Origin of the sequence: Hymenobacter caeli, from assembly GCF_013294115.1 — a bacterium.
GTDB lineage: Bacteria > Bacteroidota > Bacteroidia > Cytophagales > Hymenobacteraceae > Hymenobacter > Hymenobacter caeli.
On the sequence record NZ_JABSNP010000027.1, the window covers coordinates 1 to 47,878 of the forward strand.

At 67.8% G+C, this 47,878-nt stretch carries 37 protein-coding genes and 1 tRNA gene; 9 read left to right on the top strand and 29 right to left on the bottom strand.

Translation table 11 applies throughout. The annotated features are described in order from the left end of the window. Positions 1–163 precede the first annotated feature (163 nt). The gene (locus HNP98_RS19840) at positions 164–748 is read left to right on the top strand and encodes a BLUF domain-containing protein (protein WP_173811930.1); all 585 of its coding nucleotides are present in this window, start codon (positions 164–166) and stop codon (positions 746–748) included. A 307-nt stretch (positions 749–1,055) separates the two neighbouring features. Here the strand turns inward: HNP98_RS19840 and HNP98_RS19845 are convergent. Further along, positions 1,056–1,129 (bottom strand) — tRNA-Ala (locus HNP98_RS19845). 594 nt (positions 1,130–1,723) lie between these two features. Between HNP98_RS19845 and HNP98_RS21620 the strand changes: the two genes are divergently transcribed. The 6 genes from HNP98_RS21620 to HNP98_RS19875 all read left to right on the top strand — a co-directional run bounded on the left by HNP98_RS21620 (position 1,724) and on the right by HNP98_RS19875 (position 11,018). Beyond that, entirely contained in the window at positions 1,724–3,637 is a 1,914-nt protein-coding gene (locus HNP98_RS21620; protein ID WP_217425847.1) for a right-handed parallel beta-helix repeat-containing protein, read from the top strand. Positions 3,638–3,863: 226 nt separating this feature from the next. Then, on the top strand, positions 3,864–4,511 hold the full coding sequence (locus tag HNP98_RS19855; protein WP_173811931.1) for an HD domain-containing protein: 648 nt from the start codon (positions 3,864–3,866) through the stop codon (positions 4,509–4,511). A 125-nt stretch (positions 4,512–4,636) separates the two neighbouring features. Next, a complete protein-coding gene (locus HNP98_RS19860; RefSeq protein WP_173811932.1) occupies positions 4,637–4,912 on the top strand; it encodes a hypothetical protein in 276 nt (91 codons plus the stop codon). Between the two features lie 166 nt (positions 4,913–5,078). After that, positions 5,079–7,637: a DNA gyrase subunit A gene (gyrA, locus tag HNP98_RS19865; protein WP_173811933.1), complete on the top strand. Its 2,559-nt coding sequence runs from the start codon at positions 5,079–5,081 to the stop codon at positions 7,635–7,637. Positions 7,638–7,857: 220 nt separating this feature from the next. Beyond that, a complete protein-coding gene (locus HNP98_RS19870; protein ID WP_173811934.1) occupies positions 7,858–9,009 on the top strand; it encodes a tetratricopeptide repeat protein in 1,152 nt (383 codons plus the stop codon). Positions 9,010–10,067: 1,058 nt separating this feature from the next. Beyond that, a complete protein-coding gene (locus HNP98_RS19875) occupies positions 10,068–11,018 on the top strand; it encodes a hypothetical protein (RefSeq protein ID WP_173811935.1) in 951 nt (316 codons plus the stop codon). 79 nt (positions 11,019–11,097) lie between these two features. On the opposite strand, the gene HNP98_RS19880 is transcribed toward HNP98_RS19875, so the two are convergent. The 19 genes from HNP98_RS19880 to HNP98_RS19970 all read right to left on the bottom strand — a co-directional run bounded on the left by HNP98_RS19880 (position 11,098) and on the right by HNP98_RS19970 (position 31,006). After that, the gene (locus tag HNP98_RS19880) at positions 11,098–11,487 is read right to left on the bottom strand and encodes a DUF3037 domain-containing protein (protein WP_246275243.1); all 390 of its coding nucleotides are present in this window, start codon (positions 11,485–11,487) and stop codon (positions 11,098–11,100) included. Next, positions 11,462–12,268, bottom strand: coding sequence for a HipA family kinase (locus HNP98_RS19885; protein ID WP_246275244.1), 807 nt, complete (start codon positions 12,266–12,268; stop codon positions 11,462–11,464). The genes HNP98_RS19880 and HNP98_RS19885 overlap by 26 nt, the downstream gene beginning before the upstream one ends. 116 nt (positions 12,269–12,384) lie before the next feature. Next, positions 12,385–13,059 carry a bifunctional phosphoribosyl-AMP cyclohydrolase/phosphoribosyl-ATP diphosphatase HisIE gene (gene hisIE / locus HNP98_RS19890; protein WP_173811936.1) on the bottom strand — a complete coding sequence of 225 codons (675 nt, stop codon included), beginning with the start codon at positions 13,057–13,059 and terminating at the stop codon, positions 12,385–12,387. A 131-nt stretch (positions 13,060–13,190) separates the two neighbouring features. Next, complete coding sequence (hisF, locus tag HNP98_RS19895; RefSeq protein ID WP_173811937.1) at positions 13,191–13,976, bottom strand: imidazole glycerol phosphate synthase subunit HisF; 786 nt, start codon at positions 13,974–13,976, stop codon at positions 13,191–13,193. Between the two features lie 66 nt (positions 13,977–14,042). Beyond that, positions 14,043–14,774 carry an HAD family hydrolase gene (locus HNP98_RS19900; protein WP_173811938.1) on the bottom strand — a complete coding sequence of 244 codons (732 nt, stop codon included), beginning with the start codon at positions 14,772–14,774 and terminating at the stop codon, positions 14,043–14,045. A gap of 376 nt (positions 14,775–15,150) precedes the next feature. Then, complete coding sequence (locus HNP98_RS19905) at positions 15,151–15,873, bottom strand: 1-(5-phosphoribosyl)-5-[(5-phosphoribosylamino)methylideneamino]imidazole-4-carboxamide isomerase (RefSeq protein ID WP_173811939.1); 723 nt, start codon at positions 15,871–15,873, stop codon at positions 15,151–15,153. A 98-nt stretch (positions 15,874–15,971) separates the two neighbouring features. Then, positions 15,972–16,616: an imidazole glycerol phosphate synthase subunit HisH gene (hisH, locus tag HNP98_RS19910; protein WP_173811940.1), complete on the bottom strand. Its 645-nt coding sequence runs from the start codon at positions 16,614–16,616 to the stop codon at positions 15,972–15,974. A 76-nt stretch (positions 16,617–16,692) separates the two neighbouring features. After that, complete coding sequence (hisB, locus tag HNP98_RS19915) at positions 16,693–17,799, bottom strand: bifunctional histidinol-phosphatase/imidazoleglycerol-phosphate dehydratase HisB (protein ID WP_173811941.1); 1,107 nt, start codon at positions 17,797–17,799, stop codon at positions 16,693–16,695. A gap of 57 nt (positions 17,800–17,856) precedes the next feature. Beyond that, entirely contained in the window at positions 17,857–20,304 is a 2,448-nt protein-coding gene (gene hisD, locus HNP98_RS22405; protein WP_317171159.1) for a histidinol dehydrogenase, read from the bottom strand. A 165-nt stretch (positions 20,305–20,469) separates the two neighbouring features. After that, the gene (hisG, locus tag HNP98_RS19925) at positions 20,470–21,321 is read right to left on the bottom strand and encodes an ATP phosphoribosyltransferase (RefSeq protein ID WP_173811942.1); all 852 of its coding nucleotides are present in this window, start codon (positions 21,319–21,321) and stop codon (positions 20,470–20,472) included. Positions 21,322–21,707: 386 nt separating this feature from the next. After that, positions 21,708–22,067, bottom strand: coding sequence for a YbbC/YhhH family protein (locus HNP98_RS19930; protein WP_173811943.1), 360 nt, complete (start codon positions 22,065–22,067; stop codon positions 21,708–21,710). A 174-nt stretch (positions 22,068–22,241) separates the two neighbouring features. Further along, the gene (locus HNP98_RS19935) at positions 22,242–22,700 is read right to left on the bottom strand and encodes an RES family NAD+ phosphorylase (protein ID WP_173811944.1); all 459 of its coding nucleotides are present in this window, start codon (positions 22,698–22,700) and stop codon (positions 22,242–22,244) included. Positions 22,701–22,723: 23 nt separating this feature from the next. Beyond that, positions 22,724–23,170 (bottom strand): type II RES/Xre toxin-antitoxin system antitoxin, encoded by a 447-nt coding sequence (parS, locus tag HNP98_RS19940; protein WP_173811945.1) that lies wholly within the window; start codon positions 23,168–23,170, stop codon positions 22,724–22,726. Between the two features lie 98 nt (positions 23,171–23,268). After that, complete coding sequence (locus HNP98_RS19945; protein ID WP_173811946.1) at positions 23,269–23,820, bottom strand: GNAT family N-acetyltransferase; 552 nt, start codon at positions 23,818–23,820, stop codon at positions 23,269–23,271. 60 nt (positions 23,821–23,880) lie between these two features. Continuing rightward, entirely contained in the window at positions 23,881–24,978 is a 1,098-nt protein-coding gene (locus HNP98_RS19950; protein WP_173811947.1) for a mechanosensitive ion channel family protein, read from the bottom strand. Between the two features lie 111 nt (positions 24,979–25,089). Continuing rightward, on the bottom strand, positions 25,090–25,863 hold the full coding sequence (gene eutC, locus HNP98_RS19955) for an ethanolamine ammonia-lyase subunit EutC (protein WP_317171160.1): 774 nt from the start codon (positions 25,861–25,863) through the stop codon (positions 25,090–25,092). A 165-nt stretch (positions 25,864–26,028) separates the two neighbouring features. Next, on the bottom strand, positions 26,029–27,423 hold the full coding sequence (locus tag HNP98_RS19960; protein ID WP_173811948.1) for an ethanolamine ammonia-lyase subunit EutB: 1,395 nt from the start codon (positions 27,421–27,423) through the stop codon (positions 26,029–26,031). Positions 27,424–27,480: 57 nt separating this feature from the next. Next, a complete protein-coding gene (eat, locus tag HNP98_RS19965; RefSeq protein ID WP_173811949.1) occupies positions 27,481–29,340 on the bottom strand; it encodes an ethanolamine permease in 1,860 nt (619 codons plus the stop codon). A 91-nt stretch (positions 29,341–29,431) separates the two neighbouring features. After that, positions 29,432–31,006: an aryl-sulfate sulfotransferase gene (locus HNP98_RS19970; RefSeq protein WP_173811950.1), complete on the bottom strand. Its 1,575-nt coding sequence runs from the start codon at positions 31,004–31,006 to the stop codon at positions 29,432–29,434. Positions 31,007–31,439: 433 nt separating this feature from the next. Between HNP98_RS19970 and HNP98_RS19975 the strand changes: the two genes are divergently transcribed. Further along, positions 31,440–32,060: a DUF4202 domain-containing protein gene (locus HNP98_RS19975; protein ID WP_246275245.1), complete on the top strand. Its 621-nt coding sequence runs from the start codon at positions 31,440–31,442 to the stop codon at positions 32,058–32,060. Positions 32,061–32,132: 72 nt separating this feature from the next. Here the strand turns inward: HNP98_RS19975 and cobA are convergent, their stop codons facing one another. The 9 genes from cobA to rpe form a co-directional block, all read right to left on the bottom strand. Continuing rightward, positions 32,133–32,882, bottom strand: a complete 750-nt coding sequence (cobA, locus tag HNP98_RS19980; RefSeq protein ID WP_173811951.1) for a uroporphyrinogen-III C-methyltransferase — start codon at positions 32,880–32,882, stop codon at positions 32,133–32,135. A gap of 17 nt (positions 32,883–32,899) precedes the next feature. Further along, positions 32,900–33,616: a precorrin-2 dehydrogenase/sirohydrochlorin ferrochelatase family protein gene (locus HNP98_RS19985; protein WP_173811952.1), complete on the bottom strand. Its 717-nt coding sequence runs from the start codon at positions 33,614–33,616 to the stop codon at positions 32,900–32,902. A gap of 79 nt (positions 33,617–33,695) precedes the next feature. After that, positions 33,696–35,180 carry a rubredoxin domain-containing protein gene (locus HNP98_RS19990; protein ID WP_173811953.1) on the bottom strand — a complete coding sequence of 495 codons (1,485 nt, stop codon included), beginning with the start codon at positions 35,178–35,180 and terminating at the stop codon, positions 33,696–33,698. A gap of 99 nt (positions 35,181–35,279) precedes the next feature. After that, positions 35,280–38,780, bottom strand: coding sequence for a nitrate reductase (locus tag HNP98_RS19995; RefSeq protein ID WP_173811954.1), 3,501 nt, complete (start codon positions 38,778–38,780; stop codon positions 35,280–35,282). A gap of 168 nt (positions 38,781–38,948) precedes the next feature. Further along, a complete protein-coding gene (locus HNP98_RS20000) occupies positions 38,949–40,262 on the bottom strand; it encodes an MFS transporter (protein WP_173811955.1) in 1,314 nt (437 codons plus the stop codon). Positions 40,263–40,392: 130 nt separating this feature from the next. Next, positions 40,393–40,743, bottom strand: coding sequence for a nitrite reductase small subunit NirD (gene nirD / locus HNP98_RS20005; RefSeq protein ID WP_173811956.1), 351 nt, complete (start codon positions 40,741–40,743; stop codon positions 40,393–40,395). Positions 40,744–40,902: 159 nt separating this feature from the next. Continuing rightward, positions 40,903–43,410: a nitrite reductase large subunit NirB gene (gene nirB, locus HNP98_RS20010; RefSeq protein ID WP_173811957.1), complete on the bottom strand. Its 2,508-nt coding sequence runs from the start codon at positions 43,408–43,410 to the stop codon at positions 40,903–40,905. 550 nt (positions 43,411–43,960) lie between these two features. Further along, positions 43,961–46,483 (bottom strand): carboxypeptidase regulatory-like domain-containing protein, encoded by a 2,523-nt coding sequence (locus HNP98_RS20015; protein WP_173811958.1) that lies wholly within the window; start codon positions 46,481–46,483, stop codon positions 43,961–43,963. 86 nt (positions 46,484–46,569) lie between these two features. Beyond that, positions 46,570–47,283 carry a ribulose-phosphate 3-epimerase gene (gene rpe / locus HNP98_RS20020; RefSeq protein WP_380267736.1) on the bottom strand — a complete coding sequence of 238 codons (714 nt, stop codon included), beginning with the start codon at positions 47,281–47,283 and terminating at the stop codon, positions 46,570–46,572. Between the two features lie 139 nt (positions 47,284–47,422). Here rpe and HNP98_RS20025 point away from each other — a divergent pair, with 139 nt between their 5' ends. Beyond that, positions 47,423–47,779 carry a CoA-binding protein gene (locus tag HNP98_RS20025; RefSeq protein WP_173811959.1) on the top strand — a complete coding sequence of 119 codons (357 nt, stop codon included), beginning with the start codon at positions 47,423–47,425 and terminating at the stop codon, positions 47,777–47,779. Positions 47,780–47,878 lie beyond the last annotated feature (99 nt).

Consider the following 47,878-nt stretch of genomic DNA (forward strand, 5'->3'; position numbering starts at 1 on the left):
CACCAGAAGCCATTGTTCAGCAGTCAAATCGGTTGAATAAGCACGGCGATTCATCCGGCAAAGGTAAATCTCTATGTTTTTACCCTATACCCTCTTAAGCTTGTCGGCGTAATTACGTATTTATCGCGGAATCTTCGTTCGAGACGGCTGCGTACATTGCCCGATGACGGCCGACCCCCACCAAGACGAAGCCACGCGCCGTCGGGCCGTGGCCTGGGTCGTGGCCCTGACGGCGGGCACGGTGCTGGCCCCCCGCCACTACGAGCGCGAGCTGTTGCGCAGCTACCGGCACGGCGGCATCACCATCAACGAGATGAGCGACCTGCTCGACGCGAGCACTTACCAGCTCCTGTACAGCAGCCAGGCCACGCCGCCCCCCACCGAAACGCAGCTCCAGGAGCTGCTGCACCGCGCGCGCGACTACAACGCCCGCCACCAGATTACCGGTTTGCTGCTGTACAGCGACGGCCGGTTCGTGCAGGTGCTGGAGGGCCCCGAGGCCCAACTGCGGGCCCTGTACGCCCGCATTCAACTCGACCCGCGCCACGCGCAGGTGCTCACCCTGGGCCACGGGCCTGGCCCCCGGCGGCGCTTCGCCGAGTTTTCCATGGCCTTCGGGCACGTCGGGCCGGCGGCCCTCGACGAAGCCCTCGACGCCGTGGCGGCCCGGGGGCCCCTGGTGCTGGCCGACCCGCGCTTGCAAATTCTGCTGGAAATATTTGGCTTGCCCGAACCCGACTTGTCGTGAATGACGCGGGCGGCGGGGTTCGATAAACCAAAAGCCTGCGGTGCGCAGGCTTTTTCGCTGATTAGGTTGCCGTGCCAGAATGCATGCCGCAGCGATAAGTAGCTGTCAGAGCGATTGCTACATCGCCTGTCTTGCGCCAAGGCTCACGCCGCTGCGGGGCCGAGGCCGGCAGCCGTGGTGGGGCACTCGTTGCGGACAATGGCCCGTGTCGGACGGCTTTTCCACCTTCGAGGGCCGCTGGAACGGCACCGGGGCCCGCGCCGCAGTTGGCAAAAAAAGCCCCGGCGTGACGGCCGGGGCTTTGGGGTGGAGAATATCGGATTCGAACCGATGACTTCCTGCTTGCGGAGCAGGCGCTCTAGCCAACTGAGCTAATCCCCCGCAGGGACAAACATACGGCCCGGGAAGGATTTGGTGGCCCCGTTGGCCCCGCCGCGGGTTTCCAGCCGGCCCCCGCCCGGAAGCCCGCGGCGGGGGCCGGCTGTCGCCCCCACCGCTCGCCGCTCGCCTACCGGGTCGTCGCGGTGAGTTGGCCGCCCCGATGTGCGCGGGCCACGTGCCGCGGGGGGGGGGGCGCAGTTTTCCTGCGCGTGCCCGGTAACGGCCCCGGCGTGGGGGCGGGGGCGGTAATTCCCCTTCCTTGTTCTACCTCCCTTCCTTGTTCTTTTTCACCCGTAAGCCCCCGGCGAAGGCGCCGGCCTTGGCCTGTCGAGGAGCTGCAACATCGTGGCCAAAGGGCCCGGCGGCTCGCTGGCCGTGGACAGCCGGAAGGGCGAGTGAACCGAGTTTACGCGGGGCCTGCCGACGGGGCTCGTCCGGGCGTGGCGTAAAGAATGTGGCGTAAAGAATGATAACCCGTGCGGGTGCGTTGGACGGTTTGGGCCCACGGTGGGCAGGGTAGGGGCTTGCGCCGCGGAAGCCCTAGCTTTGCGGGCAGCGCCCGCGTGCCGGGTCGCCCTTTCCCCCTCCGCCTCCGTGCACTCTTGGCAACCCGTCTTGTTTTTGGCGCTGGCGGGCGCCCTGCGGGGCGCGGCCCCCGGGGTGCCCGCCCCGGCGGTGCTGCGCAAAGACCTAAAAAAAGATTTCGGGGCCGTGGGCGACGGCCTCGCCGACGACCAGGCGGCGTTCGGGCGGGCGGCGGCGTTCTTCAACGCCCGGGCGCGCACGCCGGCCGGGGCCGGGCCGGCCGTGCTTTTCATTCCGCGGGGCGTGTACCGGGTGGGCCAGCAGCTGGGCGGGGGCGAGGCGTACCGCACCGGGGCCCCCGTGCTGGCGCTGGTGGGCTGCCGCAACCTCACCGTCACCGGCCAGGACAGTGCCCGCACCGAAATCCGCTACGCCGACGGCCGGCGCTACGGCGCGTTCGACCCCGCCACCGGCCGCGCCTACCGCTCGCCCGCGGCCGTGTTCACCAACATTGCCTACGCGGCGACCGGGGGCGTCTGCCTCGGCCTGAAGGAGTGCGCAAACGTGGTAGTGGCCAACCTGGCCCTCAACGGCAACAGTGCGCACCTGGAACTCGGCGGCTTCTGGGGCGACACGGGCATCCAGCTGGCCTGCGACGGGGTGTTCGTGGACAACTCCCGCGACGTGACGCTGCGCAACGTGGCGGTGCACCACTTCGGGCGCGACGGCATCCAGGTGCTCAACCGCTTGGCCCGGGGCCTCGACGACCCCGCCCGCGACAACATCGTGCTCGAAAACTCCACCTTCGACTACAACGGCCGCCAGGGCCTGTCCGTCACCGGCGCCAGCGGCTTGCGGGCCGTGCGCTGCAGCTTCAGCCACACGGCCCGGGTGCAAAACCCTACCGCCGCGCTCGGCGCGGGCCACGCCCTGTTCTCCAACCCCGCCGCCGGCGTCGATTTGGAGCCCGAGGGCGGCTACGTGGCCCACGTGGCCTTCGCGCGCTGCCGCTTCGTGGACAACGGCGGCCAGGGCCTGGTGGCCGACCGGCCCGGGGGCCCGCACCCGCCCGCCACGGCCGACGTCCGCTTGACCGACTGCACCCTCTGGGGCACCACCAACTGGTCGGCGTGGGTGACGCAGCCCGGGTTCCAATTCCAGGGCTGCCGCTTCTACGGGGCCTTCGTGCACGGCTGCGACGCGGCCACCGCCGCCGAGGCCACCGCCTTCGACGGCTGCACGTTTGAAGACCGGCCCTACGCCGGGCGGCCCGCCCTGGGCCCGTACCTGTTTTTCTCCGACCGCCGCGCCCGCCGCCTCCGCTTCACGGCGTGCCGCTTCGTGCGCCGCGGCGGCCCCTGGCTGCACCTGGTGGCCCCGGACCCGGCCGATACGGCGGCCGGGCCCCATTTTCTGGGCTGCACGTTTGAGGCCGGCCCGGCCCCGGCGGGGCCCGGGGCTGGCCCCGTTTGGACTGGGGCGGTGTTTGGCGGCCGCGCCGTGCTGCGCGACGCCCCCGGTCTTTTGCCACCGCACAACCAAGCGGAAGCGGCGGGGGCCCCGGCCGAGCTGAGCGGCCTGACCACGGTGCGGGCCCCCGGCCGCCTCGAGCTGCGGGCCCGTACGGCGGCCTGGCTGGTGCGCGGGGGCTTCGACGTGGGCCGGGGCCCGGCTAGTTTGCGCGACTCGGCCCGCGTGGTGGTGGGGGAGGGCAATGCCCTGGTGCTGGCCGCCGCCGCGCCCGCCGACACCGCCGCGCTTTACGTGGGGCCCACGGCGCGGCTGCTGGTCCAAAAAGGCGGGGCGCTGGAGCTGCGCCGCTACGCGCGGCTGGTCGTTGCCGGCGCGGTAGTGGTCGAGCCCGGCGCGTATTTCTTTCGCGACCCGTTGGCCCGCGTGCGCACCGTGGGCGCGGGTACGCTGCGGGTGGCCCCGGGGGCTGTTGCTGCCCGGCACCCCACCTTGTCGCCCGGCGACGACTAGTGTCTGTTTATTGCCCAAATGAACAAAATAACTTATTATCCATTTGGGCAATAGTTGGTTCGGTGGCTGTTTCCGTTGCCCCGCCTCGCAAATGCTTGGCTAACTGGTTCGGAGCGCGCGTTTCTTGATTCGGTGCCCGGCGTAGCGAAGCCGCTGCGTTAACAGCGCCGGCCCAGCGCGCGCTTCGCGGCCAGCGGTTCTTTCATTACTCATTTGTATTATTCATTTGGACTTCATCGAACCCACTGCTGTTTTTATCGAGGAAAAATTTCGGGGCGAGGGCAGCGGCCACGACTGGGAACACATCCGCCGGGTGTGGCGGCTGGCCGAGCGCCTGGCCGCCGACACGCCCGGGGCCGACCCCGAGCTGACCGCCCTGGGGGCCCTGCTGCACGACGTGGCCGACTGGAAGGCCCACGGCGGCGATTACGAAGCCGGCCCGCGCGCTGCCCGCGCCTGGCTGGCCGGCCTGGGGGCCCCGGCGGCGCTCATCGGGCGCGTCGAAACCCTCATCCGCGAGGTGTCCTTCAAGGGGCTGGGCGTGCCCACGCCGGTGTCGTCGCCCGAGGCGGCGCTGGTGCAGGACGCCGACCGGCTCGACGCCATCGGGGCCATCGGCATCGCCCGGGCCTTTGCCTACGGGGGCCACCGGGGCCGCCCGCTGCACGACCCGGCCGTGCCACCGGTGGCCCACGCCTCGTTCGCCGCCTACCAGGGCAGCTCGGGGCCCACGCTCAACCATTTCTACGAAAAGCTCCTGCACCTGCACGAGCGCCTGCACACGCCCGCTGCCCGCCGCCTCGCCGCCGGCCGCCAGGCCTACCTCGAAGCCTTCGTGGCGCAGTTCCTGGCCGAGTGGGCAGGGGAGGCGTGAGGGGCGCAAGCGGGGGGCCTGGGGTTGAGCGGGGGCGGGCCCCGGCGATGAAGCGCTTGCCCGGTTACCTTTGGGCGGCAAGCCGTTATCCCTTGGTTTCCTTTATCCCTTTATTCCCCTGTGCTATGAGCTTCTCTACCCCCCGTCCCGTTACCCGCCGGCCGCGGCTGCGCGTGCTGGCCCTGGGCGGGCTGCTGGCGCTGGCCGCCGCCGGTTGCCGCACCTGCCCCGTCGAGTCGTGCCGCGTGCGCAAGGTGCACCTGCACAACGGCGTCAGCTACCGGGGCGTGCCGGCCTGGATGGTGTGGAAAAAGAAAAACCCAGAGGTGGGCCAACAGATCAAGGTGGCGGGCCCCTCGGGGGCCAAGCCCCTGAACAACCACGCCAAGCCGCTGAAATAAGCGCGGCCGTAAGCGCTCCGCTGGGGCCCCGCCCGGCCCGGTGAAAAGGCCCGTCTGGCTTGCCAGAACGGGCTTTTTTGCGTACCTTCGCGCGTCTTACAACACTCTTCATTCCGCGGCTGGCGCGGGCCCTTGGCGGGTCCGGCGGGCCGCTTTTCTACCTGGTATGGCAGACGGCGAAAAAATCATTCCGATCAACATCGAAGACGAGATGCGCGGGGCTTACATCGACTACTCGATGTCGGTCATCATCTCCCGGGCCCTGCCCGACGTGCGCGACGGCCTCAAGCCCGTGCACCGGCGCGTGCTCTACGGCATGAGCGAGCTGGGCGTGTCCTACACCAAGTCCCACAAGAAATCGGCCCGCATCGTGGGCGAAGTGCTGGGCAAGTACCACCCCCACGGCGACAGCAGCGTGTACGACACGATGGTGCGCATGGCCCAGGACTGGAGCTTGCGCTACCCGCTCGTGGACGGGCAGGGCAACTTCGGCTCCATCGACGGCGACTCGCCGGCCGCCATGCGCTACACCGAGGCCCGCCTCAAGCGCCTGGCCGACGAGCTGCTCGGCGACCTGGACAAGGACACGGTGGATTTCCAGCCCAACTTCGACGACTCGCTCGAGGAGCCCAGCGTGCTGCCGGCCAAGCTGCCCAACCTGCTCGTGAACGGCACCACCGGCATCGCCGTGGGCATGGCCACCAACATGGCCCCCCACAACCTCACGGAGGTCGTCGACGGCGTCGTGGCCTTCCTCGACGACCCCCAGATTACCGTGGCCGGGCTCATGGCCCACGTCACGGCCCCCGACTTTCCCACCGGCGGCACCATTTACGGCTACGAGGGCGTGCGCCAGGCCTTCGAAACCGGCCGCGGGCGGGTGGTGATGCGGGCCAAGGCCACGTTCGAAACCAGTAAAACCGGCAAGGAGCAAATTGTCGTCACCGAGATTCCCTACATGGTGAACAAGGCCTCGATGATCGAGAAGACGGCCGCGCTCATCAACGAGAAAAAAATCGAGGGCATCGCCGATTTGCGCGACGAGAGCGACCGCGACGGCATGCGCATCGTGTACGACCTCAAGCGCGACGCCGTGCCCGGCGTGGTGCTCAACAACCTGTACAAATACACCCAGCTGCAAAGCTCGTTCGGCGTCAACAACGTGTGCCTGGTAAAGGGGCGCCCGATGACGCTGAACCTGCGCGAGCTGATTCAGTACTTCGTCGAGCACCGCGGCGAGGTGGTGGTGCGCCGCACCCGCTACGAGCTGGCCGAGGCCCAGAAGCGGGCCCACATCCTCGAGGGCCTGCTCATCGCCCTCGACCACCTCGACGAGGTGATTGCCCTCATCCGCGGCTCGCGCGACGGCGACTTGGCCCGCGCCCAGCTCATCGAGCGCTTCGCCCTGAGCGAGGTGCAGGCCCGCGCCATCCTCGATTTGCGCCTGCAGCGCCTCACCGGCCTGGAGCGCGACAAAATCGTGGCCGAGTTCGAGGGGCTGATGCGCGAGATTGACCACTACCAGGCCGTGCTGGCCTCGGAGGAGCTGCAGCGCGGCATCATCAAAACCGAGCTGCTGGAGCTGCGCGACCGCTACGGCGACGCCCGCCGCACCGACATCAACTACGCCGGCGGCGACTTTTCGACCGAGGACATGATTGCCGACGAGGCGATGGTCATCACCGTGAGCCGCGCGGGCTACATCAAGCGCACCCACCTGGACGAGTACCGGGCCCAGGGCCGGGGCGGGCTGGGGGCCCGGGGCGCGACGAGCAAGAAGGACGACTTCACGGAGCACCTGTTCGTGGCCACCACCCACGAGTACCTGCTCTTCTTCACCGAGCTGGGCCGCGTGTTCTGGCTGAAGGTGTACGAGGTGCCGGAAGGGGGGAAGGCCACCAAGGGCCTGCCCATCCAGAACCTGATTGAGATTCCGCGCGAGGATAAAATCCGCTCCGTGCTCAACGTGCGCGGCCTGAAGGACCCCGACTACCTGGAGAACACCTTCCTCATGTTCTGCACCGAGCAGGGCACGGTGAAGAAAACCCCGTTGGAGGCCTACTCGCGGCCCCGCACGGCGGGCATCAACGCCATCACCATCAACGAAGGCGACCGGATTCTGGACGTGCAGCTGCTGGCCCCCAACGCCGAAGTGGTGCTGGCCCTGCGCTCGGGCCGGGCCGTGCGCTTCAACGAAGGCAAGGTGCGGGCCATGGGCCGGGCGGCGGCCGGCGTGCGCGGCATCACCCTGGCCGACGCCGACGACCGGGTGGTGGGCATGGTGTGCATCGCCGACCCCACCCAGGAGCTGCTGGTGGTGAGCGAGCACGGCTACGGCAAGCGCAGCGCCCTCGACGAGTACCGCATCACCAACCGCGGCGGCAAGGGCGTGCGGGCCATGAACGTGACCGACAAGACCGGGGCCCTGGTGGCCATCAAGGACGTGAACGACGGCGACGATTTGATGATCATCAACAAGTCGGGCATCACCATCCGCTTGCGCATGAGCGAGCTGCGCACCATCGGCCGCGCCACCCAGGGCGTGCGCCTGCTGAAAATCGGCGGCAACGACGAAATCTCGTCCGTGGCCAAGGTGACGGCCGACGACGCCGAAACGTTGGAGGCCGAGGACGGCGCGCCCGTGGCCGGCCCTGACGGCCTGGAGCCGGCCGCGCCGTTGGCCCCCGACGCGACGGTGGACGCGCTGGGCGGCGACGCGGAATAAACCGGCCGGCGGGCGGCATTTTGCCGCGTTGCAATAGGAGGGGAGCGGGGCGTTTGCTCCGCTCCCTTTATTTTTGGGCACCCGCGGGCCCGGTTATGGCGTTTCCGGCCGTTCTGGCCGGTTGGCCGGGGCCGTTGCGGGGCCGTCTTTCCCTTTCTTTCACCCCGCCGGGCGCGCCGCGCCCGGAGTTACCCGCGCTCCGGCGCGTTACTTTTTTTCCATGAAGAAAATTCTTTCGACCCTGGCCGTGGCCGCCGCGCTGGCCGCCGCGGCCGTGCCGGCCGCCCGGGCCCAGAACTCGGCCGTGACCAACGCGCTGCTCAACCAGAAGTCGGGGCTGCTCGACAAGGCCCGCGCCGACATCGACAAGGCCGTGCTCGACCCCAAGACCAGCGGCAAGGCCAAGACCTGGTACACCCGCGGCGACGTGTACGCCCAGATGCTGGCCAGCCCCATCTACGGCAAGCAGCTGCAGCCGGGCGAGGGCCTGCAAAAGGCGTCCGAGTCGTTCAACAAAACCATCGAGCTCGACACCAAAACCGGCGAGTACGGCAAGCTGGCCGTGCCCCAGCTCCAGGGCCTGTACGGGCTGGCCTTCAACGCCGGGGTGGAAGCCTACAACGCCAAGGACTACGACAAGGCCATCGCCAACTACAAGCTGGCCGGGCAGTTGAACCCGACCGATACCACGGCCGTGCTCTACACGGCCTACGCCCAGGAGGCCAAGCAGGACTACCCCGGCGCCAAGGCCAGCTACAACCAGCTGCTGGGCACGGGCTACAAGTCGGTGCAGGTGTACACGCGCCTGCTTCAGCTGGCCAAGCAGGAAAAGAACGACGCCGATGCCAACAAGGTGTTGCAGCAGGCGCTGGCCGCGTACCCCAACAACAAGAACTTCATGCTCGAAGAGTTGAACGTGTACCTGAGCTCGGGCCGCGGCAAGGAGGCGATTGACAAAATCAACAAGGCCATCGCCGCCGACCCGGCCAACGCCTCGAACCTGTACGCCGTGCTGGGCTCGGTGTACGACCAGAACAAGCAACCCGCCGAGGCGCTGGCCGCCTACCAGAAGGCCGTGGCCGCCGACCCCAACAACTTCGACGCGCAGTACAACCTGGGCGTGTACAACTACAACAAAGCCGCCGAAGCCTACACCAAAGCCAGCAAAATGGACCTGAAGACCTACCAGGTGTCGGGCAAAAAGTACGAAGTTCAGGGCAAGAAGTACTTCGAGGACAGCGTGCCGTATTTCGAAAAATCCCTGCAAATCAAGCCCGACGACACGGCCACGATGCAAACCTTGCAGAAAGTGTATTTCCGTTTGGGCCGCACCGCCGATTCGGAGCGCCTGGCGGCCAAGTTAAAAAAGTAGTTTTTGGAAAAGCAAAAAAAGCAAGCCCGCCCTGACGGCCGGGCTTGCTTTTTTATGCCCCGTCCTCTGGCACCGGCTTCCTTCGTTGGGCCCATCGCTTAGCTGTTTAGCTGCTTCGGTCAGAGGCATTAGGGGAGAAGACCTAGTTCGGTAGCCAAGGTCCTAATACCCAACTACTATTTAACTATTTAACATAATATAAATTATAAGACAAGTAGGTACTGTTTCGGCTTCGGGCGCACGCCGGTAACCGGCAGCGTGAATTGCGTCGAAGAAGCGAATGCTTTGCGGTTGACCCGTGGATGAACCGTCGGGTGCCCCAGCAGCGTGCGCGAAGGCCCGTTGGGGCACCCGTTGTGGTGGGTGCCCGCTTAGGTTTGCATGCGTATGGTCCCAGGTGCGTAACAAAATTCACTGCGTTGATCGTTTACGCGTGGCCGCAGTACCGTTTGCATGCCCTGCACAGTGCAGGCTAGCTTGGCTGCGATTACTTGCCGTAGGCTGCGTTGTCCCGGTATTCCGTTAGGGCCTGCGGCAATGGCTGCCTGGCACCCCGTAACACCAGAGGCTAAGTTGCTTCGATTAGTTTGGTTTGGGGTACCGTTTGGGGTACCCCAAACGGAGGACGGCGTGGTACTTCGTTGCCGCCCGTACACTAACCACTAACTTAAAACCTGCTGTATTATTACCGCTGTAAAAGGATTGCGCTACTGACGTCGAGGCTTAGGGCAGCACACTCCCCTGCTACGCTGGTTTTTGACTGCCGGGGCGTCAGCAGTCGCCGCGACTCGGGGCACCCTGGTATAAAATTATTGCTTGCAAGGTGTCCCTGCGCGGGAAATGTTGGTAAAAGAAAAAAAAGTATAAAATTATAGAGTACAAGGTGATGCAAAGGTAAAATGTATTATTCCGCAAGTTATGTACTTATATTCGTTTAAAGTATTAAAAAGTATAAAATATAATGCAAATTTATACTTTTTAATACTTTTAATAAATTTATACTAACTTTTTTTTTCTTCCTACGTTATGTGCCTGCCACCATTGCGCCTCTTTGTACCATGCCCAAACTTATAGACTACCCCCGTACCACCTATGCCAGCGCATGGGAAGTGGCCGAAGTAGTGGATGATACCGGCGGCAAGTGCGCCCTGGAAACTTGCGCCCGCAAGCTCGACCGCAAGGTGAGCGGCTCGTTCAAGGCCATTGTGGGCTCGGCGGTGAAGTTTGGACTGCTGACCAGCAAACGGGAGCTGCTGAGCACCACCACGCTGTTTCGCCGCATCAAGCACGCTTACGACAAGCAGGAGGAAATGCTTTTCCATCGGGAGGCCTTTCTTACGCCACCGCTTTTTACGCAGCTGTGCCGCAAGTTCCGCCAGCGCGAATTGCCCGTGCAAATGCTGGACGTGATGCTCATCCGCGAATTCGACGTGGAAGAAATCAACGCGGCGGCGGTGGCCAAAGCTTTTGCCGAAGGGGCCCGCGCCGTGGGCCTCCTAGACGAGCACAACACCGTGGCCGACATAGACCAGCACGCGGCCCAAACCGCCCCGCGCCGCGAACTGGCATCGCCCCCCCCGACGGTAAACTCATTCCGTGCCCCCGAAACAGCCGCACCGGCAGTGGTGCCCCCAATGCCCGAGCGGCCAACTCCGGCACCCCGCCCCCAAGCCACGGCCCCCAAAGTCGTGGACGACGACGCCGTGGCTTCGCTCTTTGGCCTAAGGAGTAACGGAGACGAACGAAGGACCACGGAAGCCGCTTCAGCCGCTCCGGTGGCGCCACAACCCGCCAGACGGCCCACGCCAAGCCAACCGGTGGCCAGCAGCAGCCCCGGCAGGGACCTGCCTGCCCCCTCCCCGGCCGTCCAGCCCACGGCCCCCCCAACGCAATTTGCCGTGCACCTGAGCGGGCCCGGCCTGGATACCCAACTGGTCATCAGCGACGAGGACGACTTGTTGTTGGTGCAAGGCTTGCTGGAAAAAATCCGGCGGCAGCTGCGGACGTAAAGCGCGCCCACCGGCTTATTTTTAAGTTATGTTAAACACAATGCTCCGCACTAATTAAGCTGCTGAGTTGAACACGGGCTCATTGTACCAGTTGGGCAAACAACTGGTCCAGCGTTTCGGCGGCGTCGCGGCACAGGCCGGGGTGCACGGCCGACGTTTGAACCACGGTGCTGCGCGTGGCCGTGAGCCAACGGAACCGGCTGGCCAGCGGCAGCTGCCCGATGGGCCCGCCGTCGGGCCGGCCCCGGCAGATGCGCTCGAAAGCGGCCAACCGGGCGGCCAGGTCCGCCGCGTCGAGGCCAGGGCCTGCCAGCACCCGCAGCTTCGCGGCGGGCAGCTCCAGGCGCGCGCGCAGAAATTGCTGCTGGGGGCAGTACACGATTACGCCGGCGTTCACGAACTCCTCGCGTTCGACCCGCGGCACCACGCGCACCACGGCGTACTCAAACAAGTCCATCGCGGGCGGCATTGGCTTCGTGAACGAACGCCGCGGAGGCGGCCAGCCGGGTTTCCAGGAACCCGACGTAAGCGCCCCGCACCGCGGCCGGCGCGGCCCCGGGGAAGGCCTCCCCCACCCAGCCATCGGGCACCAGGGCCACCACGGCCCGCAGCACCGCCGGCGTCAGGCACGCCCGGCCCAGGGCATCGGCCGCCACCAGCTCAGCGGCTTGGGGCAGCAGCACGTGGTCCTTGATTTGGGGGAAGGGCCGCACGCCGCTGGCCCGGCCCCAATCGGGGCCGGCGTGGTGCACGTACAGGGCCGCGCCGTGGTCGATGAGCCACAGCTCGTGGTGCCACACGAGCAGGTTGGTGTTGCGGGCGGTGCGGTCCACGTTCAGCGTCAGCGCGTCGAGCCACACCACGAGCGAGGCCAGGGCCGGGGGCACGGCGCGGCCCAGCGGGTCGAACGTGTGGGCCCCGGACAGGTAGTGCAGCGCCAGGTTCTGGCCGGTGCTGGCGCGCAGCAGGTCCTGGATTTCCTCGTCGGCCTCGCTGCGCCCGAAGGCCGCGTCCAGCCCGGCCAGCACCAGCTCGGGCACCCGCAGGCCCAGCGCCCGGGCCAGCTCCCCGACGATGAGTTCGGCGATAAGGGCCTTCACCCCTTGCCCCGCGCCGCGGAACTTGAGCACGTACAGGAACCCGTCGTCGGCCTCCACCAGGGCCGGCAACGAGCCCCCTTCGCGCAAGGGCGTCACATAACGCGTCACGGCCACAGTGCGGAGCGGCGAAATAGAAACGGCGGGCGGCAAAAGCGGGGAGAATTAGGGAACGATGGGAAAGGTAGGCCGCCCACGGCGCAGCGGGCCCACTAAAAGCTGCTGGTGGCGGATGGCGGGTCCCGCACGGGGCCCCCGCGGGGTCGGTCTTACGCCCCGCGGCGGGGCGCGCCCTGGCGGGCGTGCAGCGTGGCCAGCACTTCGGCCAGCGGCACGCCGGTGGCCGCCAGCAACACCAGCAGGTGAAAAAGCAAATCGGCCACCTCACCGGGCAGGGTTTCGCGGTGGCCAGCCACCGCGTCGATGACGGTTTCGACGGCCTCCTCCCCTACTTTCTGAGCAATTTTGGGCAGGCCCTTGTCGAACAGCGACACGGTGTACGAGCCAGGCGCAGCCGCGGGGTTGGTGCGGCGGTCCACGATCAGGCGCTCCAAGCCGGCCAGCAAACCCACGGGAGCGGCCGGGGCCACGGCCTCCAGGCCCGGCTGCTCGAAGCAGCTGGTGAAGCCCCGGTGGCAGGTAGGGCCCTGCGGCCGGGCGCGCACCAGCACGGTGTCGGCGTCGCAGTCGATGTGCAGGCTCACGACTTCCAGGAAGTTGCCGCTGCTTTCGCCCTTGGTCCACAGGCGGTTTTTGGAGCGGGAGAAGAACGTGACGCGCTGCTCGCGCCGGGTTTGGTCCCAGGCCGCGGCGTTCACGTAGCCCAGCATGAGCACCTGGCCGGTGTCGGCGTCCTGCACCACGGCCGGGGCCAAACCGGTGGCGGAGTCGAAACGCAGCGCATCGAGCGGGACAAGGGTATCGGAGGCTAAGCCAGTGGCCATGGTACAAACGGTAATCATAAGAACGGTGCAGACGGGTCGCGCCGCAGAGCGCGGGCCGCCAAGGCACCTGAGAGCAGCAAAGGTCGCCCCGCGGCGCCACTTGGGCCGCCAAGACCCCGGCGGCCGGGCCCCTACCCGACCGGGCGCATGGCCACGCCTTCGCCCAACAGGTAGGTTTTAAGGCGGGCCACCGACAAGTCGCCGAAGTGGAACACGCTGGCCGCCAGGGCCGCATCGGCCCCGCCGAGGGCCAGCACGTCGCGGAAGTGCGGGGCCGCCCCGGCCCCGCCCGAGGCCACCACCGGCACGCCCACGGCCGCCGCCACGGCCCGCGTCAGGCCCAGGGCGTAGCCGTCGCGGGTGCCGTCGTGGCTCATGGAGGTGAGCAGCAGCTCGCCGGCACCGCGCTCGGCGGCCTCGCGGCACCAGGCCACGGCCTCGCGCCCGGCGGGCTGGCGGCCGCCGTGGGTGTACACCTCCCAGGCCTCGTCGGCGGGGCCGGTGGCGGCGGCGTTGGTCTGGCGGGCGTCCACGGCCACCACGATGCACTGGCTGCCGAAGCGCCGGGCCAGCGCGTCGATCAGCCCCGGCTCGCGCAATACCGAGGAATTGAGGCTCACCTTGTCGGCCCCGCTCAGCAGCAGGGCCTCCACGTCGGCCACCGCCCCGATGCCCCCGCCCACGGTGAAGGGAATGTTGACCTCGCGGGCCACGTTGCGCACTAACTCGATCAGGGTGCGGCGCTTTTCCACGGTGGCCGTAATATCAAGCAGCACCAGCTCGTCGATGCCTTCCTGGGCGTAGCGGGCAGCCAGGGCCACGGGGTCGCCGGCGTCGCGCAGGTTCACGAAGTTCGTGCCCTTGACGGTGCGGCCGTTCTGCACGTCGAGGCAGGCAATGAGGCGTTTGGTGAGCATCGGGCAGCAAGAATTAAAGCAGCGTGAACGAAAGCAAAAGAGACAACAACAAAAAAGCCGCGAAAACTACCCCACCGGGGCCCCCGCCCCGGCGTAGGCCCGGCCGGTAATGGTTTGCCAAACGGCCGGCAGCGGCGCCAGGCCGGCCAGTTCCTGGACGTGCGCCAGCGGCCGGGGGGCCCCGGTGCGGTTGAGCCACACGGGCCGGATGCCCGCCCCCAGAGCCCCCACCGCGTCGGCCGTCCAGTTGTCGCCCACCAGCACCGCTTCCGCCGGCCGGGCACCCAACCGCGCCAGGGCCGCCTGAAAAATGCGCGGGTCGGGTTTGGGCACGCCCACGTCTTCGGAAGTAATCAGGACATCGACGAAGGGTTCCAGGCCCAAATGGCGCAGTTTATCCACTTGTTCCACCGTGCGGTTGTTAGTCACAACCCCAATGCGGTAGTGCGGCTTCAGGGCTTCGAGCAGGGCGCGGGCCCCGGGCAGCGGCCGGCGCAGCTGCTGGTAGCGCCCGTAGTGGGCCTGCGCGATGGCCGGCACCTCGGCCGCCCCCACCCCGTAGGGGCCCAGCAGGCGCTCGAACCGGAGCTGGCGCGCCTCCTCGTAGGTGTAGCGCCCGGCCAGCAGCTGCGTATGGATTTCTTCCAGCAACTCGCAGTAGTGCTGGTACAGGGCCTCCGGGTCGGCCGCCCGCAACCGGGGGTCGGTGGCGGCCGTGGCAGCCAGCGCCGCCCGGGCCGTGCCGATGTGGTCAAACAGCGTGTCGTCCAGGTCGAACAACACGGTGGTTATGGACATGAGCGGAGACGATTGGGGCATCGGGGGCAGCATGGCAGCGGAGGCGTGGGAGAAATTAAAGCTCATCGAACGTCCCGGTTATGCCTGCTTCCAGCAAGCAACTCATTAAAATGTTCAGAACGATGGGTTGGTGAGAAGAAGCAACGTGAAAAACCACGTAACACTTTTGCTCATCGACACTGATTGTGAAATCTTCTGCCCATTGCTCCCTTGTGGTCTTACCGAAAGCGTAACTACCAGTGGCAGCCTGTCTTTCAACAACTTTCAACGCAAACGGGACGCGGACTTCAAAGCGCCGCAATACGTTGTCACCGGCAAGTAACCGTTGACTGGCCGGTATTTGGAGTAAGTATTCGTATCCCATCGCCCTGTTGCCCTAACGCGCCAGCTCCCCCCGCAATTCCGCCTCCGTAATCGTGCCCTCGTACAGGGCCTTGCCGACGATGGCCCCGGCCATGCCCACCGCCCGCAGCGCGGCCACGTCGGCCACGGTCGTGACGCCGCCGCTGGCCACGAGCTGCGCCGCGGGGTACTGCTGCCGCAGCGCCGCATAAGTGGCCGTGGCGGGGCCCTGAAGCTGGCCGTCGCGGCTCACGTCGGTGCAGATGAAGGTGGTGGCCCCGGCCGCCAGGTAGGCCTCAACGAAGGCGGGCAGCGTTTGGGTGGACTGTTCCGTCCAGGCGCTCACGGCGATGTAGTCGCCCTTGAAATCGGCCCCGATGATGATGCGCGCGGCCCCGAACCGGGCCAGCCACTCCCCCACCAGGGCCGGGTCGCGGGCGGCGATGCTGCCGGCCGTGAGCTGGGCGGCGCCCGCCGCAAAGGCCTGCTCGGCCGCCGCCGTGGTTTGAATGCCGCCGCCGAAGTCGATGTGCAGGCCCGTGTGCCGGGCCAGGCGCTCGAGCACGGCCAGCTGGCGCGGCTCCCGGGCCCGGGCCCCGTCGAGGTCCACGAGGTGCAGGCGGGTGGCCCCCAGCTGCTCGAAGTGCTGGGCCTGGGCCAAAGGGTCGGCGGAATACGTGGTCTGACGGGCAAAATCGCCGCCCGTCAGGCGCACACACGCGCCGTTGATCAGGTCGATGGCGGGGATAAGGTCCATTTTGTTGGGCTATTGGCCGACAGCTGTTGGCTGTTAGCTTTTTTGTGGATGGCGGCAGTGACCGTTTAAAGCTAAGCTAGCAGCTCTCGGCTAACAGCTTATAATAAGTCGCCGGTGAGGAAATTGCGCAGGATCTGCTCGCCCACGGGGCCGCTCTTCTCGACGTGGAACTGCATCCCGTAGAAATTGCGGTGGCGCACCCCGGCGCTGAACGGCACCCCCGCCGGGTAGCTGGCCTGGGCAATGGTGTAGTCGCCCACCGGGGCGTAGTAGCTGTGCACGAAGTACACGTAGTCGGCCGCGCCGGGGGCCCCGGTATTTGCCACCGGGGCCCCCGGCAGCCCCGCAAACAACGGCCCTTGCAGGTCGTGGAGGTTGTTCCAGCCCATGTGGGGCACCTTGTGGGCCGCGTCGGGCGGCGTGAAGCGCACCACCTCGAAGGGCAGCATGCCCAGCAGCTCGGTGCCGCCGGCTGGGCCCTCGTCGCTGCGGCGGCCCAGCAGCTGCATGCCCAGGCAAATGCCCAGAAATGGCTGGGTGAGCGTAGGCAACACCTCGTGCAGGCCGGCGGCGCGCAGCGCCGCCATGGCCGACGAGGCCTCCCCTTCGCCGGGAAACAACACCTTGTCGGCCGCCCGCAGCACCTGCGCATCATCGGTCAGCACCGCCTCCACGCCCAGGCGCTCCAGGGCAAACAACACGGACTGGACGTTGCCGCCCTGGTAATTCACAACTGCCACCATAAACAAATGCGTAATAAAACATGGCTTATTTATACACAAATAACAGTATCACATTTGTGTATAAATAAGTCTGATGCTACAAAATGCCCTTCGTGCTCGGGATGGCCGAGCTGGCGTCGCGGGCCACCGCCATTTTAATGGCCTTGGCCACGGCCTTGAAGATGGCTTCGATCTTGTGGTGCTCGTTGTCGCCCTGGCAGGAAATGTTGAGCGTGGCCCGACTGGCGTCGGTGAAGCTTTTGAAGAAGTGAAAGAACAGCTCGGTGGGCAAATCACCCACTTTCTCGCGCTTAAAATCAGCATCCCAGACCAGCCACGGGCGGCCCGAGAAGTCGATGGCCGCCTGGGCCAGGGCCTCGTCCATGGGCAGCAAGAAGCCGTAGCGGGCCAGCCCGCGCTTGTCGCCCAGGGCCCGGTCGAAGGCCTGGCCCAGCGCCAGGGCCGTGTCCTCCACGGTGTGGTGCTCGTCAATGTGCAAGTCCCCTTTTACCCTTATGGATAAATCCGAACCGCTGTGTTTACCCAATTGTTCTAGCATGTGGTCGAAGAAGCCCAGCCCGGTGTGGATGTCGGTCTGGCCCGTGCCGTCGAGGTTGAGACGGATTTCGATCTGGGTTTCGTTGGTGTCGCGCTGCACCACGGCCACCCGCGCCGGGTAGCGCAGGAAGCGGTAGATTTCGTCCCAGTCGGTGGTGCTCAGCGCGGCCTCCGCGTCGGGCTCGGCGTTCACCAGGATGGCCCGGGCCCCCAGGTTGTGGGCCAGCTGCACGTCGGTGCGGCGGTCGCCGATGACGAACGAGCCCGCTAGGTCGTAGCCGCTGGCCGCGCCCAGGTAGGGCCCCAGCATCCCGGTGCCGGGCTTGCGGGTGGGCAGGTTGTCGGCGGGGAAGCTGCGGTCGACGTACTCGGCGGCGAAGCGCACCCCCTCCCCTGCCAGAATATCCAGCATCAGCTGGTGCGCGGGCCAGAACGTGTCCTCCGGGAAGCTGGCCGTGCCCAGGCCGTCCTGGTTGCTCACCAGCACCAGCTCGTAGCCGGGCAGCTCGCGGGCAATGCGCGCCAGGCCGCTGATGGCACCGGGCACAAACTGGAACTTGTCGGGCGTGAGGCCGTCAATTTGCTGGCTGGGCTGCGGCTCAATCAAAATGGTACCGTCGCGGTCGATGAACAGGGCCTTCTTCAAATCAATTACTATTTAACAGGTATCGGTTAACAAGTACAACGGGCCCGGGGCCCAGCGTCAGGCGTTGCCCACCAGGGCCCCCAGACCAGCGTCGGCCGCGGCCGGGTGCTCCTCCCCGATGGCGCGCAGGGCGTCGGCGAGCTGCTCGTTTTCGGCGGGTGTGCCCACCGTCAGGCGCAGGCACCCCGCACAACCCGGTTGCGTGGTGCGGTTGCGCACCACAATGCCGCGGGCCCGCAGCGCGTCGTACACCGCCGTGGCGTCGGGGCGGAAGCGGACCAGCAAAAAGTTAGCGTCCGACGGGAACACGTGTTCGACCACCGGCAGATCCGCCAGCTCCGCGGCGAGCCAGGTGCGGCCGGCCAAAATTTGCTGGCGCAGGCCCGGCAGGTGGTCGGCCCGGCCCAGGGCGGCCAGGGCCAGCTGCTGGGTGTTTTCGGAGAGGTTGTAGGGCGGCTTGATTTTATTGAGGTAGCCGATGATGGCCGGCGAGGCGTAGGCCACGCCCAGGCGCAGGCCGGCCAGGCCCCAGGCCTTGGAGAAGGTCTGGAGCACCACCAGGTTGGGGAACTCGGCCAGGCGCGTGGTCCAGCTCGGGGCGCCGGCGAAGTCGCCGTAGGCCTCGTCGACCACCACCAGGCCCCGGAAGCGGCGCAGCATCTGCGCCACGGCGGCCGGGTCCAGCAGGTTGCCGGTGGGGTTATTGGGCGAGCAGAGGAAGGCGATTTTGGCCGACGAGCGGGCCAGCTGCTCCACGGTTGCGGCGCTCAGCTGGAAGTCGGCCGTGAGCGGCAGGCGCTCCACGCGCACGTCGTTGAGGTTGGCGGCCACCTCGTACATGCCGTAGGTGGGCGGCAGCACGGCGATGCTGTCCTGGCCGGGCACGCAGGTGAGGCGCACGAGCAAGTCGATGGGCTCGTCGGAGCCATTGCCGAGGAAAATCTGGCCCGCGGCCACGTCCTTGAGCGGGGCCAGCGCCGCCTTCACGGCCCGCTGCTGCGGGTCGGGGTAGCGGTTGAATACCCGGTCGCCGACCGAGCCAAAGCTGTTTTCGTTGGCGTCGAGCATCACCGCGGCCGCACCTTCAAATTCGTCGCGGGCCGACGAGTACGGCTGCATCTTGCGGATGCTGGGCCGCACCAGGGCCCCCAAGTCGAAGGCTGGTGCTTGGGCGGTTTCGGGCGCTGAAGGAGCCAGCGCAGCTTGTTCCAGGCTTTCGCGGCGCAGGGCCACGGCGCGGGCGTGGGCGTGCAGGCCCTCGGCTTCGGCCATCGTTTCCACCACCGGGGCCAGGGCTTGCACCCCGGCAGCGGTGAGGCGCTGGTAGGTGATTTTCTTCACGAACGAATCGAGCGACACGCCGCTGTACTGCCGGGCGAAGCCGCTGGTGGGCAGCGTGTGGTTGGTGCCGGAAGCGTAGTCGCCCACCGCCTCGGGCGTGAGGTGGCCCAGGAATACCGAGCCCGCATTGGTGACACCCGCGGCCAGCGCCTCGGGCTCCGCCACGGCCAGGATCAGGTGCTCGGGGGCGTACTGGTTCGAGAAATCCAGCAGCTCGGCGGGGCCCGGCAGCAGCACGGCGCGGCTCTCGGCCAGGGCCCGGGCGGCTACGTCGCGGCGGGGCAGCGCGGCCAGCTGGGTTTCCACTTCCGCCTGCACCTTGGAGAGAATGTCTTCCGAATCGGTCAGCAGCACGACTTGCGAGTCGGGGCCGTGCTCGGCCTGCGAGAGCAGGTCGGCGGCCACGAAGGCGGGGTTGGCGCTGGCGTCGGCGACGACGAGCACTTCCGAGGGCCCCGCCGGCATGTCGATGGCCACGCCGTAGCGGGCGGCGGCCAGCTGCTTGGCGGCCGTCACGTAGCGGTTGCCGGGCCCGAAAATCTTGTCCACCGCCGGCACCGAGGCCGTGCCCAGCGCCAGCGCGGCCACCGCCTGGGCCCCGCCGGCCTTCACCACCGTGGTGATGCCCAGCAATTGGGCCACGAACAGAATCACCGGGCTCACCGTACCGTCGGCTTGCGGCGGGGTGCACACCACGATTTCCGGGCAGCCGGCCAGGCGGGCCGGCACGCCCAGCATCAGCAGCGTGCTGAAAAGCGGCGCCGAGCCGCCCGGCACGTACAGGCCCACCCGCTGCACGGGCACCGACCGGCGCCAGCAGCGCACGCCCGGCTGGGTTTCCACGGGGGCCTCCACCACCCGCTGAGCGGCGTGGAAGGTTTCGATGTTGGCCTTGGCCTGGCGGATGGCGGCTTGCAGCGCGGCCGGCACCAGGGCCCCGGCGGCGGCCAGCTCGGCGGCGCTCACGCGCAGGTCGGCCACGGCGGCTTTATCCAGCTCCTGGGCCAGCTGGCGCAGAGCGTCGTCGCCACTGACGGCCACCTGGGCAAAAATTTCCTGCACGCGGGCGGCCACGGCGGGGCTTTCGGCCGCGGCGGGGCGGGCCAGCAGGGGCCCCCAGGCGGCGGGTTCGGGGAAGCGGTAGGTTTGCATGAAAAAAGTCATTTAACAGTTATCAATTAACATTTAACAACGGGCAGTTGTCAGCAGAAAATCGGGAGGGCACAAGGGTATTTCTCAGCCCTTGGCCGTTCCACTTTCTCTACTGAGCCGCTCATTATCAATAATTAACCGCCTGTTAAATGTTAATTGACAACTGTTAAATGAACCCTAGGCAATCATTTTCTCGATGGGCAGCACCAGAATGCCTTCGGCCCCGACGGCCTTGAGCTGGCTGGTGATGTGCCAGAAGTCGTCTTCCTGCACCACCGACTGCACCGATACCCAACCGGCCTCGGCCAGCGGCGTGACGGTGGGCGACTTGATGCCCGGCAGCAGCCGGCGCACCTCGTCGAGTGCGGTTTCTGGGGCATTCAGGATGATGTATTTGTTGCGCTTGGCCCGGCGCACGGCCTGCATCCGGAACTGGAGCTGGTCGAGCAAGTCTTTTTGCTCGGCGCTCAGGTGGGGTTGGGCGATGAGCACGGCCTCGGAGCGGAACACGGTTTCGACCTCGCGCAGGCCGTTGCCGAGCAGCGTCGAGCCGCTGCTCACGATGTCGCAGATGGCCTCGGCCAGCCCGATGCTGGGCGCAATCTCCACCGAGCCGCTGATGGTGTGCAGCTGGGCCTGCACGCCGTGGGCGGCCAGGTAGCGGCCCAGCAGGTGGGGGTACGAGGTGGCGATGCTCTTGCCCTGCAACGTGGCCACCGACTCGTAGGCGTCGCCGCGGGGCACGGCCAGGCTCAGGCGGCACTTGCTGAAGCCCAGGGCCTCCACCTGCAGGTGGGCCCCGTCAGCCTCTTCGAGCACGTTCTGGCCCACGATGCCCAGGTCGGCCACGCCGTCCTGCACGTAGCCGGGAATGTCGTCGTCGCGCAGGAACAGGATTTCGAGCGGAAAGTTGGTGGCCTCGGTCTTGAGCTTGTACGAGCTGCTGAGGAAGCTGATGCCGCACTCGCGGATGAGCTGGAGCGAGTCTTCGCTCAGGCGGCCGGACTTCTGAATGGCTAAACGGAGCATAAAAAACTTGGTAAGCGGCGGCCCAATTGGGGCCCCGCGGCGGCGAGCCGGCGGCGCGGGGCCCCGGCCAGTACCGGCCGGCGGCGTCCCGCGCGCATCCCACAAAATGAAAACAAAACAAGGAGCCCGGCGCAACGGCGCAGCACGGGCGCGGCGGCGGAGGCGGAGGCGCGGGCTACCGGCGCTGCATCAGCCCCCGGCACGCCGCCCGGCCCCCTACCGATGGTGATGGCCGTGGCCCACGGCGGCGTTCCCGGCCGAAACGGCCGTTGCAGCGAAGCAAAACGGGAAAGCGGGGGTGGTCATTCTGGCCGCAAAGGTAGTTCGGTTTCCCAAACGGGCAAGGCCGGGCTAATGTTTTGCGGGTGGGCAGGCCGGGCGGCGGCTTATTTGCCGTGGGTTAGGCGCAGCACCTGGCCATCGGCGGATTTCAACACGATTTCGAAGGTACCGCCATCGTATCCCGCCGGCAGCGTGCCGCCGATGTACCAGCACCCATCGATGCGGTAAACTTCGTACGGGCGCTCGTTAACGATGGTGCGTTGGCCGTAGATCGGAAACAGAATGGCTTCCGCGACGGCAACCGCAACTTGTTTGGTGGGTAAAACGGTGGTTGTAACGCCAACTGGTTCGCTAACAATCCGCCGGACCTGCTCCCGGGCATATACCTCCCCTGCCACAGACCGGCCCGTCAGGGCTTGCCCGTGACTCGTTATCGGGAGCAACAAAAAGAACAGCCATTTCATAAGCAGTACCCAAACAGGTGGGGAATTGTGGCCCAGAAGCCAAGCTATTGTAGGAAGTCGTCAGAACGTCATGTCGAGCGCAGCCGAGACATCTCGCATGCGGCAGTAATCCATAATTAGTCAGCGAACGAGATGTCTCGGCTGCGCTCGACATGACGTTCTATTCTAAGTTTTTCAAGCCCCCTCCCCTTTAATACGCGGGTCGAATGCAAAATCTTCCCGGGCCACGAGGCGCACGCGGGCAAAATCGGGGTGCTGGGTGTTGAAGACGTAGTTAAGTTCGTGGGCGATGACCGATGAGGGCACCCGCAGCACGGCCGCCGCCCGGCGCGCGTACCAGGCCGCGCCCAGGGGCTGGCAGCGGGCGTAGTGCGCCGGCGACTGCCAGTCGGCGGGCAAGTCGGCCAGGGTGAGTTCTTCCACCACCAAGTCGTCGGGGAAGTCGATGACGACGACCTTGAAGAGGTCGCTGAGGCCTTCGCCGCTGCGGTGCACCACGTTTTCGAGGCAGGCCAGGGCCCGGCTGCCGGCGGCGTAGAGCACGAACTGGCCGCGCAGGTTCCAGCGGCCGGGGTTGCCGGAGGCCACCAGGGCGTCGGCGTACTTGGCCAGGCAAATGCGGTAAACTTCCACGGGAGCAGCGGCTGGGGGCCCGGCTAGGCCAGGTCGCCGTAGGCGATGCGGTCGATTTCCTCCGTCACCAGGTCGATGCCGCCGCTGGTTTCGAGCAGCGCCAGCGGCACCTGGGCCCCCAGGCCGTAGGCGGGCTTGCTGAGCCAGCGCCGGAAAGCGGCCGGGGACCCGAACACTTCCTCGCCGCGGCGGGCCAGGGCCAGCAGCTTGAGCACCTGCTCGCTGGCGGCGGGGTTGAGGCGCTTCTTGGCCTCGCGGTAGGTGCGCAGGGTTTTGGTGGTGGTGTGCAGCAGGTCGGCCAGCTCGTCGGCGCGGAGCTGGAGGATGCCGGCCACGTCGAACGCCGTTTTGGCCGGCACGCCGGCGCGCGCCGCCATCACCAGCGCGTAGGGGTCGGCCACGGCGGTGGCCAGGCTCAGCAGGGCGGCGGAGTAAACGGCGGTGCGGGGGTGAACAGCGGCGGCGGGCATGGCGACGGCGGGAAATATTTCCCCAAAGATGGGAACATTTTCCCTAACAACGGGAAAATGTTCCGTTTTGGTTCGCGCCTGCTTCTGACCCCGGGCCCCTACCCGGCCGCCAGGGCCGCCTGCTGGGCGCGCCACTCGGGGGCCAGCAGGCTCATTTCCACCAGGCTCCAGTACTCGTCGCCGTAGCGGGCCACGTCGCGCAGCGTGCCGTCGGTGTGGAAGCCGCACTTGCGGTAGCAGCGGATGGCGCCGTGGTTGAAGTCGTACACGCCCAGGCCGATGCGGTGCAGGCCCAGCTCGGCGAAGCCGATGCGCACCAGGGCCCGCACCATCAGGGCGCAGTAGCCGCGGCCGCGCGCCGCGCCGGGGCCCACCAGCACCCGCGTGATGCGGCCCGAGCGGTCGCGCTGGCTGATGCCGCCCAGCGAGATGTGGCCCACCGTAAGCCCGGTTTCGCGCTCCACGGCCTTGTAGATGAACACGTCGGGGGCGGCGAAGTCGTTGGCCCCGCGCACGTACCAGGCCATGTCGTCGAGGGTGAGCGGAAACCCGAACAGCGAGCCGCTCCACTCGGTGAGCAGGCGCTCGTTGTCGATCCAGCCGATGAGCTGCGCAAAATCGTCGGACGTGAAGGGTTCGAGGTCAATCATAAAGGATAAACAAGGAAGGGCGCTTGAAAACCCAAAGTAAGCACCCGCCGGGCCGGGGCCCTAAGCGTCGGCCGCGGTGGCCCCCCGGAACGGCGCTTCGGGGCCGCCCACGGCGCGGGTTTTGGGCAGGCTGTCGGGGTAGTGGGCCTGCACGAAGGCCACGAGCTGCTCGCGCACCTCGCAGCGCAGGTCGAAGGCGGTGCCCGAATCGGCGGCGCTCACCAGGGCCCGCAGCTCCAGGGTGCGCTCCTTGAGGTCCGTCACCTGGAGCTTGCACACGCGGCCGTCCCAACGGGGGGTGGCGGCCACGATGCGCTCGAGCTCGGCCCGCACCGCCGCCACGGGCAGCGTGAAGTCGGCGTACAAAAACACCGTGCCCAGCAGCTGCGCCGAGGAGCGGGTCCAGTTCTGGAACGGCTTTTCGATGAAGTAGGTGAGCGGCAGCACCAGCCGGCGCTCGTCCCAGATGCGGAGCACGACGTAGGTGAAGGTGATTTCCTCGACCCGGCCCCACTCGCCCTCCACCACCAGCACGTCGTCGAGGCGCAGGGGCTGGGTGAAGGCAATCTGGAAGCCGGCCAGCAGGTTGCCCAGCGAGCGCTGGGCCGCGAAGCCCACCACCACGCTGGCGATGCCCGCCGAGGCCAGCAGCCCCGTGCCCACGCGGCGCACCGTGGCGAAGCTCATCAGCACCAGCGCGGCGGCCACGAACACGACGAGCGAGACGAGCACCTTCTTCACGAACTGCAGCTGGGTGAGCAGCTTGCGGGCCCGCAGGTTGTCGTCGCCCGTGAGCCGGTAGTGGGCCAGCACCAGGTCCTGGGCCACGTCCAGGGCGCACACCAGCACCCAGGCCAGGGTGCCGACGAAGGCAAGGTCCACGCCGCGCAGCAGCCCCGCCAGCAGCGGGGCCGCCAGCGGCACCAGCGGCAGGAGCAGCGCCAGCAGCAGCACCGGCAAGAAAAAAGCCGCGGCCCCGCCCAGGTGCGCCCCCACCGACCGGGCCAGGACCGAGCCGTGCCGCCGCTCGTAGGCCCGCAGCGTGCCGAAGAGCACGAGCCGCAGCAGCCAGCCGCCCGCCGCGCTGCCCCCCACCGCCACGGCCAGCGTCAGCGCGTCGGGGTACTGCGCCAGGAAGTGCGTCACGTTTTCGCTCATTGCGCTGCAAAGTTGCCCGCTATTCCCCGGAAATCCGCGGGCGCGGGGCTTTCCGGGGAATAGCTTATGCCCGGTTGGCCAGCCACTGGCCGCCCGCTGGCCGGGCCCCGGCTACGCGCCGAGCAGCTCCGCATCGTCCTTCAGGCCCACCCCGGACAGCCCGAGCCGCAGCGCCTCGCGCAGCAAAAAAAACAGCTTGTCGGCGGCGGCCGCGTAGCCCAGGCCTTCGGGGCGGATGTTCGACACGCAGTTGCGGGCCTCGTCGGTGAGGCCCGGCCGGGGCCCGTGGGTGAAATAGGCCCCCAGGCTGTCGGGCGCGCTCAGGCCCGGCCGCTCGCCGATGAGCACCAGCACCAGCCGGGCCCCCAGCAGCTGGCCGGCCTCGTCGCCGAGGGCCACGCGGGCCTGCTCGGCCAGCACCAGGGGCCCCACCCGCAGGCCCGCGGCTGCAAGCCGCGGCAGCAGCAGGCGCAGCAGCGGCGCGGCGTGGGCGTTGACGGCCGCCGCCGAGAGCCCGTCGGCCAGCACCACGGCCGCGTCGCAGGGGCCCTGGCCGGCCAGTACCTGGCGCGATTCCGCGGCCAGCTGCCGGCCCCAATCGGGGCGCTGTAGGTATTGCGGGCGGTTTTCGGCCCGGCTGTGCACGGCCAGCACGGGCAGCCCCAGGGCGGGCAGCTCGGCCAGGAGCCGGTCGGTTTCCAGGGCCGAGTACACCGCGTCGCGGGCGTGGGCGTGGGCCAGCCGGAAGGCCAGCGCCGCCCGTAGCGGCTCGCTGGTGCCGGTGCGGCCCAGGGCGATGCGGGCGGCGGTGAAGGCTTGCAGCCCGGCCCAGGGGTCGGGGGCCGGGCCGTCGGCGGCGGGCAAAGGGGCAGGCGATTCGGACACGGGCGCGGGATTCAAATTGTCGCCGTAAAAATATCGGCGGGCCACTCGTTTTCTATGGGCCGGAGCTTCGCCCCAAAAAGCGTATTCATTGGTGAAGGCCGTGGCCGAGAGAAAAGGCTTCCCAGCGCTGCGGGCAGGCGGGGGGCGGGGCGGCCCGCGCCGCGCCTACCCCCCGCCTGCCCGCAGCGCCGCCGGCAGCTGCCCCAGCAGCTGGGCGGCCGCGGCGGGCAGCTGCCGGCCCTGGGCGTCGAAAATGCCCTGCCCGCGCAGCCAGGCCTCGAACTCGGGGGCCGGGCGCAGGCCCAGCACGCGGCGCAGGTACAGGGCGTCGTGGAACGAGGTGGACTGGTAGCCGAGCATGATGTCGTCGGCCCCGGGCACGCCCATAATGAAATTGCAGCCGGCCACGCCCAGCAGCGTGAGCAGCGTGTCGGTGTCGTCCTGGTCGGCCTCGGCGTGGTTGGTGTAGCACACGTCCACGCCCATGGGCAGGCCCAGCAGCTTGCCACAAAAATGGTCTTCCAGCGCCGCGCGGATGATTTGCTTGCCGTCGTAGAGGTACTCGGGGCCGATGAAGCCCACCACCGAGTTCACCAGCAGCGGCCGGAAGCGCCGGGCCACGGCGTAGGCCCGGGCCTCGCAGGTTTGCTGGTCCAGGCCGTGGTGGGCGTTGGCGGAGAGGGCGCTGCCCTGCCCGGTTTCGAAGTACATCACGTCCTGGCCCACGGTGCCCCGGTTCAATGCCAGCGTGGCCTCCCAGGCTTCCTGCAACAGGGCCAGGCGGATGCCGAAGCTGGCGTTGGCGGCCTCCGTGCCGGCAATGGACTGGAAGGTGAGGTCCACCGGGGCCCCCTGTTCGATGAGCTGCAAGGCGGTGGTGACGTGGCACAGCACGCACGACTGCGTGGGGATGGCGTACTGCTCCCGCACCGCGTCGAGCATGTGCAGCAAGTTGCGCACGGCCCGGGGGTTGTCGGTGGCCGGGTTGATGCCGATAACGGCGTCGCCGCTGCCGTAGAGCAGGCCGTCCACGAGGCTGGCGGCGATGCCGCGGGGGTCGTCGGTGGGGTGGTTGGGCTGCAGGCGCGTGGCCAGGCGGCCGCGCAGGCCCAGCGTGTTGCGGAAGCGCGTGACGACCGCCACGCGGCGGGCCACGGCAATCAGCTCCTGGTTGCGCAGCAGCTTGCTCACGGCGGCCACCATTTCGGGCGTCAGGCCGGGGGCCAGCGCGGCCAGGGCCCCCGCGTCGGCTGCGTCCGACACCAGCCAGTCGCGCAGCTGCCCCACGGTGAAGTGGCCCACGGGCGCAAACGCCGCCGCGTCGTGGGTGTCGATGATGAGCCGCGTCACCTCGTCCTGCTCATAAGGCACCAGGGCCTCGTGCAGGAAGTTGCGCAGCGGCACGTCGGCCAGCGCGTACTGGGCGGCCACGCGCTCCTCGTAGGTGGCGGCGGCCACGCCGGCCAGCGCGTCGCCCGCGCGCGGCGGCGAGGCCCGCGCCAGCAGCGTTTTCAAATCGTCGCACACGTAGGTGCGCTGGCGGACGGTGTGGCGGTACATTTTATTAGCTGTTAGCTGCTGGCTGTTAGCTGTTAGCCTCGGCCTTGGGTACAACGATTATTTTTCTGTTTGCACGGCGAACGGGTTGTGCCAGTCGTACAAAACGGCGGCATTTTGCACATACAGCCGCAGAAATTTCGCCAATGAGGTCGATATTATTTTAAATTCGTTACCGCTGGCCACGATTCCAATCCGGTAGCCGTTGCCGTTGGCATCCGGGATGAAACCGTACCGCCAACTGGTTTCCCTGTAATCCACGAATACAGTTACGCAGGCCCATTCCGATGATGCGGCGTCGTTCGATATTACCAACCATTCTTTGCCATCGGAACGCAATTCCGGCAAAGACAAAAAATAGAAGCCGTTCGCGTCCACCCCTATTGTGTTAGAAGCGGGCGTAACCATGCCGTTTGTCGCGCAATAAAATTGCACAAAGTCGGGCGGCAAGGTCGCCCCATTACCGCGTGCGTTATCGTCGTGGCACGCAACGGCCGGCAGACACGCTAAAGATTGCACGGCCGACAACGGCAACGGCTGAAAAACGATTGACTGGCGCTGCCAGAACTGCGCCAGCGCCCCCAGTGCTTCCGATAAATCGGTGTTGAAACGCGGGTTGCCGCCCCGGTGCCGCCCCAGCCCCCGAAACAGCGCCAGCACCGCCCCCAGCCCCGCCAGAAAAACCCCGCTCAGCACCGGGTTGAAGTACACCAGGGCCCCCAGGCTGAGCAGGCACAGGGCCAGGGCCAGCAGCGGCACGGCCGGGTAGCCGGGCACGGCGAAGGGCCGCACCAAATCCGGCTGGCGGCGGCGCAGGGCAAACAGGCTGGCCAGGCTCGCCACGTACATCACCAGGGCCCCCAGCACGGCGAGGACGATGACCTGGTCGGTGGTGCCGGTGAGCAGGGCCGCCCCGCCCACGGCCGCGCCCGCCAGCAGGGCCCAGTGCGGCGTCTGGCGGCCGTTGAGGCGGGCCAGGAAGCCGGGCAGGTAGCCGGCCCGGGCCAGGGCGAACACCTGCCGCGAGTAGCCAATAATGGTGCCGTGCAGCGAAGCCACCAGCCCAAACAGGCCGATGCTGGCAAAAAACCGCGCCCAGCGGCTGCCCGGGCCCAGCGCCAGGCCCAGGGCCGCGGGCAAGGGGTAGTCGAGGCGGGCCAGCTGCCGCCAGTCGCCCAGGCCGGCGGTGAGCACGGCCACGCCCAGGGCCAGGGCCACCAGCGTGCCCAGGCCGTAGCCGTAGCCCCGCGGGATGGTGCGCCAGGGGTCGCGCACTTCCTCGGCCACCATCGCCACGCCTTCGATGGCCAGGTAAAACCAGATGGCGAAGGGCAGCGCCGCCAGCACGCCCCCCGCCCGCAGCGGCACCGGGTGGGCCAGGAAGTTGGCCGCCCGGAAGTGCGGGGCCACCAGGCCCAGGTAGAGCAGCAGCTCGGCCACGGCCAGGCCCGTCACGACCAGCGAAAACGTGGCCGATTCCCGGATGCCGAGCAGGTTGATGAGCGTGAAGGCCGCGTAGCACGCCAGGGCCGTGGCCAGCACCGGCAGGGCGGGCACCAGAAAATGCGCGTAGCTGCCCAGCGCGAAGGCAATGGCCGGCGGCGTGAACAGGAACTCGACCAGCGTGGCGTAGCCGGCCACCACGCCCCCCACCGGCCCGAACGCGGCCTGCGCGTACACGAACGGCCCGCCCGCCTGCGGCAGGGCCGTGGTCAGCTCGGTGAAGCTGAAGATGAACGCGACGTAGAGCACCGTGACGAGCCCCGTGGCCACCAAAAAGCCCACCGGCCCGGCCGCCGCCCAGCCGTAGTTCCAGCCGAAGTACTCGCCCGAGATGACCAGGCCCACGGCCAGGGCCCAGAGGTGCAGCGGCGTCAGGGCTTTTTGGAGGCCGGGGGCGGCGGGGGCGGGCGGGGGCATCGGGCGGCGGCAAGGGGTTCGCGCCCTCAAGATAGGGCCCCGGGCGGCCCGGGGCCCCGCATCGTCCGGCTGGCGGCCGCCCCGCTTCCCGCTACGGGTACAGGCCGCTGCGCTGGGCCCGGTGGAAGCCCCAGCCGTTGTCGGCCGTCATTTCCATCTCCAGCAGCACCTGCTTGCTGGCGTAGTCCACCTCGATGATTTTGCCGCCGTTGCCGGCCGCGTTGGGCACGCTGTAGCCGGGGCAAAACAGCAGGTGGTTGGTGGCCGGCAGGTACTGCACCCGCGACACGATGGCCGAGTACGTGGCGTCGCCGCGCTCCTTGCCGTACTCCCACACCTGGCGCACGGTGCGGTTCACCGGGTCCAGGCGGTACTCCACGGCCCGGCTGTAGTGGCTGGGGGCGTTGCGGATAAAGTTGCGGTTGGTGCCGTTGTCGAAGAGCAGCAGGTCGCCGTTGGGCAGCAGGGCGATGGAGTGCTGGTACCAGTTCCACTCAAAGTCGGGGTGGTTCGCGCGGCCCGCCGCCACGTCGGGGTCAAGAATCGGTTGGCCGGCCGCGTCGAGCGGCGCGAGCAGGTACGGGTTCAGGTCCTGGCCGCGCGCGTCGTGGGTCCAGCCCAGGTGCGGGGCCAGGATCCACTTCACCTGGTTGTCGTAGGTGAGCTTGACCACGCCCTGGTAGCGCCCCGACACGATGATGGTGTTGTCAGACGGGTCGTAGAGCAGCGCGTTGACGTGCAGCCAGTCCACGGGGTCGGCTTCCAGGGCCGTGCGGTTTTCGTCGAGCGACTGCTTCAGGTCCCACTCCTGCACCACGCGGTTGGCGTGGCGGTCCACCTCCACCACGTAGTCTTCCACCGTGCCCCCGCCGCCGGGGTGGGTGCTGCCGGTCTTGCTCACCGACACCAGGAAGTTGCCGTCCGGCTTCTCGTACACCTCGTGGTGGAACACGTAGCCCGGCAAGTCCCAGCGCGTGACCACCGTGCCGAAGGCGTCCACCTCGAAGAGCTTGCTGGAATTAATGTCGCCGAAGTAGAAGTTGCCGTTTTGCAGCCGCTTGATGCCGCAGTCGTAGGACAGCTTTTGTAGCTCGGGGTTGGTGGCGTTGGCCGCGTAGTTCAGCAGCCAGCGGATGTCGCCGTAGTTGTCGATGATCAGCGGCACCTCGGGGTTCATGGCGCTGAAGTTGCTCACCAGCGCAAACTGGCCGTCCAGCGGCTGGCCCGCGTTGGCCGTCACGTTGATGCTGGTGGGCATGTTGGGCGGCAGGGGCCCCGTGCGGACGACGAGCGTAGTGTCGGCCAGCAGCCGGCCGGTGGCGTCCAGCTGCTGCAATTCCACGAGGTTGGCGTAGTCGGCGTACAGGCCCAGCACCGGCACGACGTGGCTGGTGCCCCGGTCGCTGAACTGCTGCACCACGTCCGAATCGGCCCCGTGCTTGCCGTGCACCACCAGCTTCGTCACGGCCGCCACGGGGTAGGTGAACGTGACGCGGGCCGCCAGCGGCGCGAAGCCCGTGGGGTCGAGCACCACGGCCCCCGGGGCCAGCGCCAGGTGGGGGCCCGTGCCGGGCAGCGCGGCCGGCACCACGGGGTCCGACACGTCTTTTTGGCAGCCCGCCAGGGCGGCCGCGGCCAGGGCCGCGCAAAGCAAACGAAGGTGCATACGGGGGCAGAAATCAGAATAAAATGCTCGTTTAGAGCCATTCAGGGCCGAAAAAGTTTAAGCCCACCACGCAACTAGTTGGTAAAACTCCGCCAGTGCAAAGCCCTAGTTTCTCACAATCAAGCGCTTAATTTTTGTTGGGCCGCCCGCCTTTTTTTGCGGGCATGAAGGGCCCCTGAAAAAAGCATGAAGGCCGCCTGAAAAAAGTGGGCTTTTGCGCTGGAGTGGACCATGAATCGGCGCTTTCCTCGCCCCTGCCCGTCGTGCGCGGCGGCCCGCCGCCCGGGCCCCGGCTGAACCGGCCCGGGGCACCGCGCCGGCAGCGCCCAAACGCTGCCCATCGTTTGCCCCGAATGCCCGCGGAGCGGCCCGACGGCCCCGGACCGGCCGGCCCGCATTGCCCGCGCCGGGCCTATTTTGCGCCCGCGCTCCCATGCGCCCCCGCCCGATGGCCGCCCCCCTCCCGCCCGACCCCGCCCGCTTCGCCGCCGCCCTCGCTGCCTTCGACGCCGCCAACGCCGAAGACCCCAACCCGGACGCCGACGCCACCGGCCGCGCCTGGCCCAAGGAGGTGCTGTACGCCGCCCGCATGAGCGCCTGCCTGGCCCGCGTGGCCCCCGACGCCCCCGAGGCCGTGCAGCTGGCCGCCCGCTGCCAGCACATCCGCCGCTGGGCCATCCCGCGCACCGACTTTCCGCTGGACCGCCCCGGCTACCACCAGTGGCGCAACACCCTCAAAAAGTACCACGCCGAGCTGGCCGGCCAGCTCCTGGCCCAGGTCGGCTACGGCCCCGAAACCATCACCCGCGTGCAGCAGCTGGTGCAAAAGCTGCGCCTTAAGGACGACCCCGACGTGCAGCTACTAGAAGACGTAATCTGCCTGGTCTTCCTCGAATACTATTTCCTGCCCTTCGCCGCCCAGCACCCCGAGGAAAAAGTCATCGACATCGTGCAGAAAACCTGGCCCAAAATGACGGCCCGCGGCCACGCCCTGGCCCTGCAGCTGCCCTTCACGCCCGAGGCCCTGGCGCTGGTGGGCAAAGCACTGGCTTAGGTTAGGGATGAGGGATATAGGGATGAGGGATGTGTACAGACACCACTTTCTCATCCCTCATCCTTACATCCTTCATCCCTCCTCCTTACATTCCCCTATTTCGCGGCCCACGCCCACCACGTCGCCGATGAAAATGATGGCCGGGTAGGTGATGCCGTGGGCTTCCACCAGCGCCGGCAGGTCCTGCACGCGGCCGATGGCCACCTTGCGCTGCGGCAGCGAGGCGTGCTGCACCACGGCGGCGGGCGTGTGGCCCCGGCCCATCTCGACGTACGTGGCGGCGATTTCGGCCACTTTTTTCAGGCCCATGTAGATGACCACCGTGGAATTGCTTTGCATGGCCAGGCGCAGGTCGGCCGAGAGGGCACCGTCCTTTTTGGTGCCCGTCAGCAGCCAGATGCCCTCGCTCACCACGCGGTGCGTGAGGGGGATGTCCTCGAAGCCCACGGCCTGCATGCTCGAAATGCCCGGCACGTAGTGCGCCGCGATGCCGTGGCTGCGGGCAAACAGCATCTCCTCGAAGCCCCGCCCGAAAATGAACGGGTCGCCGCCCTTCAGGCGCACCACCCGGCCGTGGGCCAGCGCTTTTTCGCGAATTAGCCCGTGGATGACTTCCTGGGGCGTGTACTCGCCGTAGGGCTTTTTGCCCACGTAGATGCACTCGCAGGCCACCGGCGCGAGGGCCAGCAGGTCCTGGTTGGCGAGGTTGTCGTAGAGCACGACGGCCGCCGTTTGCAGCACCTTGTAGGCCTTGAGGGTCAGCAGCTCGGGGTCGCCGGGGCCCGCGCCCACCACGAATAATTCGGGAATGATAGTTGCCATAATCGTCTGGTAGGCAATTAGCTGGCGGCCGGGGGCTCGTCCGTGGGTTTGGGTGCCTGGGGGCCCCAGCGGGCGGCGGCCAGCACCCCGGTGGCCAGCAGGGCCCCCACGGCCAGCGCCCGCCAGCGCCGGGTGGCGGGGGCCACGTAGCCGGGCCCGCCGGCCAGGCCAGCCGTTACGGCGTCCAGGGCCTTCACCTTGGCGGCGAAGTCGCCGGCCAGCTGCTTGCGGATGGCGGGCATCTTTTGCAGCACGTCGTCCAGCTCGTCGGGCAGGGCCTGCTCCAGCACGGCCCGCAGGCGCTTGGCCACCGTGGGCGACTGCCCGTTGGTGGACACGGCCACCTTCAGGGCCCCCTTCTGCACCACCGACGAGAGGTAGAAGTCGCAGAGCGGCGGCGTGTCGGCCACGTTCACCAGCAGGCGAAGGGCGTGGGCGGCGGCCACCACGCGCCGGTGCAGGGCCGGGTCGTCGGTGGCACAAAACACGAGGTCGGCCCCTTCCAGAAAAGTATCGGCGTAGGGCCCCACGTGCAGCCGCACGGCCGGGTGGCGGGCCGCCAGGGCCCGCAGCGCCGGCAAAAATGTGAGGCTGACCACCGTGACGGCCGTGGCCGGGCTGCTGCGCAGGATGGCGGCGAGCTTTTCGAGGCCCACGTTGCCGCCGCCCACCAGCAGCACCCGCAGGGTTTCGAGCTTAATGAAAACGGGAAAAAGGGGGTTTTGAACGGGCATGGCGGGAAGCAAAAGGTACGGGGGCCCCGCGGCCGGCGCACCGGGCCGCGGGGGTTTTAGAAATGGGGCGGCCCGGCCGCTACGGGGCCACCAGCCACTCGCCCGGCGACGCGCGCACGGCCGCGAAATCGGCGGCCGGCGCGTCGCAGGTGGGGCAGCGGTAGCCCACCAGCGCGGCCCACGGCGTGCCGGGCGCCACGCCCTGCGCCGGCTCGCCGAGGGCCGCCTCGTACACCGTGCGGCAGTGGCGGCACTGGTGCAGCGGCGGCGGGCCGGCCGGCGCGGCGGGGGGGGCGGGCGCTTCTTCGAGCACCGGGGCGGGCAGCGAGGCGGCCTCCTGCTGCGCGTAGAACTGGTCGCAGAGCTGCGCCAGGTACCAGGGCAGGTTCTCGCGGCTCACCTGCTGGCGGAAGCTCACCAGGTCCTTGCTGTTGGGGTTGAAGTCGCGGGTGTGCAGCAGCTCGTACCGCTCGCCGTGCAGGCCGGTCTGGGCGAGGCCGTCGGCCTGGCTCCGCACCACGATGGAGCCGAAGAGGCCGGTTTTGGGCCGGGTCTTGATGGCGAAGCACAGCTGGTAGGTGCGCAGGTCTTCCTCGTTGAAGTAGCGCACCAGCTCGTGCTTCAGGGCCAGGCCGGCGGGGCAGTCGTCCTCCACCTGCCAGTTCAGCTCGTTGGCGGCGTGGCGCACGTTCACGCGGTGGCGGCGCAGCACGGCGTCCCACCGGGGCCGGTCGGCCGGGTCGATGCCTTTGACGATGAGCGACTTCCAGCTGGTGGTGCACAGCTGGCCGAGGCGCGTTTGCAGGCACAGCCGGCCCACGTCGCGCAAAAAAGCCAGGGCAAACCGCTCGTCGCGCCGGTAGATGCCCAGCCACAGCTTGCCGCCGTAGCGGTTGAAGCCCTCGTAGTAGGGCAGCGTGAAGGGCGGCAGCGCCAGCGGCGCGGCGATGGCCTGCAGGCCGAAAGGCTGGGCGGCGTTCACCAGGCCGTAGAGCAGGGCCCCGTCGGCGGCCGGCTGGTCGTAGAACTGCTCGCGGTGGGCAAAAACGACCCGCTCCACGGCGCTGCTCAGCCCCGGAATGTCTTCCGAGTACACCAGCGACGGCCAGCAGTAGAGCGCGTTGTGCCGGGGAAAGCGCACGTACAGGTACCAGTAGTTGGGCGTGTCGGAGGCGATGAAGTTCAGGTTGCCCGTGAAAAACGGCACGAAGGTCTGCCCTTTGTCCACGAGGTTAATTTTCAGCCGCGGCCGGTAGTCGAACAAGTCCAGCACGTCCTTGTACACGCCCTCGCGCAGCCAGGCCATGCTGTGGAACACGTCCTCCACCACGTAGGAGCTGCTGATGTTGGGGTACGCCTCGGCATCGACTTCGTGCGCGAAGCCGGCCGCCGCCAGCGCTTGCACTAGGTCGTCCAGCCGCTCGGCCTCTACCGGCACCAGCAGCTGCTGCCGGTGGCCGATGTGCAGGTACTCTGCCCCGGCCGCCGCGGCTGCTTCGGCGATGGCGAGCAGGTCGCCGGCCGGCACAATGCCGCCGGGCAGGTTGATGCGGATGGTGTGCATGGGGGCGGGCCGCCCCGCTCGGCCCCCGGGGGCGCGGGCGGTGGGCCAGGACGGGCAAGTAAGTAAGTATTTAGCAATCGGCGGCTACGGGCGGGGGCGCTAGGCCACCACCAGGGCCTGCTCCAGGATGCGCTGCACCTCGGGCCGGCACGAGCCGCACCCCGTGCCGGCCCCCGTGGCGGCGCCCAGCGCCTTGAGTGAGCCGCAGCCGGCCGCCACGGCCTGGCGCAGGTTGTCGGCCCCCACGCCGTTGCAGCTGCACACCAGCGGGCCGAGCACCGGCACGGGCGGGCTGCCGCCGCGCAGCAGCTGCAGGCGCTTGTCGCCCAGCTCGGTCTTGTTCACAATCAGCTCGCGGAACTCGCGGAACTCGTGTTTGTCGCCGATGAGGATGGCCCCCACCAGGCGGCCCTGGTGCACGACGCATTTTTTGTAGGAGCGCTTGGCCTTGTCCACGAACACAATCTCTTCGTAATCCGTGGCGTTGGGGGCCTCGGGCAGGCCGATGCTGCACAGGTCGAAGCCGTGAATCTTGATGATGTTCACGAACGTGCTGCCCGGGTAGCGGCTGGCCACGTCGCCGCCCAGGTAGCGGGCCAGCACGGCCGCCTGCTGCTCGGCCGCCGCCGTGATGCCGTAGAGCACGCCCCCAAACTCAGCAATTTCGCCCAGCGCGAACACGTCGGGGTCGCTGGTTTGCAGGTGCGCGTCCACCACCACGCCGCGCTTGCAGGCCAGGCCGCAGTCGCGGGCCAGCTCCAGGTTGGGCGTGGTGCCCACGGCCAGAATCAGGGCGTCGCAGGCGAGGCGGCGGCCGCTTTTCAGGCCCACCCCGGTCAGGCGCTCGCGGCCGTAGAACAGCTCCACCTCGTCGTTGAAGTACAGCTCGCAGCCCTGGTTCTCCATTTCCTCGCGCAGCAGCTGGCTGCCCAGCGCGTCGAGCTGCCGGTCGAGGAAGCGCGAGGTGCGGTGGATGACCGTGACCCGCGTGCCCCCCTCGCGCAGCGAGGCGGCCATTTCAAGGCCCAGCAGGCCCCCGCCCACCACCACCACGTGGGCCCCGCCGGCGGGCAGGTGCGCCCGGAACTCGTCGGCGTCGGTGCGGCTCCGCATCGAGAAGATGCCCGGCAGCTTGGGCACCTGGCGCGGCACCGCCGCCCGGCTGCCCGTGGCCAGGATGAGCACGTCGTAGGCCGTGCGCTCGCCGCGCGAGTCGAGCACGTACTTTTCGGCCCGGTGCACTTCCTCCACGCTCACGCCGCGCCGCAGGTCGAGGCGGTAGGCGGCCTCCTCGGCCGCCTGCATCTTCACCAGCTGCGCCCACTCCTGCTGCCCGCTGATGTAGTCGGGCAGCATCACGCGGTTGTAGAAGGGAAAGTTTTCCTTGCTGAAGATAATCAGCTCGTCGTCCGGGTTGATTTCGCGGTACGCCTTCACGAAGCCAAACGCCCCGGCCCCCGCCCCCACCAGCACGATGCGGCGCTTGGGCGGGCAGTACTTGGCCACCTGCACGGCGCAGAACTTAAAGTCGGGCTCCTTGGACACGGGGTCCACCGCGTCGGAGGTCAGGTTGTTGGCCCGGTTCAGGTCCGAGCCCAGCAGCTTGCCCCAGTGAATGGGCAAAAACACCACCCCCGGCCGGATGCCCGCCGAGAGCCGCGCCGCCACCCGCACCTCGCCCCGGCGCGAGGCCACCCGCACCAGCCCGCCCTCGGCCACGCCCAGCGCCGCCGCGTCGCGGGGGTGGATTTCCAGGTACGCCCGCGGGCTGTGCTGGTTGAGCTTGCTCACCTTGCCCGTCCGGGTCATGGTGTGCCACTGGTCGCGGATGCGCCCGTTGGTGAGGATGAACGGGAACTCGTCGTCGGGCGCTTCGCTGCGAAACGCGGCGGGCGGCGCGTGCAGCACCGCCTTTTTGCTGGGGGTGTGGAACTGCCGGTCGGTGAAGAGCCGCGCCGTGTCGGGCGCGGCCTGCCCGGCGCGGTAGGGCCACTGCACCGAGCCGCGCTCCTTCAAAATGCTGTAAGTAAGCCCGCTGATGTCGATGCTGGTGCCCGCCGTCAGGCGGGCGTGCTCGAGGTAGATGGCCTCGGCGTTGGCAAAGTCGAAGCCCGGGAACCCCATCGCCCGGGCGAAGCGGCAGATGATTTCGCTGTCGGGCAGGGCCTCGCCGGGCGGGGCCGTCGCCCGCGCCAGGTGGCCGATGCGCCGCTCCGAGTTGGTCATGGTGCCTTCCTTCTCGGCCCAGCCGGCGGCGGGCAGCACCACGTCGGCGTAGGCCAGCGCCTCGGACCGGTTGCTGACCTCCTGCACCACCACGAACCGGGCCTTGGCCAGGGCGGCCTCGGCCTGCCGGGCGTTGGGCAGGCTGGTGACCGGGTTGGTGCACAAAATCCAGATGGCCTTCAGCCGGCCGTCTTCCAGGGCCTCGAACATCTCGGTGGCGGTGTAGCCCGGCGTAGCGGCCAGCGGCCCGCTGCCCCAGAACTGCTGCACCTCGGCCCGGTGCGCGGGGTTGGCCAGGGTGCGGTGCGCGGGCAGCAGGTTGCTCAGGCCGCCCACCTCGCGCCCGCCCATGGCGTTGGGCTGCCCCGTGAGCGAAAAGGGCCCCGCGCCGGGCTTGCCGATCTGGCCCGTCAGCAGGTGCAGGTTCAGCAGGCACAGGTTTTTGTCGACCCCCACGGCGCTTTGGTTCAGCCCCATCGTCCACATCGATAGGAAAGCCTTGGCCGAGCCGATGTAGTGGGCCGCCAGGCGGATGTCCTCCTCCGGCACGCCGCACAGGGCGGCGGCCTCGGCCAGCGGGCGGGCCAGCACCAGGGCGCGGTAGGCTTCGTAGCCCTCGGCGTGGTGGGCCAAAAAATCCGCGTCCACGTCGCCGTTCTCAATCAACACGCGGGCCAGGGCTTGCAGCAGCACCACGTCGGTGCCCGGAATGAGCTGCAGGTGCAGGTCGGCCAGGGCGCAGGTATCGGTGGCGCGGGGGTCGATGACGATGAGCTTGGCGGCGGGGTGCGCGGCTTTGCGGGCCTCCACGCGCCGCCACAAAATGGGGTGGCACCAGGCGGGGTTGGCCCCGGCCACCAGGAAGCAGTCGGCCAGCGCCGCGTCGTCGTAGCAGCCCGGCACGCTGTCCTCGCCCAGGGCCATTTTGTAGCCCACCACCGCGCTGCTCATGCACAGGCGCGAGTTGGTGTCGATGTTGTTGCTCCCGATGAAGCCCTTGATGAGCTTGTTGATGACGTAGTACTCCTCCGTCAGGCACTGCCCCGAGGCGTAGAACGCCACCGAGTCGGGCCCGTACTTGGCGATGAACGTTTGGAACACCGCCGCCGTGCGCTGCAAGGCCTCGTCCCAGCCCACGCGCTGCAAGGGCCGGCCCTTGCTGTAGCGCATCTGCGGGTACAGCAGCCGGTCGCTGCGGTCGTTCACGGTGTACTGCAGGTTCAGGCCCTTGCTGCACAGGGCCCCCAGGTTCACGGGGTAGTCGGGGTTGCCCACCACCGCCACGTCGCCGTTGGGCAACGGCTCGACCAGCACGCCGCAGCCCACGCCGCAGTAGCAGCAGATGGAGGGGAGCGCAGGGGTTTTGGTGGACATCGGTTCGGTTATGGGTTGTGGGTTATGGGTTATGGGTTATGGGTTATGGGTTATGGGTTATGAGTTATGAGTTATGAGTTGTGGGCAGGCGGGAATCGAAGGTGGAAAATGTGGGCAAGCGCTCGGTTTAACCATCCCAGCCCATAACTCATAACCCATAGCTAAAAACTACGCCAGGGCCACGGCCGGGGCTCCGGCTTCCGCTTCGGCCCCCTGCGCCACCAGGCGCACCAGCAGCACCAGGCCGCCCACGGCGGCTACCCCGCAGCCAATGTACAGGAAGGCCGTGCTGTAGGTGATGTCTTTCGACTTGAAGAGGAAGCCCACCAGCATGGCCCCCAGGTTGCCGCCCGCGCCCACGATGCCGCTCACGCTGCCGATGGCCTGCCGGTTCACGAAGGGCACGATGGAGTAGGTGCAGCCGTTGGCCATTTTCAGGAACAGGGCAAACCCCAGCATGGCCGCGATGGCCAGCGCCAGGCTCGGGGCCAGCGAGAAAAAGCCGATGCCGATGCCTTCGAGCACCAGCATCCCGCTCAGCAGCAGCCACTTCCCTTTCAGGCCGTGGGTGCGGCCGGTGCGGTCGGCCACGATGCCGCCCAGGGCCCGGGCGAAGAGGTTCATGCCCCCGAAGGTGCCGGCCAGCAGGCCCGCCGTGACCAGCGACGCCCCGTAGTGGTCCACGAAGTAAACGGCGGCCACGTTGTCCACCGTGATTTCGATGCCGAAGCAGGCCCCGTAGGCCAGCGCCAGCAGCCAGGTGCGGTAGTCGCGCAGGGCCAGCAGGAAGGTGCCCTTGGGCTTGGCGGCCGCCGTGCGCTGAATGTCGGCGTAGTTGCCGCGGGGCGTGTCCTCGGTGTAGCGGTAGTAGAGCACGGCCATCACCAGCAGCAGCACGCCGGGCACCACCATGGCGTAGCGCCACGAGTCGGCCTTGGTGGCCCAGCCCAGGGCCACGAAGCCGGCGGCCACCAGCGGCATCAGCATGTTGGCGATGCCGCCGCCCAGGTTGCCCCAGCCGCCGGTCACGGCGTTGGCCGTGCCCACCACGTTGGGCGCGAACATCATGGAGGTGTGGAACTGCGTGATGACAAACCCGGCCCCGATGATGCCAATGGCCAGCCGGAACAGCAGGAAGCTTTCGTAGCTGTGGCTCAGGCCAATGAACATCACCGGCAGCGCCCCCGCCACCAGCAGCCCGGTGTAGGCCAGGCGCGGCCCGATGGTGTCGCAGAGCTTGCCCATGAGCAGCCGCGCCAGGATGGTGGCCGACACCGAGGCAATGACGATGTTGCCAATCTGCCCCTTGTCGAGATGCAGCTGCTCGCGCACCAGCGGCATGAGCGGCGCGATGCCGAACCACCCGAAGAAGCACATGAAAAACGTGAGCCACGTGAGGTGAAACGTGCGCATCTGCACACCGGCAGCGGCAAAGATGTTGAGCCGGGTCAGGGGCTGTTGGGCGGTAGCGGTGGCGTCCATAAGCAGTTGGTTTGTTGATGGTTATTGTAAAACGGAGTGGTACTCCGTTAATCGTTGGGCATTTGCAACTCGCAACGGGGGGCCGCCGGGGCTGTTCAACCCGTAACGGAATGCCACTCCGTTTTACCGCTCAGGCCCAGCCGATGTACACGTCGTCGCCTTCCACCTTGACGGGGTAGGTCTGGATGGCGCACTCGTCGCCGTTCAGGCACGCGCCCGTGAGCAGCGAAAAGGTGCGCTTGTGGAACGGGCAGGCCACTTTGGGCTCGCAGGCCTCGCCGGCGCTGCCGATCATGCCCCGGGCCAGGGCCATCTGCTGCTTGTGGGGGCACAGGTTCTGGGTGGCGTACCACTCGCCGCGCCGGGCGAAGTTGAAGATGGCCACCTGCTCGCCCTTCACCAGGGCGCAGGCCCCGCCGTCGGCGGGGATGTCGGTGGTTTTGCACACGGGCAGCCAGGTCACGGCGGTTGCAGCTTCCATAAGGGGTTGGTTGATTGATTGTATTGTGCCCGTAGAGGCGCTGTGCCCGTAGAGACGCGACACTTCGCGTCTCCATCGCTGCCCGGTGCCAGCCGCAACGGTTACCGTTCAGCGGCCAGACGCGAGGTGTCGCGTCTCTACCGCGCCGGGGGCCCTATCCTACCACTCCGCCACCTTCTTCTGGCCGCGCATGGTTTCGAACTTCATCGTCGGGTCTTTCACCTTCGGCGCGTTCACGAAGTGGGTGAACTGCTTGCGCAGCTCGGGGTTGTCCACCACTTCCTTCCACTCGCAGAAGTAGTTTTTGATGAGCAGCGCGATTTCGCCCTCCAAATCGGCGCAGATGCCGAGGCTGTCGTTGACGATTACGTTGCGCAGGTAGGCAATGCCGCCGTCCATCTTGTTGAGCCACACGGCGGTGCGCGTCAGCGGGTCGGCGGTTTTGATGTAGAACATCAGGAAGCGGTCGAGGTAGCGCACCACCGTTTCCTGGTCGATGTCGCCGGCCAGCAGCTGGGCGTGTTGGGGCTTGGCCCCGCCGTTGCCGCACACGTACAGGTTCCAGCCCTTCTCGGTGGCGATGACGCCGAAGTCCTTGGCCTGCGCCTCGGCGCACTCGCGCACGCAGCCGCTCACGCCGCTTTTCAGCTTGTGGGGCGAGCGGATGCCCTTGTAGCGGTTCTCCAGCTCGATGGCAAACGTCACGCTGTCGTGCAGGCCGTAGCGGCACCAGGTGCTGCCCACGCAGCTTTTGATGGTGCGCAGGCTCTTGCCGTAGGCGTGCCCGCTCTCGAAGCCCTCGTTAATCAGCTCCTCCCAGATGTCGGGCAAGTCGCTCACGTGGGCCCCGAACATGTCGATGCGCTGGCCGCCCGTGATTTTGGTGTACAGGTTGTACTTCTCGGCGATGCGCCCAATGGCCATCAGCTGCCGGGGCGACACCTCGCCGCCGGCCATGCGCGGCATCACCGAGTAGGAGCCGCCCTTCTGGATGTTGGCCAGGTAGCGGTCGTTGGTGTCCTGAATCACGTTCTGCTTCACAATCAGGTCGTTCCAGAGCCCGGCCAGGATGCTGCCCACCGCCGGCTTGCAGGTTTCGCAGCCGTCGCCGCTGCCGAAGCGGTTCAGGGCCGTGTCGTAGGTGCGGATGTCGTTGATTTTCAGCAGGTCGAACAGCTCCTGGCGCGAGTAGTCGAAGTGCTCGCACAGCACGTTTTTGATGTAGGCCCCCTGCGCCATCAGCGTGCCGTTGATGAGGTCCTTCACCATCGGCACGCAGCCGCCGCAGCCCGTGCCGGCCTTGTTGCACTTCTTCATGCCGTCCACGGTGGTCACGCTCAGCTCGGCCACGGCGGCGCAGATGGCCCCCTTGGTCACGGCCTCGCACGAGCAAATCAGGGCCTCGTCGGGCAGGTTCAGCACGTTGGCGCCGCTATCGCTGCCCTCGCCGCCCCGGGCCCCCAGGATGAGGTCTTCGGGGTGGGGCGGCAGCACGAGCTTGTTGTTGACGGTTTGCAGCAGCATGCTGTAGGCCTCGGCGTCGCCGATGAGCACGCCGCCGAGCAGGTACTTGCCGTCGGGGCTGAGGTTGATGCGCTTGTAGATGCCGCTGTGCGCGTCCTCGAACACGATGCTGCGGCTGTGCGGCTCGGCGATGAAGGGGTCGCCGAAGCTGGCCACGTCCACGCCAATCAGCTTGAGCTTGCTGCTCATGTCGAAGCCGGTGAAGGCCCGGGCCCCTTGCAACAGCTGGCTGGCCACCACCTCGGCCATGTCGTAGCCGGGGGCCACGAGGCCGTAAATCATGCCCCCGTGCAGGGCGCACTCGCCGATGGCGAAGATGCGCGGGTCGCTGGTTTGCATCTGGTCGTTGACGGTGATGCCGCCGCGCAGGCCCACCTCCAGGCCGGCCAGCCGGGCCAGCTCGTCGCGGGGCCGGATGCCGGCCGAAATCACCAGCATGTCCACGGGCAGGATGGAGCCGTCGCCGAAGTGCAGCGCGTCGATGCGGCCGTTGCCGCCGATGCTGGCCGTGGCCTTGCTGAGGTGAATTTTCAGGCCCAGGGCCTCCAGCTTGCTTTGCAGCATGGCGCTGCCAGCGGCGTCGATCTGCCGGGGCATCAGGCGCGGGGCAAATTCGATGACGTGGGTTTCGGCCACGCCCAGGTCGAGCAGGGCCTTGGCGGCCTCCAGGCCCAGCAGGCCCCCGCCCAGCACGGCCCCCACGCGGGCCGTGGCCGCGGCGGCCTTGATTTCTTCCAGGTCTTCGATGGTGCGGTACACCGCCACCCCCTGCTTTTCCACGCCCGGGATGTCGGGCACGAAGGCCGACGAGCCGGTGGCCAGCACCAGGTAGTCGTAGGACTGCACCAGGCCGCCGCGCGAGTGCACCGTCTGGCTGGCGCGGTCAATTTCCTGCACCGCGTCGCCCAGGTGCAGCGCGATGCCGTGGTCGTGGTACCACTGCTGGGGGGCCATCAGCAGGTCGTCGGCGGTTTTGCCGCCGAAGTACTCGCTCAGGTGCACCCGGTCGTAGGCCACGCGGGGCTCCTCACCGAAAACAACAAGGTTGAAGGCGGTCGATTTGGCGAGGAGCTTCTCGCAAAATTTGTAGCCGACCATGCCGTTGCCGATGACAACGACGGTGGGGAGTTGCTGCGCTGCCATGCTGACCGGGATAGGTAGGGGTGTGTAATAGGCGGACGGGGTGGGTGGGATGGGACGGGCCAGCCAGCCGGAGCAGCCGGGCCTGGGAAGAATGGCAACAAAGCCCAGTGCCCCCTATTAATTTGGGGTGCATGCAGGCTGCGCATTGCAAATCTAATCGATTACCCCTTTCATAAAAAGGGGTAATCGATAAATAAGTCAATAATTTTTCAGAATATGCCTATAATTCTAAACCCCTCCCCTATGGAATACCCGCGTGCGCAACCGCCGGCCAGCGGGCGAACCGGCGCGGCAAGGGATTCCCGTTTTTTCTCGCAGAAGCAGCACCAGGGCGGTTGCAGGGCCCATTTGCGTGGAGTAGAGGCTGGCCTCCGCCCGTCGTTGACCGGCTGGCGGGGCCCCGTGCCGCGACGGGCGCGGGCCAGCCCCGCCCCTGCGCACACCTGCACACCCGTACACCAGCCCTTGCAGCCGTGGTGCCCTCCCGGTGCCTGGTGGCGTGACCGGGCCCCGGCGGGTCCATCGACCTGGGCCGGCGCGGCCGGCCGCGCTAAAAGCGGGCGATGGCCCGCAGGTTCACCAGGCGCTGCGAGAGGTAGTTGGGCACGGCGTAGGTGGCCCCGTTCACGTCCTGCAAGTAGCTGTAGCCGGCCACGTTGTTGGCCCCCAGTACGTTGAGAATTTCCAGGGCCAGCCACAGGCTTTGCAGCGAGTAGCGGTGCGGGGCCGGGCCGCTGCGCACCGCCACGATTTTGGAAAAGCCCAAATCGACGCGCAGGTAGTTGGTTTCGAGGATGTCGAGGCCGCGCAGGTCGGGCAGGTTGGGCGGACTGAACGGCAGGCCGGTGCCGAACACGGCGTTCACGTAGCCGCGCACCGAGGGGTTGTCGGGCAGGTGGTCCTGGAAAAACACGCCCACCGTCACGCGCTGGTCCTGGGGCCGGCGGATGTAGCCCTTGGCCTCGCGGGTGACGACGGCCGGCTGGGTGGCGGTGGCGGGCGTCGTCACCCGGTTCACCGAGTCGCCGTCCACGTTTTCGCGCGTCGTAAGCACGCCCAGGCTGAACCACGATTCGGCCCCCTTCACGAACTCGCCGCTGAGGCGGGCGTCGAAGCCGGCGGCGTAGGCCCGGGCGTTGTTTTGGGCGAAGTAGCGCAGCCGCACGTTGTCCACGTCGTAGGGCACCACGTCGGTGAGGTACTTGTAATACGCTTCGGTGGTGAGCTTGAACGGCCGGCCGCCCCAGTTGTAGGCCGCCTCCCGGCCCACCACCAAATGGTACGAGCGCTGGGCCCGCAGCTCGGGGTTCAGCACGCCCTGCTGGTTGCGCAGCTCGCGGTAGAACGGCGGCTGGGCGTACGCGCCGAGGCCCACTTTGAAGGTGCGGTTGGGGTGGCGGCGGCTGATTTGCGAATACTGCGCCCGCGGGCTCACCACAAGCTGGCCGTTGGTGGTCCAGTAGTGGGCCCGCAGGCCGTAGGTGAGCGTGCGCAGCGAATCGATGGCCCAGGTGTCCTGCACGTAGCCCTGGGTGCGGGTGCTGACGAGCGCCAAATCGGTGCGCAGGCGGGTGCGCCGGGCATCGGGCACGTAGTCGGCCGAGTCGGCGAAGGTGTACTCGTCGAGGACGTCGCTGATGCTTTCGCGGCCGATTTTGGCCCCGGCGCGCACGGTGTGGCGCAGGCCGGGCGTCCAGCGGGTGCGGGCCTCGGCCGTGTACACGCGGGCCGTGAGGCCGTTGCGGGCGTGCTGGAACTGCGAGCCCACGTCGCGCTGCCGCACCGCCTGGTTGAAATCGGGCGAGGTGGGGTCGCGGTTCACGTCGGCCAGGCGGTAGGCCGCCTCCACGTCGCGGTACTCGAACTCGCGCGAGACCAGGGCCGAGCCCAGCAGCTCGCCCTGCCAGTTACTGGTGAAGCGGTGCTTCAGGCTGAGGCCCCCCTGGTAGGTGTCGTACTGCATCCGCTCGCGCCCGTCGTAGGCGATGAACACCCGCGTGAACTGGTTGGTGTTGGTCGAGAACGTGGCCTGGCCGGTTTCGGGCGTGAAGCGGTAGTCGTTGTGGGCCACCACGCCCAGCAGGCCCAGGGTGGTGCGCTGGAGGTCGTCTTTGGGGCCCAGCCCGACGTTCACAAAGGCCTGGGCGTCGTAAAACGTGGGGTTGTAGCCGCCCTGCGCTTCTTTCAGCGAGGACAGCACGTACTGGGCGTTCTTGTAGCGCACGCCGGCCAGGTAGCTCACCCGGCCGTTCTTGGAGCGGGCCTCGGCGTGGGCCGCGCCGCCCACCAGGCTGGCGGTGAGCGAGGCCGCGAACTGCGCGGGCTCCTTATACGTCACGTCGAGCACCGACGAAAGCTTGTCGCCGTACTTGGGCTGCCAGCCGCCGGCGCTGAAATCGACGCTCCGCACCAGGTCGGGGTTGATGAAGCTGAGCCCCTCCTGCTGCGCCGCCGTGACGAGGAACGGCCGGTACACCTCGAAGCCGTTCACGTACACCAGGTTCTCGTCGTAGTTGCCGCCGCGCACGTTGTAGGTGCTGCTCAGCTCGTTGTTGCTCACCACGCCGGGGAGCGTCTTCAGAATGGCGTTAAAATCGCCGAACGGCGAGGGCAGCGTTTTCACGTCGCGCGGGTCGATTTGCGTCAGGCTCACCTGCTCGCGGGTGTCGGCCCCGGCGCGGCCGCCGCGCACCGTCACGTCGCCCAGGGCCTGCGCGTCGGGGCGCAGGGTGAAGGCCAGCGGATGGGCCGCATCCGCGGGCAGCACCAGGGCCCGGCGCAGCGGCAGGTAGCCCAGGCGGCGCAGCACCAGCACGGCCGCCTCGCCCCGCCCCGTGGCCCGGATAACCAGCGAAAACTGCCCCCGGGCCGTGGTGGTCGTGCCGCCGGGCTGGCCCAGCACGCTCACCGTCACCAGCTCCAGGGGCTGGCCGGCCGCGTCGCGCACCGTGCCGCTGAGCGTGAGGGTGCCCGCCGCGGGGGCCCCGGCGGCCGGCACCTCCTGGGCCCGTCCGGCCACCGGGGCCCCCAGCAGCGCGGCGGCCAGCGCCAGCCCGGCCAGCAGCGGCCGCATCCGGCAATTGAAAAACCCTGACAAGTACACGTGCGGCAAGTAGAAACGGAAAAAGTTATGTTGGCAGTAACGACGCGGGGCCCCGGCTATTGCCGACCGCGGCCGGCCGGGCCCTCGGCCAGAGCTTCGTCGAGTTGGGCCCGCAGGGCAGCCAGGGTGGCCACGGGCCCCTCGGGGGCCGAGAACACGAAGTTGCCGGCCACCAGCACGTCGGCCCCGGCCTGCACCAGGGCCCCGGCGTTGCCGGCGTTCACGCCGCCGTCCACCTCAATCAGGGCGTCGGAGCCGGTGTCGAGCAGCAGCTCTTTCAGGGCCGCGATTTTGGCCAGCGTGTGCGGGATGAACGCCTGGCCCCCGAAGCCGGGGTTGACGGACATGACCAGCACCACGTCGAGGTCGGCGGCGATGTCGGCGAGCACGGCCACGGGCGTGGCCGGGTTCAGGGCCACGCCGGCGCGGCAGCCCAGCTGCTTGATTTGCTGCACCACACGGTGCAGGTGGGGGCAGGCCTCGTGGTGCACGGTGAGGCCGGCGGCCCCCGCGTCGCGGAACGCGGCCAGGTAGTTTTGCGGGTCCTCAATCATCAAATGCACGTCGATGGGCTGCTGGGCGTAGCGGGCCACGGCTTGCAGCACGGGCAGGCCGAAGGAGATGTTGGGCACGAAGCGGCCGTCCATCACGTCGAAGTGCAGCCAGTCGGCGGCGCTGGTGGCCAGGCGCTCGGTTTCGGCTTGCAGGTTGGCCAAATCGGCGGCCAGGAACGAAGGGGCCAGCAACGGGGCGCGGCGCGGGTGCATCATGCCGGCAAAGGTAGCGGCCCGGCGCTGGGCTGGCGCGCGGGTGAACCGAACCGGCCGGGCCCGGTTTTCCGTACTTTGTAGGCGGCTGAGCCCCGGGGCCCGGCCGCTGCTTTTTTATCCCCGCTACTTTTCTCTGCGCATGAAAACCCTCGTTTTAGGAGCCACCGACAACCCCGACCGCTACGCCTACCGCGCCGTGCACGCCCTCCAAACCCACGGCCACGAGGTGGTGCCCGTCGGCATCCGCCGGGGCAAGGTGGCCGGCCTGCCCATCCGCACCGACCGCCCCCAGGAAGCCGGCATCGACACCGTGACGCTCTACGTGGGGCCCCAAAATCAGCCCGGCTGGTACGATTATATTTTGAGTTTGAAGCCCCGCCGCATCCTCTTCAACCCCGGCACCGAAAACCCCGAGCTGGAAGTACTGGCGCAGCAGCAAGGGATTCAGACGGAGGAGGCCTGCACGCTGGTGCTGCTCTCGATTGGGCAGTATTAAATTTAGGTAGTGGCTTAAAGCAGGGTGATTTCCAAATTATGCTGGTCAATAGCAATTTTAATTCGGTTATAATGGCTCGCGCGGCACTTGCTGAACGAG

What these genes read in the sequence shown, in the direction of transcription:
- HNP98_RS19985 (WP_173811952.1), bottom strand. Translation starts at nt 33,616, where the DNA reads ATGCCCGTTCAAAACCCCCTTTTTCCCGTTTTCATTAAGCTCGAAACC.
- hisIE (WP_173811936.1), bottom strand. Translation starts at nt 13,059, where the DNA reads ATGGCCACTGGCTTAGCCTCCGATACCCTTGTCCCGCTCGATGCGCTG.
- rpe (WP_380267736.1), bottom strand. Translation starts at nt 47,283, where the DNA reads ATGATGCACCCGCGCCGCGCCCCGTTGCTGGCCCCTTCGTTCCTGGCC.
- HNP98_RS20025 (WP_173811959.1), top strand. Translation starts at nt 47,423, where the DNA reads ATGAAAACCCTCGTTTTAGGAGCCACCGACAACCCCGACCGCTACGCC.
- cobA (WP_173811951.1), bottom strand. Translation starts at nt 32,882, where the DNA reads ATGGCAACTATCATTCCCGAATTATTCGTGGTGGGCGCGGGCCCCGGC.
- HNP98_RS19995 (WP_173811954.1), bottom strand. Translation starts at nt 38,780, where the DNA reads ATGTCCACCAAAACCCCTGCGCTCCCCTCCATCTGCTGCTACTGCGGC.
- gyrA (WP_173811933.1), top strand. Translation starts at nt 5,079, where the DNA reads ATGGCAGACGGCGAAAAAATCATTCCGATCAACATCGAAGACGAGATG.
- HNP98_RS19950 (WP_173811947.1), bottom strand. Translation starts at nt 24,978, where the DNA reads ATGAGCGAAAACGTGACGCACTTCCTGGCGCAGTACCCCGACGCGCTG.
- hisG (WP_173811942.1), bottom strand. Translation starts at nt 21,321, where the DNA reads ATGCTCCGTTTAGCCATTCAGAAGTCCGGCCGCCTGAGCGAAGACTCG.
- nirD (WP_173811956.1), bottom strand. Translation starts at nt 40,743, where the DNA reads ATGGAAGCTGCAACCGCCGTGACCTGGCTGCCCGTGTGCAAAACCACC.
- hisD (WP_317171159.1), bottom strand. Translation starts at nt 20,304, where the DNA reads ATGACTTTTTTCATGCAAACCTACCGCTTCCCCGAACCCGCCGCCTGG.
- HNP98_RS19900 (WP_173811938.1), bottom strand. Translation starts at nt 14,774, where the DNA reads ATGTCCATAACCACCGTGTTGTTCGACCTGGACGACACGCTGTTTGAC.
- HNP98_RS19870 (WP_173811934.1), top strand. Translation starts at nt 7,858, where the DNA reads ATGAAGAAAATTCTTTCGACCCTGGCCGTGGCCGCCGCGCTGGCCGCC.
- eat (WP_173811949.1), bottom strand. Translation starts at nt 29,340, where the DNA reads ATGCCCCCGCCCGCCCCCGCCGCCCCCGGCCTCCAAAAAGCCCTGACG.
- HNP98_RS19880 (WP_246275243.1), bottom strand. Translation starts at nt 11,487, where the DNA reads ATGCCGCCCGCGATGGACTTGTTTGAGTACGCCGTGGTGCGCGTGGTG.
- HNP98_RS19930 (WP_173811943.1), bottom strand. Translation starts at nt 22,067, where the DNA reads ATGAAATGGCTGTTCTTTTTGTTGCTCCCGATAACGAGTCACGGGCAA.
- HNP98_RS19945 (WP_173811946.1), bottom strand. Translation starts at nt 23,820, where the DNA reads ATGATTGACCTCGAACCCTTCACGTCCGACGATTTTGCGCAGCTCATC.
- HNP98_RS19875 (WP_173811935.1), top strand. Translation starts at nt 10,068, where the DNA reads ATGCCCAAACTTATAGACTACCCCCGTACCACCTATGCCAGCGCATGG.
- HNP98_RS20000 (WP_173811955.1), bottom strand. Translation starts at nt 40,262, where the DNA reads ATGGACGCCACCGCTACCGCCCAACAGCCCCTGACCCGGCTCAACATC.
- HNP98_RS19970 (WP_173811950.1), bottom strand. Translation starts at nt 31,006, where the DNA reads ATGCACCTTCGTTTGCTTTGCGCGGCCCTGGCCGCGGCCGCCCTGGCG.
- HNP98_RS19960 (WP_173811948.1), bottom strand. Translation starts at nt 27,423, where the DNA reads ATGTACCGCCACACCGTCCGCCAGCGCACCTACGTGTGCGACGATTTG.
- HNP98_RS19990 (WP_173811953.1), bottom strand. Translation starts at nt 35,180, where the DNA reads ATGCACACCATCCGCATCAACCTGCCCGGCGGCATTGTGCCGGCCGGC.
- hisH (WP_173811940.1), bottom strand. Translation starts at nt 16,616, where the DNA reads ATGGTGGCAGTTGTGAATTACCAGGGCGGCAACGTCCAGTCCGTGTTG.
- parS (WP_173811945.1), bottom strand. Translation starts at nt 23,170, where the DNA reads ATGCCCGCCGCCGCTGTTCACCCCCGCACCGCCGTTTACTCCGCCGCC.
- HNP98_RS19905 (WP_173811939.1), bottom strand. Translation starts at nt 15,873, where the DNA reads ATGGACCTTATCCCCGCCATCGACCTGATCAACGGCGCGTGTGTGCGC.
- HNP98_RS19975 (WP_246275245.1), top strand. Translation starts at nt 31,440, where the DNA reads ATGCGCCCCCGCCCGATGGCCGCCCCCCTCCCGCCCGACCCCGCCCGC.
- HNP98_RS19840 (WP_173811930.1), top strand. Translation starts at nt 164, where the DNA reads ATGACGGCCGACCCCCACCAAGACGAAGCCACGCGCCGTCGGGCCGTG.
- HNP98_RS19860 (WP_173811932.1), top strand. Translation starts at nt 4,637, where the DNA reads ATGAGCTTCTCTACCCCCCGTCCCGTTACCCGCCGGCCGCGGCTGCGC.
- hisF (WP_173811937.1), bottom strand. Translation starts at nt 13,976, where the DNA reads ATGCTCACCAAACGCCTCATTGCCTGCCTCGACGTGCAGAACGGCCGC.
- HNP98_RS20015 (WP_173811958.1), bottom strand. Translation starts at nt 46,483, where the DNA reads ATGCGGCCGCTGCTGGCCGGGCTGGCGCTGGCCGCCGCGCTGCTGGGG.
- nirB (WP_173811957.1), bottom strand. Translation starts at nt 43,410, where the DNA reads ATGGCAGCGCAGCAACTCCCCACCGTCGTTGTCATCGGCAACGGCATG.